Here is a 57671-nt window from a genome sequence, read left to right as displayed (position 1 = left end):
TCATGCGAACAACGGTCTAAAATCTCGCGTCTGACGCCCCCATTTCCCAAGGAAGCCCTTACGTGAAATCCCTCCTTGCACTGCTTTCCCTCGTCGCCTTGCCGGTGCTCGCCGCCGAACCGACCCTGTACGGTCGTTACGAATACATCGCGCTGCCGGAAATCGGCGGTGAAGTGCTCAAGGCCAAGATGGACACTGGCGCACTGACCGCCTCGCTGTCGGCCAAGGACATCGAGATGTTCAAGCGCGACGGCGAAGACTGGGTGCGTTTCCGCCTGGCCACCAAGGACGCCAGCAACAAGGTGTACGAGCACAAGGTCGCGCGGATCAGCAAGATCAAGAGTCGCTCGGATGAAGAAGACGAGGGTGAAAGCACCGAAGTGGCCAAGCGCCCGGTGGTCGATCTGGAGCTGTGCCTGGGCGACGTCAAGCGTACCGTGGAGGTCAACCTGACCGACCGCAGCAACTTCAACTACCCGTTACTGATCGGTGCCAAGGCCCTGCGCGAGTTCGGCGCGGCGGTGAACCCGGCTCGACGCTTCACCGCTGACAAACCTGATTGCTGAAACAAGTGGTCTCATTGACGTAACGCCGGGCTTGGGGCACCGTTCGCGCACTTAATCCACAGGCTCGGACGCCATGCCTCATATCCTGATTGTCGAAGACGAAGCGGCGATTGCCGATACGTTGATTTTTGCCTTGCAGGGCGAGGGCTTCACCACGACCTGGCTGAGCCTGGGCGCGGCGGCGCTGGAGCATCAGCGCCAGACCCCGGCGGATCTGATCATCCTCGACATCGGCCTGCCGGACATCAGCGGCTTCGAAACCTGCAAGCAACTGCGTCGTTTCAGTGAAGTGCCGGTGCTGTTTCTCAGCGCCCGCAACGCCGAGATCGACCGGGTGGTGGGCCTGGAGATCGGCGCCGACGATTACGTGGTCAAACCGTTCAGCCCACGGGAAGTGGCGGCGCGGGTCCGGGCGATTCTCAAGCGCATGGCACCGCGTCCGGTCATCGAGGCGTCGTCGGCGCTGTTTCGCATCGATCCCGAACGCGTGCAGATCAGCTATCGCGGCCAGCCCCTGAGCCTGACCCGCCATGAATTCCGTCTGCTGCAATGCCTGCTCGAACAACCCGAGCGGGTGTTCAGCCGCGAGCAACTGCTCGATGCGCTGGGCGTGGCGGCGGATGCCGGTTACGAGCGCAGCATCGACAGCCATATCAAGAGCGTGCGCGCCAAATTGCGTCTGGTGCGCGCCGAGGCCGAGCCGATCCAGACCCATCGCGGCCTCGGTTACAGCTACAGCCCGGGGCACAGCTGATGTCGCTGGGGCTGCGGATTTTCCTGGTGTACGTGCTGTTCATCGGCCTCACCGGGTATTTCGTGCTCAACACCGTGATGGAAGAAATCCGCCCCGGCGTGCGCCAGTCCACCGAAGAAACCCTGGTCGACACCGCCAACCTGATGGCGGAAATCCTGCGGGACGATTTCAAGGCCGGCACCCTCAACCAGAATCGCTGGCCGGAACTGCTCCGGGCCTATGGCGAGCGTCAGCCGAAGGCGACGATCTGGGGCCTGGCGAAAAACCAGGTCAACCACCGTATCTACGTCACCGACGCCAAGGGCATCGTGGTGCTGGACTCCAGCGGTCTGGCCGTCGGCCAGGACTACTCGCGCTGGAACGACGTCTACCTGACCCTGCGCGGCGAATACGGCGCACGTTCCAGCCGCAGTGACCCGAATGACCCGAACTCCTCGGTGATGCATGTGGGCGCGCCAATCCGTGACAACGGCGCGATCATCGGCGTAGTCACGGTGGCCAAGCCCAACAGTTCGCTACAACCTTATGTCGATCGCACCGAACGCCGCCTGCTCGGTTACGGCGCTGGATTGATCGGCCTTGGCTTGCTGCTGGGCGCCGTGCTGTCGTGGTGGCTGAGCCGCGCGCTGCACCGTTTGACCGTGTACGCCCAGGCCGTGAGCGAGGGCCGTCGGGTGGCGGTGCCGCACTATCGCGGCGGCGAGCTGGAGCAGTTGGCGACCGCCGTGGAGCAGATGCGCACCCAGCTCGAAGGCAAGGCCTACGTCGAGCGCTATGTGCATACGTTGACTCACGAATTGAAGAGCCCGCTGGCGGCTATCCGCGGTGCCGCCGAGTTGCTGCAGGGCGAGATGCCGGCGGATCAGCGATTGCGTTTTGTCGGCAACATCGACAGTGAAAGTGCTCGAATGCAGCAGTTGATCGAGCGCCTGCTCGATCTGGCCCAAGTGGAGCAGCGTCAGGGCCTGGAAGCACGCGTCGCCGTGCCGCTCGCGGCGTTGGTCGATGAAGTCCTGCAGGCACAGACCGCACGGATTGAAGGGCGACAGCTGAGCATCGAACAGGCCATTCCCTCCGATCTGGCGTTGCTCGGCGAGCCGTTTCTGTTGCGCCAGGCCTTGGGCAATCTGCTGGAGAACGCGCTGGACTTCACGTCACCCAAGGGCTTGCTGCGATTTGATGCCGAGCGGGATGGCGGCCAGATTGTGTTTCGCCTGTTCAACGAGGCCGCGCCCATCCCCGATTACGCGCTGACGCGTCTGACCGAGCGCTTTTACTCATTGCCACGTCCTGACAGCGGGCGCAAAAGCACGGGGCTTGGACTGAATTTCGTCGAGGAAGTGGTCAAGCTGCACGGTGGTTCTCTGCGCATCGAGAACCTGGCAGGGGGCGTGCAGGTGCAGGTGCACCTGCCGTGATTCGCCCGGCAAACCGTCGCCCGCTCAGGACGGCGTTGCCGCCTCGTTGATTCGAGCCTTGTTTCGGCGATGCGCCCATCGCAGCGCCGGTCGCTCGACCCAGTGCCAGGAGGCGATGGCCAGCACGATCACGATCAGCGCCGACAGCATCATGGACGGCACGAACGCCAGCGATGTCTTGTTGATCACCAACTGCTGTACGGGAAACGCATACAGGTAGATGCCGTAGGACAGGTCGAATCGACTCCGGAGGGTGCGATCGACGTAGAGCAGGCCTACACTCAGGGTGGCCAGGCAGATGCACAGGGTGACGATCACCCCGGCCATCGGTGTCCCGATCGCCAGTGAAGCAATCCCGATACAGGCCAGCAGCATGATTGCCAATCGGCGTCTGTCGCCCAGCAATGGCTTGTAGAAGGCCAGCAGCGATCCGGCAAAAAAAGCGATGCCGGCACATCCATACACCGCCAGCTTCTGAGTCAGTGCGGTAGCCGGGCCGTTGCCCAGTACAAAGGTCGCCACGCAGAACAGCGCAAGCATCGCCCCCGCTGTCGCCGCCCGTCGGTGCAGACTCAGCACCACTGCCACCAGCAGATAGAAAGCGAATTCGATTTTCAGCGTCCATAGGCTGCCGTTGAACGACTCGCTGAAGATAAACCCGTCAGTGACGGGCTCGATGTTCGCGCGGCCGAACAGCGAGATGCGCAGGAAATCGATCAGGGCGGCGAGAGACGTCGCATAACCCTCGGCAAACACCGCACCCGCCACAAACGTCATGAGGAAGGCGCAAACGATCAGCGCCGGAAAGATGCGCGCGACACGTTTGCTCAGATAGTCAGTGATGCCCTTGGCGTTGAGGAAGCTGTGGGTGATCAGCAGGCCGGAAATCGAAAAGAAGGCAATGACCGCAATGCCACCCAGCGAGTTGTAGCCAGTGATGCCCGGTTCCTGCAATCCGCTCAGGGCAAAGTGATGGCTGACCAGTACCCATATCGCGGCAACGTGCCTGATCAGATCAAATGAGTTGTTGCGCAATCCGGTAGTCCTTTTATTCCAGTCTTGTCCGTCGGTGCCCGGAAGGGCGAATGTTGGTTTTTGTGGAACAGCGTTTTACAGGTATTTCCACGTAAAGCCCACACAACCTCCATAACAAATCCATACAGCGTTTGCAGACTCGCTCCATTCCAACAAGGGAGCGTTCCGATGAACCGAAATCTGACATTCAAACTCGGGGCCATTGCCCTGCTGATCCTGGTGCTGCTGGTGCCGTTGCTGATGATCGACGGCATCATCGACGATCGCCAACAGTTGCGTGACGGTGTGCTCGAAGACATCGCCAGAAGCTCAAGCTACAGCCAGCAACTCAGCGGGCCGGTGATGGTTGTGCCGTATCGCAAAGTGGTGCGCACCTGGAAAACCAGAGAGAAGAGCGATGAGCGCTACCAGGAAATTGGCGAGGAGCGTGGACGTTTGTACTTCCTGCCGGAGCGCTTCGAGCTCGACGGTCAAGTGCAGACCGAACTGCGCGCCCGGGGCATTTACGAGGCGCGGCTGTTCCATGCCGATAACCGCATCAGCGGGCATTTCTCCCTGCCGGCGCAGTTGGGGATCAAGGAGGATTTTGCCGATTACACCTTCGATGCGCCGTTTCTGGCGGTCGGCATCAGTGACATTCGCGGGATCGAAAACGCGCTGAAGCTGGAACTGGGCACGCAACGCCTGGACTTCGTACCCGGCACTCAGGTTGGCTGGCTGGGCGAGGGAGTGCGAGTGACGCTGCCGGCGCTGGACACGGGCAAGACCACGGAACTGGCCTTCGGCTTCGACCTGCGCCTGCAGGGCACCGGCTCGTTGCAGGTGCTGCCGGTGGGCAAGACCAGCCGGGTGAACCTCGCCGCCAACTGGCCGCACCCAAGCTTCATCGGCAACTTCCTGCCGGCCAAACGCGAGATCACCGATCAGGGCTTCACGGCCGACTGGCAGACCTCGTTTTTCTCCACCAACTTGCAAGAAGCAATGAGCCGCTGCGTGTCAGGCAATGATTGCGAGGCGTTCAACGGGCGCAGTTTCGGCGTGAGTTTCATCGATCCGGTGGATCAATATCTGAAGAGCGACCGGGCGATCAAATATGCGCTGCTGTTCGTCGTCCTGACGTTCGCCGGTTTCTTCCTGTTCGAAGTGCTGAAAAGCCTGGCGGTGCACCCGGTGCAGTACGCGCTGGTGGGTGTGGCGCTGGCGTTCTTCTATCTGCTGCTGTTGTCGTTGTCGGAACACATCGGGTTTGCCCTGGCGTATCTGTTGTCGGCCAGCGGTTGCGTGCTGTTGATCGGGTTCTATGTCTGCCACGTATTGCGCAGCGTGCGTCATGGCTTGAGCTTTTCGGTGGGGCTGGCAGCGTTGTACGGTTTGCTCTATGGCCTGCTGAGTGCCGAGGATTACGCACTGCTGATGGGCTCGCTGTTGCTGTTCGGTCTGCTCGGTGTGTTCATGGTGTTGACCCGCAATCTGGACTGGTACGGGATCGGGCAGAAACCGACCAAACCGCTGCAATTCGATATCGGAGCGGTGCAGTGAGCCGGTTCGTGGGCTTGCGTGACGAGCAGCGGGAGGCCGAGGTGTTGATGACGTTGATCTTTGCCTCGTTACCTCCCGCCCGGTGCCTCAAACCTTCGGCATCGTCGCGATCATCGACGGCCGCTGGCTCACTTCAAAGAACCAGTTGGCCAGTTGCGGATTGGCGTCACGCCAGCCCAGATCCGGGAAGCGCAGATCCAGATACCCCAGCGCACAGGCCACGCTGATCGCGGCAACGTCGAAATGGCAGGTCAGCTCGGCAATCGCGTCGCGCTCCAGCAAGGCGAGGGCGCGGCGGATCTTCTCGCGCTGGGCGTCGAGCCATTCATTCCAGTGTTTTTCCGGAGCGCGCAGGGCCTGCTCGTAACGCACCATGACTGCGGCGTCCATGATCCCGTCGGCCATCGAGGCCAGGGTCAGGCGCCGCCAGCGGGCCGAGCCTTCGCGGGGGATCAGCGGGTTGCCGACGTGCTGGTGGTCGAGGTAATCGAGGATCACCCGGCTGTCATGGATGACATTGCCGTCGGCCAGGCGCAGGGCCGGGATCTTGCCCAGCGGGTTGTCTGCGTTGAGCGCAGGATCCGGGCTGACAGGGCTGAGCACGCAGTCCTGCAGCGCGACGCGATCCTGCTGGCCGGTCTCGTGCAGCAGCACCATGACTTTGCGCACGAACGGTGACAGGGTGTTGTGGAACAGGGTCATGCTGGGAGCGGACATCGGCAGGGTCTCGGTCAAGGGCAATGACGGGCAGCATAGCGCGTTGCCCGTCAGGCTCAAGCCGCTCAGCGGTGTTGCAGCAATCCGCGCAGGGCAATGGCGGCCGGAATGCCCAGACCCACCCAGCTCAAACCATCCCAGATCCCATCGCCCAGCAGCGCCGCGAACAAGCCCGCCGCACTCAGCAGCGCAATCACCAGCGGTGTGCTGAAGACCTTCCAGAAGTTCGACTGACGCGGCTTCATGCGGACGCCCCCGCTGTTTCCGGCACCGGTTTCGCGGCCTTGCGCCGCACCACCCACAGGTACACGCCGCTGGCGAGGACAATGATGGTCAGCACGTCCAGCGTGGCCCAGAGGATTTTCATCGGCATGCCGCCGTAGTCACCGAAGTGCAGCGGCTGCGACATGCCCATGGCGTCCATGTACCACGGTCGTTCTGCGACCGCCGTGACTTGCAGGGTGCTGGCGTCGATCAGCACCGGGGTCAGCAGGTGCGAGGTCAGGTGGGTGCCGCCCTTCATGAACACCGAGTAGTGGTGCTCGCTGGAGAAACGGGTGCCGGGGAAGGCGATGAAGTCCGGTTTCATCCCCGGTGTGACGCTGCCGGCGATGTCCAGCACCCGGGTGGCCGGGGCCAGTTGCGTCAGCGGCGGGGCATCGCGGTAGGGCGCGATCAGGGTCGTCAGGGCGTCGGCCCGCCACGCGGCGATCAGCAGATCGGCGCAGGCGCTGATGACGCCGGTCACGCCGACCACCAGTGCCCAGGTCAGGGTCACCACGCCGATCAGGTTGTGCAGGTCGAGCCAGCGCAGGCGGGTGGATTTGTCCTGGCGCACGGTGCCGAACTTCAAGCGGCGCATGAACGGCAGGTACAACACCGTGCCGGACACGATCGCGATCACGAACAGCAAGCCCATGAACGCCAGCAGCAGCTTGCCCGGCAGCCCGGCGAACATGTCGACGTGCAGGCGCAGGATGAACAGCATCAGCCCACCGTTGGCCGACGGCATTTCCAGGGCTTCGCCGGTGCGCGCGTCGAGCATGAAGGTGTGCGAGGAGTTGGGCTCGGTACCAGCGGTCCTGGCCATGATCGTCAGCACGGCATTCGGTTCGTCGTCTTCGAAGCCGAAATACTGCACGACTTCGCCGGGCCGGTGCTTTTCCGCAGCCTCCACCAGTTGCGCCAGGTTCAGATGCGGCGTGTCCGCCGGCATCACGCGCAACTCGGGTGCATCGCCCAGCAGGTGTTCGATCTCGTGATGGAAAATCAGCGGCAGGCCGGTCAGGGCCAGCAGCAGCAAAAATACGGTGCAGATCAGGCTGGTCCAGGTGTGGACGAAGGACCAGCGGCGAATGGTTTTACTTTTCATTTCATGACCTTCAAAAACACCCAAGCCGTCCACGAGGGACGGCCTGGTTGCAGGGCCTGTTCAGCTCAGGCGCTTACCACTTGTAAGTGGCGCTGGCGACGACGCTGCGCTGGTCGCCGTAGTAGCAGTAGAAGCTGTCGCAGGTGGAGATGTAGTCCTTGTCCAGCAGGTTGGTGGCGTTGAGTGCCAGCGACGCGCCTTTGAGGCTGTTGTCCAGACGGCCGAGGTCGTAATGCACGGCGGCGTCGAACACGGTGTAGGCGTCCGCCTTGCCCAGCCAGGTGTTGGCTTTGTCGCCGTAGGTGTTGCCGGTGTAGCGCGCGCCTGCGCCGATGCCGAAGCCGTCGAGCACGCCGTTGTGCCAGGTGTAATCAGCCCACAGCGAGGCTTGCTGGTTCGGCATCAGTTGCAGGCGGTTGCCCTTGTCGGCGCCGTTCTGCACTTCGGACTTGGCCAGGGTGTACGCCGCGATGACCTTCAGGTTGTCGGTCACGTCGGAGACGGCTTCCAGCTCCAGGCCTTTGACTTTCACTTCACCGGTCTGGCTGGTGATCGACACGCCGTTGACGAACGAGCTGACCGAGACGTTTTTCTGGGTCAGGTCATACACGGCCGCCGTCAGCAGGGTCTTGCTGCCCGGTGGCTGGTACTTGATGCCCAGTTCCCACTGCTTGCCTTCGGTCGGTTTGAGCGATTCGGTCGACGAGGCGTCGGCACCGGTGGTCGGCTGGAACGATTCGGCGTAGGACAGGTACGGCACGAAACCGGAGTCGAAGACATAGCTGATCGCCGCGTTACCGCTGAACGCCTTGTCCCGCTGGGTGTTGGTGGCGTCGCCCTTGTTGATGAATTGAGTGCTGGTGTGCACCCAGTCTTCACGACCACCGAGGGTCAGGCGCCATTGGTCCAGGGCCATTTGGTCCTGGATGTAGAGGCCGGTCTGGTAGGTTTTCTGGTTGTAGTCGTAGAACGCGGTAGAACGCGCCGGGCGCACGATCGGCTGACCATGGATCGGGTTGTTCACATTGATCTCCGGCGCGCTGCCGAAGATCGAGGTGTAGTTGGTGTTGCTGCGCTGGTGATCCAGGCCCAGCAGCAGGGTGTGGCGGATGTCGCCGGTGGCGAAGTCGGCCTGGACGTTGTTGTCCACGGCGAACTGGCTGATGTCTTCGTCGACGATAGTGGTGGTACGGCCAACGTTGCCGTCGTTGTCCACTTGAGTGAACGGGTAGGAACCGACGGTGATGCCCTGGAACGACAGATCCGACTTGGTGTAGCGCAGGTTCTGCTTGAACTGCCAGGTATCGTTCAGGCGATGTTCGAAGGCATAGCCCAACGCGTAGTAGGTGCGGTCGTAGTATTCCCAGTCCGGATCGCCGAGGTTCTTGTGGTGGGACACCTTGCCGAACGGCATGTCGATCTTGGTGCCCTGCACTGGCAGGAACTGGCTGGTGATGCCGGTATCGTCGCGGGTGAACTGGGTCAGCAGGGTGAATTTTGTGTCGTCGTCGAGGTTCCAGGTCAGGCTCGGCGCGATGTTGTAGCGCTTGTTGTCGACGTGGTCGATCTGGGTGCCGCTGTCGCGTACCACACCGCTGAGGCCGTAGAGAAACTGGCCGGCGTCGTCGATCTTGCCGGTGCTGGCGAAGTTGATCTGACGGTGGTTGTCGCTGCCGTATTGCAGCTGGATTTCACTGCTCTGCACATCGCTCGGGCGACGGCTGACCATGTCCAGCAGGCCGCCCGGCGGGGTCTGGCCGTACACCGACGAGGCCGGGCCGCGCAGCAGGGCGAGGCGGTCGAGGTTCCAGGTTTCCTGTTTCGGGTTGGCGTACACGCCTTTTGGCAACGGCAGGCCGTCGAGGAACTGGGTCGGTTCGAAGCCGCGCACGCGCAGCCAGTCGGCGCGGGTGTCGCTGCCGTAACTGCTGGCGGTGATGCCCGGCATATAGCGCACGGCGTCATCGAGGCTGTGTACGCCACGGTCTTCCATTTGCTGGCGCGTGGCGACCGAAATCGAACGCGGCGCTTCGACCAGCGCGGTGTCAGTCTTAGTGCCGGCGGCGGTGCGAGTGGCGGTGTAGCCTTCGACCGGGCCCCAGGCGCTTTCATAGTTTTCCACGCCGATCACCGAGGTTTCCGGCAGGGCCATCGCGCCTTCCGGCACGGCGACCAGGGTGTAGGTGCCGGCGCTGCTCTGTTCCAGTTGCAGACCGGTACCACGCAGGGCCGCGCGCAGAGCGCCGGCCGCGTCATATTGGCCGTTGACCGGCGCCGAGGTCTTGCCCGCCGCCAGCGACGGGTTCAGCGACAGCGTCAGGCCGCCCTGGCTGGCGATCTGGTTCAGGGTGGTCGACAGCGGGGCGGCCGGCAGGTTGTAGGCGCGCACGCTGGATGCCTGTTCGGCGGCGATCAGTTGGCTGCTGGCCAGCGGGGTGCACAGGGCAATGGCGAGCGCCAGCAAACTGGGGCGCAACAAGGTGTCTAGCGAACGGGACATACGGCGGCTCCTGAATGGAAATATTTCTCAATTGCCTGTGTGCCGGACGAAATTCGAAAAGTGATAGGGCCGGATGAAAATAATTTCGATTAACGAACGACATCGCTGCAAAAGTCAGCAGAAAGTCCGTTTTCAGGGGGTGGCAGGTGGCTTGTCGTGGGCAGGCAACGCTGAATGTCAGGGCTTCGGATCAGCCTTGGCCACGGTCACCCACCATGGCGTGTGCTGCTCGATCTGCACCGGCAGAGTTGGCAGCAGGGCATTCAACGCCTTGTCGGTGTCGTGCAGCGGGAAGCTGCCAGTGATGCGCAGGTCGGCGACTTCCGGCGCAATACCCAGATGGCCGCGACGATAACGACCGAGTTCATGCACCAGGTCCTCCAGCCGCGCGTTGTCCACCACCAGCATGCCGCGGGTCCAGGCATCGGCGCCTGGGGTGAGCGCCACCACCGAATCCAGACCGCTGTGGCGGATCAGCACTTGCTGGCCTTCGCGCAGGATCTGTTCCTGCGGATCGGATTGCGGATGCGCCGCCACCGCCGACTGCAACACGCTCAGGCGCGTGCCGGCGTCTTCGCGCTTGACCAGGAACCGCGTGCCGAGGGCGCGCATGCTGCCCTCGGCGGTTTCGACAATGAACGGCCTTGCATCGCCGTGACCGGTTTCGACGAGGATTTCGCCTTCCTGCAACACGATCAGCCGTTGCTGTTCATCGAAGCGGACATCCACGGCACTGTGGGTATTCAGGTTAAGCACGGTGCCGTCGGCCAGGCGCACGGTGCGCTGTTCGCCGGTGGCGGTGCGTTGATCGGCGAGCCAGTAATCCAGCGGCAGATAGCGCTCGCCGGCAAACAACGCCAGCCCGACCACTGCCACGACGCTGGCCAATCCGCTGCCCAGCTTGCGCACCCGGCGACGGATGCCTTCGCGCGATTGCAGCAACGCGGTGCGTGCCGGGCCATTGGCCACGCTGAATCGCTGGTCGAGCATGCCCAGCTGGCGCCAGGCGCGAGCGTGTTCTTCGTTGGCCGCGTGCCATTTGGCAAATTCTTCGCGCTCCAGTGGCGAGCTGGAGTCGAGGGTCAATTGCCAGGCAATCGCCGCGTCCAGCACATGGGCCGGGACCGGTCGGGAACTGGCCGGGCTCATGTCGGCTCACCGTACAGTGCGATGTAGCACTGGCGGATGCCCTGGGCCAGGTACTGGCGCACGCGTGGGACCGACACACCGAGTTTGTCGGCGATTTCGGCGTGGGTCAGACCGTCGAGACGGTTATAGAGGAAAGCGGCGCGGGCCTTGGTCGACAGCTTGCCGAGCATGCGGTCGATGGCCTTGAGGTCTTCGAGGATCAGTTGCTGTTCTTCGACCGAGGGCTGTTCGCCTTCGGGGATCAGCATCAGTTCGGTCAGATACGCCTGTTCCAGCGCGGCCCGGCGGAAGTAGTCGAACAACAACCCTTTGGCGATCGCCACCAGAAACGCCCGGGGTTCACGGGGTGTCAGCAGTTCGTCGCGGCCGAGCAGACGGACGAAAGTGTCCTGGCTCAGGTCTTCGGCCCGTTGCGGACAGGCCACATTGCGGCGCAGCCAGGCCAGCAGCCAGCCACGGTGGTCGCGATACAACGCACCGACGAGCTCGCTGTGAGGGCTTTGGGCTGAGGACACGACGACACCGACTGGGAAGTGTTAACTAACGAGAATTGTTCGCGATTGTGGCAGAGGTGGGAATGGTTAGCAATTGGCCACCGGTCGGGTTGTCGGGCGACAACCCGGATTCAGAACGAATGCGTCTGCTGGCGGCGTTTCCACTGACTCAGGCGTTGCTGCAGATTCAGCGGGCTGTGGATTTGCTGCTGGCGTGCCCGGCTGAACAGGATCAGCGCCAGTTCCGCCGTGGCCAGTGCATCGGCACTCGCATGGTGACGTTCGAACACTTCGAGCTTGAACCAGTCGATCCACTCGTCCAGCCCCGCCTCGCGAATGTGTGCCTGCGGACATAGCAGCGGGGCGATCTGCGCCACATCGAGAAACACCGTCTGCAACTTGTGTCCCAGATGTTCTTTCAGCGCGCGGCCGAGCATGTGCTGGTCGAAAGAGGCGTGAAACGCCAGCACCGGACTGTCGCCGATAAACTCCAGCAGCTCGACCAGGGCTTCGGTGGGCTCGCTGCCCGCGGCAATCGTGCTCGGTGCCAGACCGTGGATCAACACACTCGCGCCGAGTTTCAGTTCGCGGCATTGCAGGGTGCGTTCAAACTGCTGACTGAAGTCGATCGCCCCGTCCTCGATCACCACCGCGCCGATCGACAGCACCTGATCCTTGTTCAGGTTCAGCCCGGTGGTTTCCAGGTCCAGGACCACCCAGCGCTGTTCCCGCAGGCTGCATTCGCGCAGTTGGCCGATGGCCGGCAGTTTCGCCAGGCGCTGTTGCAGGTCACCCGGCACAACGGGGTTGGCCGGACGCAGCCACGAAAACAGGCTCATAGCTGATACCGCAAGGTCAGGCTGCTTTGCAGGCGCTGGGCCTGGCGCAGGGATTCACGCAGGATGCGCCGGTCCAGATGATTGAGGCTGTCGGGATCGACCCGATTCGAATACGGCTGGTTTTCCCGGGTCTGCAGTTGATGCTGCTGCATGCGCGTCTGCTGGATGAAGTGGTAGGCCTCTTCGTACGCGGCGCCATCCAGCCGGTCGATGACGTCTTTATCCACCAGTTGGCGGAACCGTTCGAGGGTGTTGTTGGCGTCGATGCCGTTGGCCAGCGCGAGCAAGCGGGCACCGTCGACAAACGGGGTCAGGCCCTGGATTTTCAGGTCCAGCGTGGCTTTCTCGCCGTTCTTGCGGGTCAGCACGAACTCACGGAACCGTCCCACCGGCGGACGGTTGCGCAAGGCGTTTTCCGCCATCATCCGCTGGAACAGACGATTGTCGCCGACCTGATCGAGAATGCCCCGGCGCAGTTGCTCGCAGCCGTGTTCATCACCCCAGACCACGCGCAGGTCGAAATAGATGCTGGAGCCCAACAGGTTCTCCGGCGTCGCCTCGCGGATGAACGCGGCAAAGCGTCGGGCCCACTCGGCGCGGGACAGGCACAGCTCTGGATTACCGGCCATGACGTTGCCCTTGCACAGGGTGAAGCCGCATTGTGCCAGGCTGTTATTGATCTGCTGGGCGATGGGCAGCAGCTTGCCGCGAATCTCCGCCGCATGGGCCGCATCCCGCGCATCGAACAGAATGCCGTTGTCCTGATCGGTGTGCAGGGTCTGCTCACGCCGGCCTTCGCTGCCAAAGCACAGCCAACTGAACGGCACGCCGGGGTCGCCTTTTTCGGCGAGGGTCAGCTCGATCACCCGGCACACGGTGTGATCGTTGAGCAGGGTGATGATGTGGGTGATCTGGGTAGACGAGGCGCCGTGAGCGAGCATGCGTTCTACCAATTGGCCGATCTCGCCGCGCAGGGTCACCAGTTGCTCGACCCGCTGGGCGCTGCGAATGGTGCGCGCCAGGTGCACCAGATCGACCCGTTGCAGCGAGAACAGATCTCGCTCGGAAACCACGCCGCACAGGCGTTGGTCCTTGACCAGGCAAACATGGGCGATATGCCGTTCGGTCATGGCAATCGCCGCGTCGAAAGCGCTGTGATCCGGCGTCAGATAGAACGGCGAGGGCGTCATGTGGCGTTCGATCGGCTCGCTGAAATCGCCAACCCCTTCCGCCACGACATGCCGCAGGTCGCGCAGGGTGAAAATCCCCAGCGGCGCTTTGTGGTCGTCCACCGCGACGATGCTGCCGACCTGTTGTTCGTGCATCAGCTTCACCGCTTCGCGCAGCGGGGTGGAAGGGCTGCACGTCACCGGATGGCGCATGGCCAATTCGCCAAGGCGGGTGTTCAGCGAATACTGGGTGCCGAGGGTTTCCACGGCTTTTTGCTGGACTTGCTGGTTGACCTGATCGAGCAGGCTGCTGACCCCGCGCAGGGCGAAATCGCGAAAAGTGCTCGAGAGGGCGAACAGCTTGATGAACGCCGGTTTGTTCAGTTGCAGGCAGAAAGTGTCTTCGCCGGCCAGGTGTTCGGTGCGGGTCGCCCGCTCGCCGAGCAGCGCGGCGAGGGGAAAACACTCGCCGGTGGTGATTTCAAATGTGGTTTCGGTACCGCCCTTGGCCGTGTGCGGACGCTCGCCGACCACTCGGCCCTGCTTGACGATGTAGAAGTGTTCGACCGGCCCGTCGGCGGGTTTGATGATGCTCTCGCCCTGACCGTAGAAGCGCAACTGACATTGTTCCACCAGGTAGGCCAGGTGGGCATGTTCCATTTGATTGAAAGGGGGGAAGCGCTGGAGGAATTGCAAAGTGCCCTGAATGTTCTGCAACACCGCGGTTTTCCCTGCCTGGGTGAAGGCGTCCGCTTTACTCATAACCATTACCGCAGTCTTTTTCGAATTGTTGTTGTCGGATCGTTGCAGCCATGGTCGACCCCATCGCGCGGGGTGCCCATTGGACGTAAGTCTAGGTTGGGCATGCCGTTGGGTAGTTTTCGGATATGCCCTACAAAATCAGTCGGAAATTCTTCGGTTCGCCCCTTGGAAAAAAATCCGACGAAGTGCACATTGAAGCTCTGCCCAGCGATGTCTGACCACTGTGCCAGGGGATCGATTTGAAAACGTAGAGAACGCCATGTCCGACCACGATATTTTGAGCGACGCCGAGCGCGAGGCGCTCAGTGCTGTAATGCTCGAACCCGATCTGCCACCGCAGCGTGTATTGATCGTCGATGACGACAAGGACGCCCGGGAGTTGTTGTCGGAAATTCTCGGGTTGGACGGTATTCGTTGCATGACCGCGGCCAGCGGTGAGTCTGCCCTGAAGATGCTCGCGGAAAAACCTTCGATCGGGTTGGTGATCACCGACCTGCGCATGGGCAACGTCGATGGTCTGGAGTTGGTCCGCCAGGTGCGCGAGTCAGTGCGGGCGGCGATGCCGATCATCATTGTTTCGGGCGATGCGGACGTGAAGGACGCGATTGCGGCGATGCATCTGAGCGTGGTGGATTTTCTGCTCAAACCGATCGATACCGCCAAACTGCTCGGTCTCGTCAAACATGAGTTGGGGATCGAGCCCTGAAAATCAATTGTCAGCGCTCCCACGCTCCGCGTGGTAGTGCCTCAATAGACGCTCTGCGTCTGCTGTCGGGACGCGGAGCGTCCTAGGCTGCATTCCCACGCGGAGCGTGGGAACGATCTAAAACTCAGGCAGATATCACAAACAAAAAAAGCCCTGATCGAAAGATCAGGGCTTTTTCATGTTCGGCATCCTCGCAGGTTACAGGCCGTTGGCAGCCTTGAACTCCCGGCGACGACGGTGCAGAACCGGCTCGGTGTAGCCGTTCGGCTGTTTGGTGCCTTCGATCACCAGTTCGACCGCCGCCTGGAAGGCGATGTTGCTGTCGAAGTTCGGGGCCAGCGGACGGTACAGCGGGTCGTTGGCGTTCTGGCGGTCCACCACCGGCGCCATGCGCTTGAGGCTTTCCATCACTTGCGCTTCGGTGACCACCCCGTGGCGCAGCCAGTTGGCGATGTGCTGGCTGGAGATACGCAGCGTCGCACGGTCTTCCATCAGGCCGACGTCGTTGATGTCCGGCACTTTCGAGCAGCCCACGCCCTGATCGATCCAGCGCACCACGTAACCGAGAATGCCCTGGGCGTTGTTGTCCAGTTCGTTCTTGATCTGCTCTGGCGTCCAGTTCGGGTTGACCGCCAGCGGGATGGTCAGGATGTCATCGACCGAAGCGCGGGCACGTTTGGCCAGCTCGGCCTGACGGGCGAACACGTCGACCTTGTGGTAGTGCAGCGCGTGCAGCGCAGCGGCGGTCGGTGACGGAACCCAGGCGGTGTTGGCGCCGGCCAGCGGGTGAACGATTTTCTGTTCGAGCATCGCCGCCATCAGGTCGGGCATCGCCCACATGCCTTTACCGATTTGCGCACGACCTTGCAGGCCGGTGCTCAGACCGATATCGACGTTCCAGTTTTCGTAGGCGCCGATCCACTTCTCGGCCTTCATGTCGGCCTTGCGTACCATCGGGCCGGCTTCCATGGAGGTGTGGATTTCATCGCCGGTGCGGTCGAGAAAACCGGTGTTGATGAACACCACGCGCTCGCTGGCAGCCTGGATACAGGCCTTGAGGTTGACCGTGGTGCGGCGTTCCTCGTCCATGATCCCGACTTTCAGGGTGTTGCGCTTGAGGCCCAGCCCGTCTTCGATGCGAGCGAACAGCTCGTTGGTGAACGCCGCTTCTTCCGGGCCGTGCATCTTCGGTTTAACGATGTAGACGGAACCGGTGCGGGTGTTCTTGCGCGAAGTGTTGCCGTTCAGGTTGTGCATCGCCGCCAGGCAAGTCACCAGACCGTCGAGGATGCCTTCCGGCACTTCGTTGCCGTGCTTGTCGAGGATCGCGTCGATGGTCATCAGGTGACCGACGTTGCGCACGAACAGCAGCGAGCGGCCGTGCAGGGTCAGTTCGCTGCCGTCGACCCTGGTGTAGGTGCGATCCGGGTTCATGGTGCGGGTGAAGGTCTGGCCGCCCTTGGACACGGCTTCGGCGAGGTCGCCCTTCATCAGACCCAGCCAGTTGCGGTAGATCACCACCTTGTCGTCGGCATCGACGGCCGCCACGGAGTCTTCGCAGTCCATGATGGTGGTCAGCGCCGCTTCCATCAGGATGTCTTTGACGCCGGCGGCATCGGTCTGGCCGACCGGGGTGCTGGCATCGATCTGGATTTCGAAATGCAGGCCGTTGTTTTTCAGCAGGATCGCGATCGGCGCACTGGCGTCGCCCTGAAAACCGATCAGTTGCGCGTCGTTGCGCAGGCCGCTGGTGCTGCCGCCCTTGAGGGTGACCAGCAGTTTGCCGTCAGCGATCTGGTAGCCGGTGGAATCGACGTGGGAGCCGGCCTCCAGTGGTGCCGCTTCGTCGAGGAACGCACGGGCGAAGGCGATGACTTTGTCGCCACGCACCTTGTTGTAGCCTTTGCCTTTTTCCGCGCCGCCGGCTTCGCTGATGGCGTCGGTGCCATACAGGGCGTCGTACAGCGAACCCCAGCGGGCGTTCGAGGCGTTGAGGGCGAAGCGGGCGTTCATCACCGGCACCACGAGTTGCGGGCCGGCGGTACGGGCGATTTCGTCATCGACGTTTTGCGTCGTTGCCTGGAAATCAGCCGCTTCTGGCAGCAGATAACCGATTTCTTGCAGGAAGGCTTTATAGGCCACGGCGTCGTGCGGCTGACCGGCACGGCTTTGGTGCCAGCCATCGATACGAGCCTGGAAGTCATCGCGTTTGGCGAGTAGGGCTTTGTTCTTCGGCGCCAGGTCGTGAATGACCTTGTCGGCACCTTCCCAGAATTTGTCGGCGGTGAGGCCGGTACCGGGAATGGCTTCGTTGTTCACGAAGTCGAACAGGACTTTGGCGACCTGCAGGCCACCGACTTGAACGTGTTCAGTCATTGCTTGCCTCACTCTGCTCAGCTATTTCGCTTTTCAGCTCTTCAATTTAACAATGAAGCCTCTGGCCATTTAAACCACAAACCCCTTGACCAGTACATGCCATCGCTGGCGGCTGGGTTGGGACCAATCAACGGCTTGGGGGCCTTGCTGACGGGGCTTTCAGGGTTGCGAACGTGCCTTGGGCAGACATCGATCCAGCGTTATGTAGTGCGCGCTGCGGCATACTACATGATGAGTTGCGGTTGTGAAAATCAGACTAATTACGTCGTTCTGCGACCCCATGACGCATTGCGGTCACGGCGCGGATCGGGATGTTCTCAAAAAACCAATGGATTGTTCCAGTTAAATATAAAAAGTTGTACACGATTTGTGACTTCGAGCGTCTGAGGCGCGCTTGCCTATACTTGCTTTTCTATAACAAAAGTCATGACAAGAGGGCTGCGCCATGGATCACCTCGTACTCACCGTCTTCGCACCGGACAAGCCCGGGCAGGTCGAGCGCATCGCCCAATGCATTGCCGAACACGGCGGCAACTGGCTGGAAAGCCGCATGTCGCGGATGGCCGGGCAGTTTGCCGGGATTTTGCGGGTGGGCGTGCCGGCGGAGGCTTACGACGAATTAGTCGATGCCTTACAAGCACTGTCGGCTCAGGGCATTCGCGTGCTGGTGGCCGAAAGCGGTATCGAACAGGCCTGCACCTGGAAACCGATCGCCATGGAGCTGGTGGGCAATGACCGACCGGGCATCGTGCGCGACATCACTCGGCTGCTGAGCGAGCAGGGCGTGAATCTGGAAAGGTTGGTGACCGAAGTACGTCCGGCCCCCATGAGCAGTGAGCCGCTATTCCACGCTGAAGCCATTTTGGCGGTGCCGCTGACCCTGTCCCTGGACGTGCTGCAATCGCGCCTGGAAACCCTGGCCGATGACTTGATGGTCGAACTGGTGTTGCGCACCGACCTGTGAAGACGGATCGGGTTATCCAGTTTAAACCTGCACCTGCCTGTGGATAACCTGTAGAGACCAAGCGCCAAGTCACGTCCGCCGTGGCTTGGCGAGAATTGATCAAAAAACCGCCAGCATTCAGTGACTTGCGCACAAACGGCGGGGATCACGTTGTGGATAACCTTGGGAAGGAACGTTACAGGCCACGAGAACCGTGGCCTGTGGAGGTTTGTACGTTTTTTGATCAGCTGCGCCGGCGCAGGCTCAGCCATGCATCGACGCTGTACACCGCCAGACCGGCCCAGATAAACATGAAGGCGATCAGCGTGCTGGACGACAGGTGCTCGCCGAACAGCAGCACGGCTTGCAGCAGCACCAGCGTCGGCGCCAGGTATTGCAGGAAACCGAGGGTGGTGTAGGGCAGGTGCCGCGCTGCCGCGTTGAAGCACACCAGCGGCACCAGCGTCACCGGACCGGCCGCCACCAGCCACCAGGCTTCGGAGGTGGTCCAGAACTCGGCCTGGGCACTGGTTGCAGTCGGATTGAACAGCAGCCACGCGATAGCGATCGGCACCAGCATCCAGGTTTCCACCACCAGCCCCGGCAACGCCTTGACCGGAGCCTGTTTGCGGATCAGCCCGTAGAAACCGAAGGTCAGCGCCAGCGCCAGCGAGACCCACGGCAGACTGCCGACCTGCCAGACCTGCTGCGCCACACCGACCGCCGCCAGACCAACCGCCAGCCACTGCATGCGCCGCAAGCGTTCGCCGAGGATCAGCATGCCCAACAACACGTTCACCAGCGGGTTGATGTAGTAACCCAGGCTCGCTTCCAGCATTCGGCCGTTGTTCACCGACCACACGTAGGTCAGCCAGTTGGCCGCGATCAAGGTGCCGCTGAGCGCGAGAATCGCCAGACGTTTCGGGTTGTTGCGCAGCTCCTGCCACCAGCCGGGATGCTTCCACACCATCAACAGCAGCGCGCCGAACAGCGCTGACCACAGCACCCGGTGAATGATGATTTCCACCGCCGGCACTTCGGCGATGGCTTTGAAGTAGAGCGGGAACAATCCCCAGATGATGTAGGCGCTCAGGCCCAGAATGTACCCGCGACGCGGGTTGGCGGCTTGCATGCAGAATCCTTGCTCAGGCAACTGACAAAGCAGCGATTGTACGGGCAGTTGTCTAGACGTGTCGTGTCAGAAAAGCTTCAACGGCTCTTCGTTCAGCGCCGCCAGTTGCTCGCGCAACGCCAGTACCTGATCGCCCCAATACCGCTCGCTGCCGAACCACGGAAAGCTGCGGGGGAACGCCGGATCATCCCAGCGCCGGGCCAGCCACGCGCTGTAATGCATCAGGCGCAGGGCGCGCAGCGGTTCGATCAGCGCCAGTTCGCGCGGGTCGAAGTCATGGAATTCGTTGTAGCCGTCCATCAATTCCGACAACTGCCCCAGACAATCCTGACGGTCGCCGGCAAGCATCATCCAGATGTCCTGCACTGCCGGGCCCATGCGGCAGTCGTCGAGGTCGACGATGTGGAACATCTCGTCGCGGCACATCATGTTGCCGGGGTGGCAGTCGCCGTGCATGCGGATGTTCTGGTGCGGCGTGTTGGCGTAGACGTCTTCCACACGCTTGAGCAGGTCGCGGGCGACGGACTCGTAGGCCGGCAGCAGGCTTTTGGGGATGAAGTTGCCTTCCAGCAGTGTGGTCAGCGAGTCATGGCCGAAGTTCTTCACCGCCAGCGCCTCGCGGTGTTCGAACGGTTTGGTGCCGCCGACCGCGTGCATGCGCCCGAGCAACTGGCCGAGGCGATACAGCTGATCGAGATTGCCCGGCTCCGGCGCCCGGCCACCGCGACGGGGAAACAGGGTGAAACGAAAACCGGCGTGTTCGTGCAGGGTTTCGCCGTTGTGGATCAGTGGCGCAACCACGGGGATTTCGACGTCGGCCAGCTCGAAGGTGAACTGGTGCTCTTCCAGGATCGCTTCGTTGGTCCAGCGCTGCGGGCGATAGAACTTGGCGATCAGCGGTTCCGAGTCTTCGATGCCGACCTGATAGACGCGGTTTTCGTAACTGTTGAGCGCCAGAATGCGCGCGTCGCTGAGGAAGCCGATGCTTTCGACGGCATCGAGCACGAGGTCTGGGGTGAGGGTTTCAAACGGGTGGGCCATGCTGACTCCTGCGCGCAGCAGGCTGCCGCGTCCGGCTCAGCATGGTAGCGCAGACGGGCTGTCTTGAGTGGGATCGTTCCCGTGCCGCGCACGGGAACGATCAGCGCGTCGTCCGATCAGGCGCCGACGATCCCGCCATCTTCACGGGTAATCGCCATCACCGATGACCGCGGCTTGCCGTTCGGCAGGTGCTCGGGGAAGGTCGAACCGCCGTTCTCGCCCGGGTGCTGAATGCCGACGAACAGGGTTTTCTGATCCGGCGAGAAGCTGATCCCGGTGACTTCACAACCGATCGGCCCGACCATGAATCGACGAATCTCGCCGGTCGCCGGATCGGCGCAGAGCATCTGGTTGTTGCCCATCCCGGCGAAGTCACCGGTGTTGCTCGAATCACCGTCGGTGAGAATCCACAACCGTCCGGCCTTGTCGAAGCCGAGGCCGTCCGGGCTGTTGAACATGTTCTGCGGGGTGATATTCGACGAACCGCCCTTCGGTGTCCCGGCGTGCACGCCCGGGTTGCCGGCGACCACGAACAGATCCCAGGCGAACGTCTTCGCCGCGTGATCGTCGCGGTCGGTGCGCCAGCGCAGAATCTGCCCGTAGACGTTCTTCTCGCGCGGGTTCGGTCCGCCCACCGGTTGGCCGTCTTCGCCGCGCTTGGCGTTGTTGGTCAGGGTGCAATAGACCTGGCCGTCTTTCGGGCTGACCACGATCCATTCCGGACGGTCCATGCGCGTGGCGCCGACCACGCTGGCGGCGAGTCGCGCATGAATCAGCACTTCGGCCTGATCGGCGAACCCGCTGCTGGCGTCGATGCCGTTCTTGCCGTGGGTCAGTTCGATCCACTGGCCCTGGCCTTTCGGGTGATCCGGATTGCCGTCGCCGGCATCGAATTTGGCGACGTACAGCGTGCCGTGATCGAGGATGTCGCGGTTGGCCTTGGCGTTGCGGTGATTGATCTTGTCGCGGCTGACGAATTTGTAGATGAACTCGCCGCGTTCGTCGTCGCCCATGTACACCACGGCGCGACCGTCGTCGGTCTCGGCCAGCGCGGCGTTTTCATGTTTGAAGCGGCCCAGCGCGGTACGTTTGACCGGCGTCGATTGCGGGTCGAACGGATCGATCTCCACGACCCAGCCGTGACGGTTGAGTTCGTTCGGGTTCTTGGCCATGTCGAAGCGCGGATCGAATGGATGCCAGTTGATCTCACGGCTGGCGGCCGACACGCCGTAGCGCTTCTGCGTCGGGTCGAACTGTTGCTGGGCGTTGCTGCTGCCGAAGCAGTCGGTGAAGTTCTCTTCGCAGGTCAGATAAGTGCCCCACGGCGTCTTGCCGTTGGCGCAGTTCTGGAAGGTGCCGAGGACTTTCTTGCCGTGTTTGTCGGCGCTGGTTTTCATCAGCTCGTGGCCGGCGGCCGGGCCGCTGATACGCAGCGGCGAGTTGCCGTGAATGCGCCGGTTGTAGCGCGAGCCCTGGACGAACTGCCACTGACCGTTCTTGCGCTGGACTTCGATCACCGACACGCCTTCGCAGGCCAGGGCCTTGCGCACGTCCTCGGCCGACTGCGGCATGCCGCCGTGCGGGTAGAGGTAGCGGTAGTTGGTGTATTCGTTGTTGATCGCCATCAACGCGCGGTTTTTCTCGCCCGGGAATTCGAACAGGCTCATGCCGTCGTTGTTGTCGCCGAACTGCACTTCCTGTGCGGCCGCGGTGCCATTGCCGCTAGGGTCGAAGGCCGGGCCGTTCTTGTGCAGCGGCTGACCCCAACTGATCAGCACCGACGACTTGTAGCCCTTGGGCAGGCTGATGGTGTCGGTAGTGGCAGCCGGAATGCTGTCGAAGCCGAGCAGACGGCTGTTGCCGGCGCTGACACTGGCGGCCAGCACGCTGCGACTCAGCAGGTTGCCGCCGAGGAACATCGCCGCGCCACACAGCGCGCCCGCGCTGATGAAACCGCGACGGCTCAGGCCGACCATTTTTTCCAGGTCTGTGGATTGGTTTTCTTCTAGTAGGCTCACATCAGGCTCCCTGCATGGTTTTGGCAGCCACCTTAATGCGGGTCGATGACGCTTTCGTTGCAGTGCGGTCAGAGCGGTGTTCCGAGCAGCACATTGGACGGGGAGAATTGCACCTGCACCGGTTGCTCGACCTTCAGACCACGGCTGCGCAAGTCCAACGGTTCGGCCAGCGCGCACAGGGTCTGGCCGTTGGGCAGGGTGATGCGCACTTCGCTCGGGCCGTCTTCGGCGTCGAGAATCGCCTCGATCCGACCGCTCAACAGGTTGTGGCCGACGGCAGGGGTGGCCTGTGGCGCGAGCAATTCGAGCCAGCCGGCCTTGATCAGCGCCACCACTTCGGTGCCCGGTTGCAGCTCCAGGTGCACGGTGCTGTCGTGGGTGATCTGTGCGTTGATCGACAGACCTTCGGCCAGTTCGAGGCGAATCAGGTCGTTGCGGCCCTGACCTTCGATCAGCACGACTTTGCCGTGCAGCTGATTGCGCGCACTGGTCCTGAGCATCAACCGACCGAGCAGATCCAGGTCGCTGGCGTCCTCGGCCGCCTCCAGCACCTGAGCCTGCAAGGCTTGCAGCTTTTGATACAGACGCAGCACCCGCTCGCCCTCGCTCGACAATCTGGCGCCACCGCCACCCTTGCCGCCGACCGCTCGCTCGACCAGAGGCTTTTGTGCGAGGTTGTTCAACTCATCGATGGCATCCCACGCCGCCTTGTAACTCAGGCCGGCGCTTTTTGCGGCGCGGGTGATCGAGCCCTGTTCGGCGATGTGTTGCAGCAAGGCGATGCGCTGCGGACGGCGGACGATGTGCTGGGACAACAGGCTGGGCAGGGACATGGCGGGCGCTTTGTGCTGAAGGGGTGAGGAAGGACGTTGGCGACTCGTGGCGTATCCGTCAAGCCGCGTCGCCGGGTTTTGGCGTGCGGGCCAGGCAGTACACATCCACCCGCGCGGCGCCGGCGCCCATCAGCAAACGGGCCAGCGCCTGGGCGGTGGCGCCGGTGGTCAGCACGTCGTCGACCAGGGCCAGGTGTCGGCCTTTCACCTGTGCATCGGGACTGAGGGCGAAGGCATGACGCAGATTATGTTTACGCGCCTTGGCGTTGAGGGTCTGCTGGGCGTCGGTATCCTGCACGCGCAAAAGATTGTGTTCCTCGCAAGGCAGGTCGAGTGACTTGCCCAGCCACTGCGCGAGCATCGCCGCTTGATTGAAGCCGCGCTGGCGCAGGCGTTTCGGTGCAAGCGGCACCGGCAGCAGGGCATCCGGGCGAGGCAGGTCTTCTTCGAAGCGATGTTGCAGAAACTCGCCGAGAACGTCGGCGAGCAAGTGGCCAAGCGGCCATTTGCCGTTGTGCTTGAAACGGGTGATCAGGGTGTCCACCGGAAAGCTGTACGTCCAGGGTACGGCCACCTGTTCAAAGGCCGGCGGATCGTTCAGGCAGCCACCACAGGTCAGGCCGGCGGCGAGGGGCAAAGCGCAGGTCCGGCATTGATCGCCCAGCCACGGCAGATCGGTTTCACAGGCGGTGCAGATCGGGATTTGCGCGTCCGCCGGTTCATCGCACAATAAACAGTTCTGTTTGTTTTTTAACCAGATGTAAACCGGTCTTTCGTAGTGTGGTTGACAGCGCATGGCTCTTCCTTAAATATGCCGAACATCCGTGTCGTGCCTGTGGGTATTCCGTTTCCCCAGGCGCCAGCCAAGCATAACCAAGGAAATGCCCATGAGCGCCAGCACCACTGCCACCCTGCGTCACGACTGGACTTTGGCCGAAGTCAAAGCACTCTTCGTTCAGCCATTCAATGACCTGCTGTTCCAGGCGCAGACGGTGCACCGCGCGCATTTCGACGCCAACCGCGTCCAGGTCTCCACGCTGCTGTCGATCAAGACCGGCGCCTGCCCGGAAGATTGCAAATATTGTCCGCAGTCCGGTCACTACAACACGGGGCTGGAAAAAGAAAAGCTGATGGAAGTGCAGAAAGTGCTCGAAGAGGCCGCCCGCGCCAAGGCCATCGGTTCGACCCGTTTCTGCATGGGCGCGGCGTGGAAACATCCATCGGCCAAGGACATGCCTTACGTGCTGAAAATGGTCGAAGGTGTGAAGGCCATGGGCCTGGAAACCTGCATGACCCTCGGTCGTCTCGATCAGGATCAGACCGAAGCCCTGGCCAAGGCCGGGCTCGATTACTACAACCACAACCTCGACACCTCGCCGGAGTTCTACGGCAGCATCATCACCACCCGCACCTATGCCGAGCGTCTGCAAACCCTGGCCTACGTGCGCGACGCGGGGATGAAAATCTGCTCCGGCGGCATCCTCGGCATGGGCGAGTCCCTCGATGACCGCGCCAACCTGCTGATCCAGCTGGCCAACCTGCCAGAGCATCCGGAGTCGGTGCCGATCAACATGCTGGTGAAAGTTGCCGGGACGCCGCTGGAAAACGCCGACGACGTCGATCCGTTCGATTTCATCCGCATGCTCGCCGTGGCGCGGATCCTGATGCCGCAATCCCACGTGCGCCTGTCCGCCGGCCGCGAAGCGATGAACGAGCAGATGCAGGCCCTGGCGTTCCTCGCCGGTGCCAATTCGATCTTCTACGGCGATAAACTGCTGACCACCGCCAACCCGCAGGCCGACAAGGACATGCAGCTGTTCGCGCGTCTGGGCATTCAGCCGGAGGCGCGCGAAGAGCACGCCGACGAAGTGCATCAGGCCGCCATCGAGCAGGCACTGGTGGAGCAGAAGAGCAGCGAGCAGTTCTACAACGCGGCGGTCTGATCGCCCGTTCTTTTTCAGGCGCTGCCTCGGGCGGCGCCTGCTGATTCATTTGCCACCCGTGAGGCTTGCATGTCTTTCGATCTCGCCGCACGCCTTGCTGCCCGTCGTGCCGACAATCTCTACCGCCAGCGCCCGCTGCTTGAGAGCCCGCAAGGGCCGCAAGTGGTGGTCGACGGCCAGCCGTTGCTGGCGTTCTGCAACAACGATTACCTGGGCCTGGCCAATCATCCGCAAGTGATCGAAGCCTGGCGCGCCGGTGCGTCGAAGTGGGGCGTCGGCGGCGGTGCTTCGCATCTGGTGATCGGCCACAGCGGCCCGCACCACGCACTTGAAGAAGCCTTGGCCGACCTCACCGGACGGCCCCGCGCGCTGCTGTTTTCCACCGGTTACATGGCCAACCTCGGCGCGGTCACGGCGCTGGTCGGGCAGGGCGATACGGTGCTGGAGGACCGGCTCAATCATGCGTCGTTGCTGGATGCCGGATTGTTGTCCGGTGCGCGCTTCAATCGTTATCTGCACAACGATGCCGACAGCCTGGCCAAGCGACTGGAGAAAGCCACCGGCAATACTTTGGTGGTCACTGACGGCGTATTCAGCATGGACGGCGACCTTGCGGATCTGCCGGCGCTGGCCCGGGAAGCCAAGGCCAAAGGCGCGTGGCTGATGGTCGACGACGCCCACGGTTTCGGCCCGCTGGGGGCAAACGGTGGCGGGATCGTCGAGCATTTCGGTTTGAGCCAGGAGGACGTGCCGGTGCTGGTCGGCACGCTCGGCAAAGCGTTCGGCACGGCGGGCGCATTCGTTGCCGGCAGTGAAGAGCTGATCGAAAGCCTGATCCAGTTCGCCCGCCCATACATCTACACCACCAGCCAGCCGCCGGCGCTGGCCTGCGCAACCTTGAAAAGCCTGGAACTGTTGCGCAGCGAACACTGGCGCCGCGAGCATTTGCAAACGCTGATCCGCCAGTTCCGCCACGGTGCCGAACAGATCGGTCTGGAACTGATGGACAGCTTCACGCCAATCCAGCCGATCCTGATCGGCGATGCCGGTCGCGCCGTGCGTCTGTCGCAAATGCTGCGCGAGCGTGGGCTGATGGTCACCGCAATCCGTCCGCCGACTGTGCCTGCCGGCAGCGCGCGGCTGCGGGTGACGCTGACCGCCGCCCATAGCGAGGCACAGGTGCAGCTATTGTTAGAAGGACTGGCTGATTGCTTTGCTCAACTCACGTCGGAGCCAAGCCATGCGTGATCGCCTGATTCTGCTACCGGGTTGGGGGCTCGGCGTTTCGCCGCTGGAGCCACTGGCCGCTGCATTGCGCGGACTCGATGAACACCTGCAGGTCGACATCGAGCCGTTGCCGGAACTGGACTCCAGCGATCTGCAAGACTGGCTCGACGAACTCGATGAACGCATCCCCGAAGATGCCTGGCTTGGCGGCTGGTCGCTGGGCGGCATGCTCGCGTCCGAGTTGGCGGCCCGGCGTGGCGAACATTGCTGCGGCTTGCTGACCCTGGCGAGCAATCCTTCGTTTGTCGCCCATGAACAATGGTCGAGCGCGATGCCCGGCGAGACCTTCGATGCGTTTCTGGCCGGCTGCAGCGCCGACCCGCGCACGACCCTCAAGCGATTCTCTCTGCTGTGCGCCCAAGGCGCGCAAGACGCGCGCAGCTTGTCGCGGCTGTTGCTCGGCGGCGCACCGAACACCTCGCCGGCCGCTTTGATGGCCGGTCTGGAGTTGTTGGCGCAGATCGATACGCGGGAAGCCTTGCAGGCGTTTCGTGGCCCGCAACTGCATCTGTTTGGCGGGCTGGACGGGCTGGTGCCGGCGGAAGCCGCGGGCGAGCTGTTCGCGTTGCTGGCGGATGTCGAGATCGGTCTGATCGAACAGGCCAGCCATGCGTTTCTTCTGGAAGACCCCCACGGTGTGGCGGGTGCGATCCAGGCGTTTTTAAGTGAGTGCGGTGATGACTGATCTGTCTGTTGCGGCGTTGCCCGGCGGCTTGCCTGACAAGCGCCAGGTCGCGGCTTCTTTTTCTCGCGCAGCGGCCAGCTATGACAGCGTCGCCGAGTTGCAGCGTGATGTCGGAACGCAGTTGATGAATCGCCTGCCGACGGAGTTTCGGCCGGCACGCTGGCTGGATCTGGGTTGTGGTACCGGTTATTTCACCCGTGCATTGGCCGAGCGATTTGGTGTGGGACTGGCGCTGGATATCGCCGAGGGCATGCTCAATCACGCCCGGCCCTTGGGCGGCGCCACGCACTTCATCGTTGGCGATGCCGAACGTTTGCCGTTGCAGGATTCGACCTGCGATCTGCTCTTCTCCAGCCTCGCCGTGCAGTGGTGCGCGGATTTTGAAGCGGTGCTCGGCGAAGCGCTTCGGGTGCTGAAACCGGGGGGGATTTTTGCGTTTGCTAGTCTTTGTGCAGGGACGCTGTATGAATTGCGCGACAGCTGGCGTCAGGTCGATGGCCTGGTACACGTCAACCGCTTCCGCGAGTTCGCCCGCTACGAGCAATTGTGCGCGGGCAGTGGTCTGCGTACGGTCAGTCTGGAGAATCGGCCGCATGTGCTGCATTACCCGGATGTGCGCAGCCTGACCCATGAACTCAAGGCCCTGGGCGCACATAATCTGAACCCTGGCCGGCCGGGTGGATTGACCGGGCGGGCGCGGATTCTGGGGCTGGTCGAGGCTTACGAGCAGTTCCGTCAGCCCCAGGGGCTGCCAGCGACCTATCAGGTGGTCTACGCCGTGTTGGAGAAACCCTTATGAGCGCAGCCTATTTCATCACCGGAACCGACACTGACGTCGGCAAGACCACCGTTGCCGCGGGGTTGCTGCATGCTGCGCGGTCGGCGGGATTGAGCACGGCAGCGGGCAAACCGGTGGCGTCCGGTTGTGTGGTGACCCCCAGAGGGTTGCGCAATTCCGATGCGCTGGCGTTGCAGGCCGAATGCTCGTTGCCGTTGACGTATCAACAGGTCAACCCGGTGGCGTTCGAGCCAGCGATCGCGCCGCATCTGGCCGCGCGTGAGGCGGGTGTCGCGCTGACCGTGCAATCGTTGCTGGCGCCGATGCGCGAGATTCTGGCCATGAACGCCGACTTCACGCTGATCGAAGGCGCGGGCGGCTGGCGGGTGCCGTTGGCGGATCAGGACAATCTGTCGGATCTGGCCATTGCGTTGAAGCTGCCGGTGATTCTGGTGGTCGGTGTGCGTCTGGGGTGTATCAGCCATGCGCTGTTGACTGCCGAGGCGATTGCCCGGGACGGGCTGCAACTGGCGGGATGGGTGGCGAATATCATTGATCCGAAGACGTCGCGGCTGGAGGAAAACCTGGCGACACTGGCCGAGCGGATTCCGGCGCCGTGCCTGGGGCGGGTGCCGAAACTCAAGGCGGTCAGCGCCGAAGCGGTCGCCGATCACTTGCAACTGGATCTGCTCGACTGATTTTGGCTATGACAAGGCACTGTGCCATTAGTGTTTTTGACGGGTGTTTTTCTGACGCCTCTGGTTCAATGGCACCCATCGATCCTTCCCAAGGATGAGAGCTCCCATGGAAATCTCCGGAAACACAGCTTTTTATGCAGGTCTGAGCACCATTCAGACCGGGCAGAACCGTGTCGATCAGGCCGCCAGCCAGATTGCCAGCAGCACCATCGAGCGTTCGGTGACCAGCCAGTCTTCGCAAGTGCAGGTTGATCGTCTGCGTTCCGTGGATCCCGCCCAGCAATCAGACCTGGCGAGCAACATGGTCGAGATGGCCCAAGGCAAGTTTCAGGCGGAACTGGGCGTGAAAGTCGCCAAGGCTTCCGATGAAATGCTCGGTACGATTATCGATACGTTCGCCTGATTTTTTGATCTCCGCTTTGTCAGACGCCGCGACTGTTCGCGGCGTTTTTCGTTGTAAGTCCTTCTCCCTCAACTAATCTTTTTTCAGTGCGCATGGCTCGGTCGGGCGCATGTCGCGCGGCTGTGTCCGGCGTTCGGAAAATGTGATGACGAATGGCAAAAGAACGACGCTTGACAAGATTTCGGCGTAAACGTATGTTTCAAACAACTGTTTGACCGTCACAACAAATCAACGCGGTCGTTCATTCCCGGTTACATCAGCAGAGGTTTATCGCTATGCCTGACTACAAGGCCCCCTTGCGTGATATTCGCTTCGTTCGTGACGAACTGCTCGGCTACGAAGCGCACTATCAGAGCCTTCCAGCGTGTGCAGAAGCAACGCCGGACATGGTTGACGCCATTCTCGAAGAGGGCGCCAAGTTTTGTGAGCAGGTGCTGGCACCGCTGAACCGCGTGGGTGACACCGAAGGCTGCACCTGGAGCGAGTCCGGCGTGAAAACCCCGACTGGCTTCAAAGAGGCCTACAAGCAATTCGTGGAAGGCGGCTGGCCAAGCCTGGCCCATGACGTCGAGCACGGCGGTCAGGGCCTGCCTGAGTCGCTGGGTCTGGCTGTCAGCGAGATGGTCGGCGAAGCCAACTGGTCGTGGGGCATGTACCCAGGCCTGTCGCACGGCGCGATGAACACCATTTCCGAGCACGGCACCCCAGAGCAGCAGGAAGCCTATCTGACCAAACTGGTGTCCGGCGAATGGACCGGCACCATGTGCCTGACCGAGCCGCACTGCGGTACTGACCTGGGCATGCTGCGCACCAAGGCCGAACCTCAGGCCGACGGTTCCTACAAGGTTTCCGGCACCAAGATCTTCATCTCGGCCGGTGAGCACGATATGGCCGACAACATCGTCCACATCGTACTGGCCCGCCTGCCGGACGCACCGGCCGGCACCAAGGGCATTTCCCTGTTCATCGTTCCGAAGTTCCTGCCGAACGCCGACGGCACCGTCGGTGCACGCAACGCCGTGACCTGCGGTTCGATCGAACACAAGATGGGCATCCACGGCAACGCGACCTGCGTGATGAACTTCGACGGTGCGACCGGTTTCCTGATCGGCCCGGCGAACAAAGGCCTGAACTGCATGTTCACCTTCATGAACACCGCACGTCTGGGTACCGCGCTGCAAGGTCTGGCCCATGCCGAAATCGGTTTCCAGGGTGGCCTGAAATACGCTCGCGATCGCCTGCAAATGCGTTCCCTGACTGGCCCGAAAGCGCCGGACAAGGCCGCTGACCCGATCATCGTTCACCCAGACGTACGCCGCATGCTGTTGACCATGAAGGCATTTGCCGAAGGCAACCGTGCGATGGTGTACTTCACCGCCAAGCAGGTCGACATCGTCAAATACGGCGTGGACGAAGAAGAGAAGAAGAAAGCCGACGCGCTGCTGGCCTTCATGACTCCGATCGCCAAGGCGTTCATGACCGAAGTCGGTTTCGAATCCGCCAACCACGGCGTACAGATCTACGGCGGCCACGGCTTCATCGCCGAGTGGGGCATGGAGCAGAACGTTCGCGACAGCCGCATCTCGATGCTGTACGAAGGCACCACCGGCATCCAGGCACTCGACCTGCTGGGCCGCAAAGTGCTGATGACTCAAGGCGAGGCCCTGAAAGGCTTCACCAAGATCGTCCACAAGTTCTGCCAGAACAACGAAGGCAACGAAGCCGTCAAGGAATTCGTCGCACCGTTGGCTGCACTGAACAAAGAGTGGGGCGAGCTGACCATGAAGGTCGGTATGGCCGCCATGAAAGACCGCGAAGAAGTCGGCGCGGCCTCCGTGGATTACCTGATGTACTCCGGTTATGCCTGCCTGGCCTACTTCTGGGCTGACATGGCGCGTCTGGCAGCTGAAAAACTGGCCGCCGGCACTACCGACGAGGCGTTCTACACCGCCAAGCTGCAAACCGCGCGCTTCTACTTCCAGCGCATCCTGCCGCGTACTCGTACGCACGTGGCCACCATGCTGTCGGGTGCCAACAACCTGATGGACATGAAAGAAGAAGACTTCGCACTGGGCTACTAAGCCTTAACGCGGTCCTTCAAAAAACCGCTGCGCCTTCGGGGGCAGCGGTTTTTTTTTGCCCGGATTTCCCCAATCCCGGGGCTGATTCCCCAGCATTCATGACGTCGCTAATCCGCCGAACCCCTGCGCATATTGATTCAAAATATTTCAAGAAGAGTGGCCAATTAATTGCACTGCCCGAATTACCGGTGCTGACCAGAACTGCCTGCTCCAAGAAGCAAGACGCCCGGCACTTAACAACAATCGTCAGGGTGAAGCCTATGAACATCAGTCGACTCGCTCGTTTGACCTTCTGGTTACCCATCGCGCTGTCCGTCCACAGCGCGTGGGCCGCCGACCCCGCCGTAGTCGATCCTCCCGTGCCGGAGGTGCCTTCGCTGCAATCGCTGCGCGGGAGGGTGCCCCCCGATCCGTCCGGGACCGAAGACGGGCGCAAGGTCGACCTGATGACCGACTATGTGCTCAATCGCCAGGCCGCGATCCTGCTGGGCAAAGCGCTGTTCTGGGACATGGAGGTCGGCAGCGATGGCGCCACGGCCTGCGCCTCCTGCCACTACCACGCCGGTGTCGATCACCGCATCACCAACCAGCTCAACCCCGGCCAGGCCCATACCAACGCCAACGTCGCGTCGATCTTCAACAAGCCGTTTGTAGCTTCCGACATTCCGGGGGATGTGGCGTCCTACGCGACGTTGTCCGGCGGCAAGGGCGGCCCGAACTACACGCTGAAGAAAACCGACTTCCCGACCCACGTTTTGAGCAATCCGCTGGAGCGCAACTCGCCCATCGTGTACTCGACGGACGACGTAGTAGGCTCGCAAGGCGTATTTGACGCCAACTTTGTCAAACCCAATCAGGCGCGTTTCGACAAATGCACTCAGCAACCGGACGGCATTTTTCAGGTCGGCGGCATCAACGTGCGCCGCAGCACCGGGCGCAATGCGCCGTCGGTGATCAACGCCGCGTTCAACGTGCGCAACTTCTGGGACGGCCGGGCCAACAACGTGTTCAACGGCTTTTCGCCGTTTGGCAACCGCGACCCGGATGCCGGGATTTATGTGACCAGCGAGCGCAGCACGGTCGCGACCAAAGTGCGGCTGGCGCTCAACGATGCGTCTGCCGCCTCGCAAGCCGTCGGCCCGCCCGGCAGCGCAGTAGAAATGTCCTGCGGTGGCCGCACCTTTGCCGACATCGGTCGCAGGATGCTCGACACGCTGATGCTCAAGCAGCAGCGGATCTCGTCCACCGATTCGGTACTGGCTCCGGTGTCCGGCGCACGGCGGCCGACCTATCGCGAGCTGATCAAGAACGCCTTCCAGCCCCGGCTGTGGAACGCCACGCAGAACGTTCTGGTGGGCGGCGCACCGTACACCCAGATGGAGGCCAACTTCCCGCTATTCTTCGGCCTGGCGATCCAAATGTATGAGGCGACGCTGGTGTCCGATCAGGCGCCGATCGATGCCTATTTGCAAGGCGATCACACGGCGATGAACGCGCAACAGGTCGAGGGCATGAACCTGTTTCTCGGCAAGGGCAAATGCGTCAATTGCCACGGCGGGCCGGAGCTGACCAACGCCGCCAGCCGTCTGCTGATGCACCCGCGCGAACGCATCGAGCGCATGGTGATGGCCGACAACCTGATCACCCTTTACGACAACGGCTTCTACAACACCGGTGTGCGCCCGACCTCGGAAGACCTCGCCCTCGGCGGCGCGGATGCCTGGGGCAATCCATGGTCGTTCACCCGGCAGTACAACAGCGTGTTGCAGGGCGGCCGGTCGGTGGATCCGCTGGAGGTCGATGTCTGCACGTTCGAGGCGCCATTGAGCGCGGCGATTCCGTGCGATGCCACGCTCAAGCCGAATGTCGGTTTCCGCGACTCGGTCGACGGTGCGTTCAAGACCCCGACCCTGCGCAACATCGCCCTGACCGGGCCGTACTTCCACAACGGCAGCCGCTCGACGCTCAAACAGGTGATGGAGTTCTACAACCGTGGCGGTGACCGGCGCGGCGAAGACGCCAATAACACCAGCGGCTTCGAGCATCCGGCGGTGAACCAGCACAACACCTCCAACCTTGATCCGGACATGACGGCGCTGAACCTGACGCCTGACGAAATCGACGCGCTGGTGAAATTCATGGAAGTCGGCTTGACCGATCCGCGCGTGGCCTGGGAGCGAGCACCGTTCGATCATCCGTCGCTGGTGATCCCGCAGGGCCATATCGGCGATGAAAATGCTGTGACTCAACGCCCGGCCAGCCCGAAAGCCACGACCCGTCAGGCGATGGACGCTTCGTTCAGTCTCAAGCCTTACGGTGCTGAAGGTCGGCCGGCAGCAGAGGGGCCATTGCAGCCGTTCTACAACGATCTCTGAGCAGTAAAAACACACCATGGCCATCAAGTATGATGGCCATGGTGGCCGTCTAGCGGCCATTACGCAAAAAACCTTACTGAATTACTCAGCAACTGCGAATGTCGGCCGTTAAAGAGACAGCCTGTGATCTGGATCACATTGTGTGTGCTTAACTGGCCACATTGCAGGCACAATGCCATCTCTTTGCCATGACGGGTCGGAGCTTTTACCCTTGCCGCGTTCTTCCGCTGTACGTTTCAGTCATTTCCTGCCTTCACTGCTGTTGTTGCTCGCGGGGCTGGCGGCTGCGTACGTCAAAGACCTCAACGTGTTCTTCACCTCGCTGTTTAACGTGCTGCCGACTCTGGTGCTGCTGTTGGGCGGTTCGTACTGTGCGGTTTACCGACGTCAGCGTGAGCTGTTTCTGATGGTCACGGTGTACATCGCCTACTTCCTGCTCGACACCCAGACCGACTATTACCGTGACAACGGCAAAGTGCGTGAAGACGCAGCGGTGGTGTTCCATCTGGTCTGTCTGCTGTTGCCGCTGTTGTTCGGCCTGTTCGCCGCGTGGCAGGAACGCACGCACCTGTTTCAGGACATGGTGGCGCGCTTCGCCGTGCTGCTGGCCTTTGGCAGCGTGGCGCTGGGGCTTGAGCAAAGTTACCCGCAGGCGTTGCTGATGTGGCTTTCCGAGATCCGCTGGCCGGCGCTGCATGGCGCATGGATGAGCCTGATCCAGTTGTCGTATCCGGTGTTCATCTCGGCGTTTCTGTTGCTGGCCTGGCAATACTGGCGCAACCCGCGTCCGCTGCACGCCGCGCAACTGGTGGGCTTGCTCGGGGTGTTCTGGATGCTGCCGAAAACCTTCATCCTGCCGTTCACCCTGAACATCATGTGCAGTCAGGTGATGTTGATGATTGCGGCGGCGGTGGCGCACGAGGCTTATCAAATGGCCTTCCGCGACGAACTCACCGGTCTGCCGGGCCGCCGCGCACTCAACGAGCGCATGCAGCGTCTGGGTCGCAACTATGTGCTGGCGATGAGCGACGTCGATCACTTCAAGAAATTCAACGACACCCACGGCCACGACGTGGGGGATCAGGTCTTGCGGCTGGTCGCCAGCAAGCTGTCCAAAATCAGCGGCGGCGGTAGGGCGTATCGCTATGGCGGTGAGGAGTTCGCCCTGGTGTTTGCGGGCAAGACCCTCGAAGAGTGCATGCCGCATCTAGAGGTCATCCGCGAGTCGATTGCCTCCTACAACATCCAGCTGCGTAATCAGGAAAGCCGCCCGCAGGATGATCAGCAGGGCCGCCAGCGGCGTTCGGGTTCGGGCGCGTCCAGTGTGTCGGTCACGGTCAGCATCGGCGTGGCTGAACGTCTGGAACAGCGCACCCCGGAAGAGGTCCTGAAATCCGCCGACCAGGCGCTCTACAGCGCCAAGGGCGCAGGGCGAAACTGTGTGATGGCGTTCGGGCAGAACCGCCGTGGCGCGGTGCGCATGGACAACGCCGCAGGTTGAGTGATGACGGCGCATTCAGCGTCTGGACAGTGATTGTGGGGCAGGGTGGCCGGCAGTAGGTTGAAGCAATCTGCTGAAGGAGAAGCCACCATGCCCGAGTACAAAGCTCCCCTGCGCGACATGCGCTTTCTGATCGACCACGTCTTTGACTTCCACACCCAGTACGCGGCCCTCGGCGCTCACGACGCCAGCCCGGACATGATCAACGCGATCCTCGACGAGGGCGCGAAGTTCTGTGAGAACGTTCTGGCACCGCTCAATCGCAGCGGCGACGAAGAGGGCTGCCATTTCGACAATGGTGTGGTGACAACGCCTGCAGGCTTCAAGCAGGCCTTCGCACAATATGTCGAAGGTGGCTGGCACGGTCTGGCGGCAGATCCGGCTTACGGCGGCCAGGGCTTGCCGAGTTCGCTGGGGCTGGTGATCAGCGAAATGGTCGGCTCCAGCAACACCTCCTGGGGCATGTACCCGGGCCTGACCCACGGCGCCATGTCGGCGATCCACGCCCACGGCACCGAGGAACAGAAAAACACCTATCTGCGCAAACTCACCGCCGGCCAGTGGACCGGCACCATGTGCCTGACCGAAGCCCATTGCGGTACCGATCTGGGCATCATCAAGACCCGCGCCGTGCCCCAGGCCGACGGCAGCTATTCAGTGACCGGCAGCAAGATCTTCATCTCTGCCGGCGAGCACGACATGAGTGACAACATCATTCATCTGGTGCTGGCCAAACTGCCGGACGCACCGGCCGGGACCAAGGGCATTTCGCTGTTCATCGTGCCGAAATTTCTCCCGGACGCCTCCGGTGAGGCGGGTGAGCGCAACGGCGTTTCCTGTGGCTCGATCGAACACAAAATGGGCATCAAGGCCTCGGCCACCTGCGTGCTGAACTTCGACGACGCCAAAGGCTTCCTGATCGGCGAGCCGAACAAGGGCCTGAACTGCATGTTCACCATGATGAACCATGCGCGTCTCGGCACCGGGATGCAGGGGTTGTGTCTGGGCGAAGCGAGTTTCCAGGGCGCGATTAAGTACGCCAATGACCGCTTGCAGATGCGCGCCCTGACCGGCGCCAAAGCCCCGGACAAACCGGCGGATCCGATCATCGTCCACCCGGACGTACGGCGCATGCTGCTGACCATGAAAGCGTTCAACGAAGGCAACCGCGCGCTGACCTATTTCACCGCTCAGATGCTCGATGTCGCGCACCTGAGCCCGGACGCCGAAGCGCGTCAGGAGGCCGAACACCTGTTGGCGTTCCTGACCCCGATCTGCAAGGCGTTCATGACCGACACCGGCCTGGAGGTGACCAACCACGGCATGCAGGTGTTCGGCGGCCACGGTTTCATACGCGAATGGGGCATGGAGCAACTGGTTCGCGACTGCCGGATCGCGCCGATCTACGAGGGCACCAACGGCATTCAGGCGCTGGATCTGCTCGGGCGCAAAGTGCTGGGCAGTCAGGGCAAGCTGCTGCGTAACTTCACCAAGATTGTCCACAAGTTCTGCGCGGCCAACGCCGGGCATGCGCAACTGGGTGAATTTGTCGCGCAGCTTGATGGCCTCAACCAGCAGTGGGGCGAACTGACCATGAAGGTCGGCATGGCGGCGATGAAGAACCCGGATGAAGTGGGCGCCGCGTCGGTGGATTACCTGATGTACAGCGGTTACATCGTTCTCGCCTACCTGTGGCTGCGCATGGCGCTGGTCGCGCAGGCGCAGCTGGAGTCGGGCGAGGGTGATGGCGATTTCTGCCAGGGCAAACTGGCGACGTGCGAGTTTTACTTCAAGCGGTTGCTGCCGCGCACCGCTGCGCATCGTGCGGCGATCGAGGCGGGCAGCGATTGCCTGATGAAACTGCCGGCCCAGTTGTTCGCGCTGTAACACGGCGCTGGTAAACAAAAGAGCCCGCTGATTGCGGGCTTCTTTATGGTGAAAGGCTGGTGACTAAAAATAACAAAACAGTCACTGCCTGACCCTATGTGTCGCAAAAGTTGTTGGGTTACACTCCAGCTCAACGAAACACCCTTCCACGAATCACCTGTTTAGATCTTTGCGAGGTTTGCCATGGCTGACTACAAAGCGCCGCTGCGCGATATGCGCTTCGTCCTCAATGAAGTGTTCGAAGTCGCCAAACTCTGGGCCGAACTGCCGGCCCTGGCCGAGACGGTGGACGCGGAAACCGTTGAAGCCATTCTCGAAGAGGCCGGCAAGGTCACCAGCAAAAGCATCGCGCCCCTGAGCCGCGCGGCCGACGAAGAAGGCTGCCACTGGGCCGACGGTGCCGTCACCACGCCGGCTGGTTTCCCTCAGGCCTATCAGACGTATGCCGAAGGCGGCTGGGTCGGTGTTGGCGGTGATCCGGCTTACGGCGGCATGGGCATGCCCAAAGCCGTGTCGGCTCAGGTCGAAGAAATGGTCAATTCCGCCAGCCTGTCCTTCGGTCTGTACCCGATGCTGACCGCCGGCGCCTGCCTGTCGATCAACGCCCACGCCAGCGAAGAACTGAAAGCCGCTTATTTGCCGAACATGTACGCCGGTATCTGGGCCGGTTCCATGTGCCTGACCGAGCCGCATGCCGGCACCGACCTGGGCATCATCCGCACCAAGGCCGAACCTCAGGCCGACGGTTCCTACAAGGTCAGCGGCACCAAGATCTTCATCACCGGCGGTGAGCACGACCTGACCGAAAACATCATCCACCTGGTGCTGGCCAAGCTGCCGGATGCCCCGGCGGGTCCGAAAGGCATTTCGCTGTTCCTGGTGCCGAAGTTCATGGTCAATGCCGATGGCAGCCTGGGCGCACGCAACCCGGCCAACTGTGGTTCGATCGAACACAAGATGGGCATCCAGGCTTCGGCCACTTGCGTGATGAACTTCGACGAAGCCGTGGGTTATCTGGTCGGCGAGCCGAACAAGGGCCTGGCCGCGATGTTCACCATGATGAACTACGAGCGTCTGGGCGTCGGTATCCAAGGCCTGGCCACCGGCGAGCGCTCGTACCAGAACGCCATCGAATACGCCCACGACCGCCTGCAAAGCCGTTCGCCGACCGGCGCGCAAAACAAGGACAAGGTGGCAGACCCGATCATCGTCCACCCGGACGTGCGTCGCATGCTGCTGACCATGAAAGCCTCGAACGAAGGCGGCCGTGCGTTCTCCACCTATGTGGCGATGCAGCTCGACACCGCCAAGTTCAGCGAAGACGCTGCCACCCGTAAACGTGCGGAAGACCTGGTTGCCTTGCTGACACCTGTGGCCAAGGCGTTCCTGACCGATCTGGGTCTGGAAACCACTGTCCACGGTCAGCAGATCTTCGGCGGCCATGGCTACATCCGCGAGTGGGGCCAGGAGCAACTGGTGCGTGACGTGCGCATCACCCAGATCTACGAAGGCACCAACGGCATTCAGGCGCTGGACCTGGTGGGGCGCAAGATCGTCGGCAGCGGCGGCGCGTTCTACAAACTGTTCGCCGACGAGATCCGCCATTTCACTGCAACCGCCAGTGCCGATCTGGGCGAATTCACCCAACCGCTGAATGACGCCGTCGACACCCTCGACGAGCTGACTTCGTGGCTGCTGGACCGGGCGAAAACCAACCCGAACGAAATCGGCGCGGCGTCGGTCGAGTATCTGCAAGTGTTCGGCTACACCGCTTACGCCTACATGTGGGCACTGATGGCCAAGGCCGCGCTGGGCAAAGAAGCGCAGGACGATTTCTACGCGAGCAAACTGGGCACGGCGCGGTTCTATTTCGCCCGTCTGCTGCCGCGGATTCACTCGTTGAGCGCGTCGGTCAAGGCCGGCAGCGAGTCGCTGTTCCTGCTGGACGCTGCACAGTTCTGATGATGTAACGTCATGTAAGCGATCTCTTACATGACGTGCTGCTGTTCTCCCATAGGCGTAGATTGGATCCAGAGCTAATCTACTTTCCATGGACGTCGCGCAGGAAGCGCAAAGCAACAACACGGACACGTAGGATTCTGCCAGGGTGGCGGAGTGAAATGGATGTCAGGGAAACAGTCTGCAAAGCCCCGCTTCGGCGGGGTTTTCTTATGCCCGCAGAAAAGTTTTCAGCTCAGCGCGTCCAGTGGCGGCGCACCTTTCAGCGGCTTTTCCTCGCGCTGCATCACTTCCTCCAGCAACGTTCGCAACAAGGCCAATGACGCCTGCTGGCGCTGCACATCGCGACACACCAGCCCGACCTTCAACGGCACGCGCGGCTCACTCAACGGTTTCCACAGCAGATCCTGATCGTCGTGCTCCTTTTGCGAACGACCGGGCAGCACCGTCGCCAGACGCGTATGCGGCAGGCTGTCGAGAATCCCCACCATGTTGTTCAGTTCTGCCTGAACTTGCGGGCGTCGTCCGAGGCTGGCCAGTTGCGCTTGCCAGATCTGGCGGATCTGAAATTCTTCGCCCAACAGCAACATCGGCAATTCGGCGGCCTGACTCATCGAGACCTTCTTGAATTCCCGCAGCGGATGATCCGCCGGGATGACCAGCGTCAGTTCATCTTCGTACAGCATCACGCCGTGCAGCCCCGGCTGGCGAGGCGGCAGGTAGCTGATGCCGATGTCCAGCGAGCCATTGAGCAGACGCCGTTCGATCTCCAGCCCCGTCAATTCATAAATCTGCACCACCAGATGCGGCTGGGCCTTGCGCACTCGCTCCAGCATTTGCGGCACCAGGCTGGTGTGCACGGTCTGCAGCACGCCGATCGCCAGCGTACGTAATGCCTGACCCTTGAAGTTGCCCAGCGCCTCACGCGCCCGCTGCATACCGTCGAGCAGCGGCAGGGCGTGGTTGTACAACGTGTGGGCGGCTAGGGTCGGCAACAGGCGTTTGCTGCTGCGCTCGAACAGAGTGACGTCGAGGTTCTGTTCCAGATGGCGAATCTGCTGGGACAGCGCGGGTTGAGAGATCGACAGGCGCTCCGCGGCGCGTCCGACGTGACCTTCTTCGTAGACCGCGACGAAATAACGCAGTTGTTTGAAATCCATAAGTAATACTTATCGAAAATGCTGGGAAATCGAAATGGCTCGACGCCGTGAACCGGCCTAGTCTAACCGCATTCACAAGGCTTACAGGGCCGGAAAGCGCAATGACCAGCGTTTGTTTCGAAAGTGTTTACATAGGCAGTTCAAAAAACCTCGATCGAGGTTTTTTTCAATGAATCTGTTCAGCTTGCGGCGCCAGACGCCGAGCCTCGATGACCTGGCTTTTGAAACCCGTGAATCGGATGCCGCTGATGGCTTGAATGCCGAGCGCCTGATGCCCAGCGTCGAGCGTCCGCAGCAGGTATTCGTTCGCGGCCAGGGTTCCTGGCTGTGGGACGACAATGACCGCGCCTACCTGGACTTTTCCCAGGCCGGCGGCGCCAACAGCCTCGGCCACAGCCCTTCGGCGCTGGTCAAGGCGATCGCCAGCCAGGCCCAGGCCCTGATCAATCCCGGTTTCAATCTGCACAACCGCGGCATGCTCAGCCTCGCCGAGCGTCTGTGTGCCAGCACTGCCAGCGATCAGGCCTACCTGCTCAACAGCGGCAGTGAGGCCTGTGAAGCGGCAATCAAACTGGCGCGCAAATGGGGTCAACTGCATCGCGGTGGCGCTTCACGGATCATTGTCGCCAGACAAGGCTGTCACGGACGTAGTCTGGCGACGATTTCGGCGTCGGACAGTTGCAACCTGCAAAACCGTTTCGCACCGTTGCTGCCCGGTTTCGATCCGGTACCGTTCAATGACCTGCCGGCGCTGCATGCAGCGGTGGATGCGCAGACCGTGGCGATCATGCTCGAACCGATCCAGAGTGATGCCGGAGTAATCGCGGCGACCGAGCATTACCTCAAAGGTGTCGAACGCCTCTGCCGTGAGCTGGGGATTCTATTGATTCTCGACGAAGTACAGACCGGCATCGGCCGCTGCGGCACCTTGCTCGCCGAACAGTCCTACGGCGTTCGCGCCGATATCGTCGTGCTCGGCAAGGGCCTCGGCGGTGGCGTGCCACTGGCGGCGCTGCTGGCGCGAGGCAAGGCGTGCTGTTTCGACTCCGGCGAGTTGGGCGGCACTCATCATGGCAACGCACTGATGACCGCCGCAGGGCTGGTGGTGCTCGACAGCGTGCAGGATCGTGCTTTTCTCGAGCAAGTCCGGGACAGCGGCCAGCATTTGCGCGAAGGGCTCGCCCGTCTGGCCCATCGTTATGAACATGGCGATTTGCGTGGGCAAGGGCTGTTCTGGGGACTGACCCTGTCGGAGGACTCCGCCGAGGCTGTGGTCAAAGCCGCACTTCACGAAGGCTTGCTGCTCAACGCCCCACAAGCCAACTGCCTGCGCTTCACCCCGGCGCTCAACGTCAGCAAGGCCAACATCGACGAAATGCTCCTGCGCCTGGCCCGCGCCTTCTCCCGGGTCCGCACTGCGCAACTGCAATGCCGCAAAGGGATTGCCGTCTGAGCTGAAGTTTCCCACCCGAATTCAAGAACCGTCTCGCGGTATAACGCACGCCCCACGCCTGATTCTTTTGGCGTGGGGCGTTTTTTTTGCGGCCGGGTAATGGCAATCAAATGGCGAGATCACGGGTTGCACTGAACCCTGACGAACGGCACAGGTCGATTAGCTTGTATGGCTCAGGTGAGCCAACCCCCAATCAGGAGCTGCCCCATGGACTTTATCCGCATCATCATTGCCATTCTGTTGCCGCCTCTGGGTGTGTTTCTGCAGGTCGGGTTCGGCGGCGCGTTCTGGCTGAACATCCTGTTGACGTTGTGCGGCTACATCCCTGGGATCGTGCATGCGGTGTACATCATCGCCAAGCGCTGAGATTCAATCCGCCAGGCCCATCACCCGCCGGTAGAACCGCCATTCCTGCTCCAGTGCATGGGCCTGATTGGCGGCCCGGCGGAAGCCGTGACGTTCATCGGCGTAGTAATGCGCTTCGACCTCAATGCCGTTTTGCTCCAGGGCCGCGACCATGTCGCGGGTCTGTTGCGGCACGACGACGGCGTCCAGTTCACCCTGAAAGAAAATCATCGGCACGCGGATGTTGCCTGCGTGCAGCAACGGCGTGCGGGCGGCGTAGCGTTCGGCGTCCTTCTCCGGATCGCCGATCAGCCAGTCCAGATAGTCGCCTTCGAACTTGTGTGTCGCGCGGGCCAGGGCCACCGGGTCGCTGACGCCGTAGAGGCTGGCGCCGGCGCGGAACACCTGATGGAACGCCAGAGCGCACAGTGTCGTGTAACCACCGGCGCTGCCGCCACGGATGAATGCACGCTCACCGTCGATCCTGCCGCGTTCGGCCAGATAGGCCACCACTGCGCAGGCGTCCTCGACATCTACCGCGCCCCAACTCAGATGCAGCGCCTGCCGATACTCCCGCCCATAGCCGCTGCTACCCCGGTAATTGAGGTCGGCGACGGCGAAACCGCGTTGCGTCCAGTACTGGATGCGCGGATCCAGCATCGGGTAGCAGGCCGACGTTGGACCACCGTGAATGAACACCACCAGCGGCGGTTTCTCATCGCCATTCGTCGCCGGGTAAAAGAAGCCGTGTGCTTCACCCGCACCGCTGGGGTAGCGCAGGGTTTGCGGTCGGCTGATGCGCTCGGCGGGCAGCGGTGCGACACCGCCGGCCAGGACATTCACTTCGCGCGATTCGCGATCGATGGCGATCACCGCAGAAGGGCTGATCGGTGAGGCGCCAATGCAGTAAATGAACTGTTCATCGACGGCCAGATGACGGAAGCGGCTGTAGTCGCCGGTAAAGTCTTCACCGTTAAGCGCCAGACGGCCGAAACCGCCTTCGCTCCAGCTCGCCAGAAAGCTTTCGTCAGTGGGCAACCAGGTGCAGCCGCCTAGTTGCCATGGCGCCGGCGCGTGATCGGCCGGAGCACAAGGCAGCGGTTGCAAACTTTCTGCAGACTCGACCCACGGTTGCCAATAGCCGCCACGGTCGGTCAGGCAGCCCAGTCGTCCGCTGGTATCGAAACGCGGTTGCTGGATCGACTCTTCCAGCGTTTCACCCGCCACACAACGTGGGACGGAAAATCCATTGCCCGAGCGCTCCGCGAGCATCAGCCGGGTGGACGTCCACGGCTGGTGCGGGCGGCTCCATTCGATCCACGCCAGGCGCTGGCCGTCCGGACTGATGATCGGCGACGCGTAAAAATCCGCACCTTCAACCAGCATTTGGCGGTCGCCATTCGCCAGATCGATAGCCACCAGCCGATGGCGATCACCATGCTCTTCAACGGCCAGCACCTGCCCGTCGGCGTAGTTCAGATCGCCATAGCGACACTCGCCGGACGTCAATGCCACGGGTTCGCCATCCAGCGTCTGGCGATACAACTGCTGGTCCGCCTCGTTGACGAAAACCACCCCGTCAGGCGTCAGGCAAAACGCCCCACCACCATATTCGTACACCCGACTGCGCACGCTGAAGCCCACAGGTGTCAGACATTTCACTGCGCCATCGCCCCAGTGCCAGATCCGGCAGGCGGCGTCTGTCGGGCGATATTCATTCCAGAACAAGCCATGGGCGCCGAGCTGCAATTCGGCGAAGTCCACGCCGGCAGCAACGGCGGCGATGGCGCTGAAAGGCTCAGCCTTTGGCGATGAGGCGCGAGTTTCGTTCATTGCGAAAGGCCAGTTGTTCAATGGTCTGGGTGGCGTGCTCGGCTTCTTCTCGGGCCTTGAGGATCACACCGTGATGTTCGGACTTGCTGCAAACCGGGTCGGCATTGCTGGCATCGCCGGTGAGCATGAAGGCCTGGCAGCGGCAGCCGCCGAAATCCTGTTCCTTCTCGTCGCAGGAGCGGCACGGCTCGGGCATCCAGTCATAGCCGCGAAAGCGGTTGAAGCCGAACGAGTCGTACCAGATGTGCTGCATGCTGTGGTCGCGCACATTGGGAAATTGTACCGGCAGCTGTCGGGCGCCATGACAGGGCAGGGCGGTGCCGTCCGGGGTGACTGTCAGAAACAGACTGCCCCAGCCGTTCATGCAGGCTTTCGGGCGTTCTTCGTAGTAGTCCGGAGTGACGAAAATCAGCTTGCACGGATGCCCTTCGGCTTCCAGCTTGGCGCGGTATTCGTTGGTGATGCGTTCGGCCCGCACCAGTTGTTCCTTGGTCGGCAAGAGGCCGACACGATTGAGCTGCGCCCAGCCGTAGAACTGGCAAGTAGCGAGTTCGACGAAGTCGGCCTCCAGCGCAATGCACAGTTCAATGATGCGGTCGATCTTGTCGATGTTGTGCCGATGGGTGACGAAGTTCAGCACCATCGGATAGCCGTGGGCCTTCACGGCGCGGGCCATTTCCAGTTTCTGCGCGAAGGCCTTTTTCGAACCGGCGAGCAGGTTGTTCACTTGCTCGTCGCTGGCCTGGAAACTGATCTGGATGTGGTCGAGGCCGGCCTTCTTGAAGTCGCTGATCTTCTGTTCGGTCAGGCCGATGCCGGAGGTGATCAGGTTGGTGTAGAAACCCAACTGGCGCGCTTCGCGGATCAGTTCGGCGAGGTCCTGGCGCACCAGCGGTTCGCCCCCGGAAAAGCCCAGTTGCGCCGCGCCCATTTCCCGCGCTTCGCGAAACACCTTGATCCACTGCTCGGTGCTCAGCTCCTTGCCCTGCTCGGCGAAATCCAGCGGATTGGAGCAGTACGGGCATTGCAGCGGGCAGCGGTAAGTCAGCTCGGCGAGCAGCCACAGCGGCAGGCCGACTTCCGGTTTGGCCGGGACCTGCACCGATGACTCAGGCAAGTTCGATCCAGTGCTGCGCACGGGCAACCTCCATGAATTGCTCGATGTCGTCACCGAGCTCGGGCACACCGGGGAACTGTTTGTCGAGCTCGGCGATGATCGCCGCGACATCCCGCTCCCCGTCGATCAGGCCGCCGATCAGCGCGGCGCTGTCATTGAGTTTGATCATGCCCTCCGGGTACAGCAGCACGTGGCCTTTCTGCGCCGGTTCGTACTGGAAACGGTAGCCGGGGCGCCAGGTCGGGGTCTTGCTGCGGTCGAAACTCATAAGGCGATTCCTTTATGCCAGACCCGTTGATCGGTGACGCTGTGATACGGCGGGCGGTTCAGTTCGTAGGCCATGCTCATGGCATCGAGCATGCTCCAAAGAATGTCCAGTTTGAACTGGAGAATTTCCAGCATGCGCTCCTGACCTTCGCGGGTCTTGTAGTGCTCCAGCGTGATCGCCAGACCATGCTCGACATCACGCCGGGCCTGGCCGAGACGGGTGCGGAAATACTCGTAGCCCGCGGGGTCGATCCACGGGTAATGCTGCGGCCAGCTGTCGAGACGCGACTGGTGGATCTGCGGCGCGAACAGCTCGGTCAGCGAACTGCTGGCGGCTTCCTGCCAACTGGCGCGGCGGGCGAAGTTGACGTAGGCATCGACGGCGAAACGCACGCCGGGCAGCACCAGTTCCTGGGAGCGCAGTTGATCCGGATCGAGACCGACGGCCTGGCCCAGACGCAGCCAGGCTTCGATGCCGCCGTCTTCACCGGGGGCGCCGTCGTGGTCGAGCAGGCGCTGGATCCACTCGCGGCGGATTTCGCGATCCGGGCAGTTGGCGAGGATCGCCGCGTCTTTCAGGGGGATGTTCACCTGATAGTAAAAGCGGTTGGCGACCCAGCCCTGAATCTGCTCGCGGGTGGCCCGGCCTTCATACATCGCCACGTGATACGGGTGATGAATGTGGTAATAGGCGCCTTTGGCGCGCAGGGCCGCTTCGAATTCGGCGGGGGACAGCGGGGTGTCGGTCATTGCGGTTCTCCGGGCCGTTCGTTACAGGACGATGCTCATGCCGTCATACGCCACTTCAACATTGCGCCGAACCAGCTCCGCGCGCTCCGGGGAGTCTTCGTCGAGAATCGGGTTGGTGTTGTTGATGTGGATAAGCACCTTGCGCTGCTCGGGAAGCTGTTCCAGCACTTCGAGCATGCCGCCGGGACCGTTCTGCGCCAGGTGGCCCATTTCGCGGCCAGTGCGGGTGCCGACGCCACGACGCTGCATTTCATCGTCATCCCACATCGTCCCGTCTACCAGGACGCAGTCGCTGCCGGCCATGATTTCCAGCAGTGGCGCATCGACCTTGCCCAGGCCCGGGGCGTAGAACAGTTTGCCGCCGGTGCTGAGGTCTTCGACGATCAGGCCAATGTTGTCGCCCGGATGCGGGTCGAAGCGGTGCGGCGAATAGGGCGGCGCTGCGCTGCGCAAAGGCAGCGGCGTGAAGCGCAGGTTCGGGCACGCGGCGACGGTGAAGCTCTGGTCGAGTTCGATACGGTTCCAGTCCAGCCCGCCGTTCCAGTGCTTGAGCATGGTGAACAGGGGGAATCCGGTGCTCAGGTCCTCGTGGACCATGTCCGTGCACCAGACCTGATGTGGGCAGCCTTCGCGCAGGCTGAGCAGGCCGGTGGTGTGGTCGATCTGGCTGTCCATCAGGATGATCGCGCTGATGCCGGTGTCACGCAGGGCCCGGCCCGGTTGCATCGGGGCGAAGCTCTGAAGCTGCGCGCGGATGTCCGGCGAGGCGTTGCACAGCACCCAGTTCACGCCGTCATCGGAAATCGCGATGGACGATTGGGTACGGGCCTGGGCATTCAGGCTGCCGTCGCGAAAGCCGGCGCAATTGACGCAGTTGCAGTTCCACTGCGGAAAACCGCCACCGGCGGCCGAACCCAGAATCTGGACGAACATGAACGCTCCATCATTTCAACGCTGAAAATAAAACGCCCCGGCGAGCCGAGGCGTTGCACTGCAATGTTCTGCTTGAGGCAGGACTCAGCGGCTGGCGAAGTACATGGTGACTTCGAAGCCGATGCGCAGGTCGGTGTAAGCAGGTTTGGTCCAAGCCATCGGGTGACTCCTTTTTCAGGTGGGTGAGATAGCGCTATCCATAGGTATAGTCCACGGCAGCGCAGGGATGTTCCAAATAGTTAGGTGGCTATGTTACTCAAAATTTCAGGGGGTTTGCCCGTGAATCTTTGAGAAAGCTCCTTGCAGCCCCGGTAATGATCATTTTGACGCTTCCCACGGTGCGCCCGGCGAAGGGCTGTTGGCCAGCACGTGCCAGCCGCCTTCGGCGCGGATCAAGCAGTGTGCGGCGGCCAGCAATGCCTCGCGGTCAAGCTGACTTATGGCATTGCTCAGTTGATTCAGGTAATCCGACGAGTGGCCGGCAAGTTTTGCCTGCCATTGAAGTTCGGCAGCCTCCTTGCCCGACAGGATGCCGGGATCCAGTTGTACGGCAAGGATCTGGCGCTGCTCGACGAGTGAGGCGTCGTCGATTGTTTCGATCAGCGCGGGGATGCTTTCGATGAACTGTTGAACGTGATCCAGCAGTCGCTCGGGAGTGACTGTCGGCGATTGCACGCCGAACTGCCATCCACTCTGGCCGTGCACCTGCCTGAAAGCACTGAACACCGCGTATCCCAGTTGCAATTCACCTCGTAGCCGCTGGTAGAACGGCGTGTGGCACAGGTGCGCAAGGAAGCGCCACGCGGCTTCGCCGGGGATGTCCGGTCTGGCGGTCGGGCAAAACAGCAGTAATGCGTGTTCGCTGGAGTCGCTGTCGAACTGATCCCACCGCAGTTGAGCGTGGAATGCCGGCAGGTACGGTAATTCAGGGGATGGCTTACCGGGAATGCGGCTCAGGGCCAGTCCCATGGCCGATTGGGAATGGGCATCAAGACCCAGCGCCAGGCCATCCCAGCGGGAAGTTGTCCACAGCTGATTGGCATCATCGGATTGCGCAACCACGGGCAGGCAACGCTCGGGCCAGACCTTGAGCAATTGACGGATCAGCATCGATGGCACTGGCGGCTCACTGCTTGGCGAGTCGGCATCAACCTGCGTCAGATATTTCAGTGCATGTTCCAGCACCATGGGCAGCGTGTCCTGCAGGCCGGTCAATTTCAGCAGCCACTGATTACCCGTAGTGCTGAAGGACAATTCGACCCCGGCCTGACGCGCGTCGTCAGACACTTCTCGCAGACTGCGTTGCAGTTTCGCTTGCAGCTCGGTCGTGGCCGCCGCTTCCGTCTGCCAGCGCACATACACCGCGCCTTCGTCACCGTTATCCGGCAGCGCCTGGCGAAATTGCATCGGCGAGCGCTCCCGGCGGCCGCGTGAGCGATCCTGAGCGAACGTGCGCAAACCTCGGTGTGCGCTGGTCTGGCCACGAATCAGGCCGGCGTTGGCCAGCGGCTCGGCTGCGCGCAGGAACGGGTTGGGGGCGGGCAGATGCCAGTGACAGCTGAAGTTATCCACAGTGCCGATTTTGCCGAGAATCACTCTAAGCGCCGTGACGGCGGAATCGGACAGGTCGCTCTCGAGTTGTTCGCTGTCGAGTCGCGCCAGCTGCACTGCACCGCTGACTTGCTGCTGCCGCTGAAGCTGTGCCGAATATTCCGCACGCAGGGACGGCCAGTCTTGCTGGGCCGCGAAGAAACTCAACCAATCGAGACATTCTGCCCGAATGGCGTCGATTGACCCGGATGTCGCAGTGAACTGAAGGTGCAGCAAAGCCTGCTCAGCAAACTGATAGGGCACACAGGCCCGCAAGCTCTGCGCCAGACCCCGCTGCTGCAAATGCGCGAGCAACCCACCGGGCTTGGCGCTGTTCAACCAGTGGCAGAGAAACGCCAGCGCTACGGCCGACGACACTGGCAAGTCCTCCAACGCAAACAGCAGATTGTCGCGGCGCTCGCCGACCTGTTGATAACTTGCCTGAGCGGTATCCATCAAAGGAACGGGGGATATCTGTTCAGTTTTATCCCCAACCGTCAGCTCGGCGGCAAACTGTTCGGCCAGCGTGCGCAGCTCTTCGACACTTTGCGGCCCGACCAGACTCAGGGTCATCTGCCCGGTGCGGTAGAACTGCTGGTGGAAGTCTTTCAATGCCTGTTGAAAGTCCGGTTGCTCTACCGGCAGGCTGTCGCGGTTTCCGGCGTGGAAACCGCGTAACGGGTGCTTCGCTGACAACCCTTCGAACAGCGCTTCTTTCTGCTGAGCTGCAGCATCCTGCGACCACGCGACAAACTCCGCCTGCAACACTTCCCGTTCCCGCAACTGGTCGTCCGGATTCATACGCGGATGGGCGAGCATGTCTGACAGACGCTCCAGTCCTTCGGCAAAAAACGCTGGTGGCAACTCAAAAAAGAAATCGGTGGTGCGCTCGCGGGTGCTGGCATTCACTTGGCCGCCGTGACCTTGCACGTAGGCCATCAGCCCTTGCTGTGCAGGAAACCGCTCGGTGCCAAGGAACAGCAAATGCTCAAGAAAGTGCGCCAGCCCTGGCCACGCCAATGACACGTCATGACTGCCGGCCGCCACCCGCAACGCAGCGCCGCTGCGTTTCAGGCCGGGCACGTGACGTAGGGTCACACGCAAGCCGTTGGCCAGGGTTTCGGTGTGGGGGCGGGGGTGAGTCGGCGCAGGCATGGGCACTTCCAGAACAGTGAAGTGCCCATGCTAGCGGATTAGCGCTTGTTGAGCGCGTCGTAAAGTTCGGGACGGCGGTCGTTGAAGTAGCGGTTGGCGCTGCGCGAGTCGACCATCAACTGGCGATCCAGCTCGCCGACGATCAAGGCTTCGTCCAGTCCGGCCTGAGCAATGCGGCTGCCATCCGGCGCGGCGATGCTGCTTTGCCCGCAGTAATGGATGTCGCCTTCGTGGCCGCAGTAGTTGGCGTAAGCCACGTAGCACTGGTTTTCGAAGGCGCGGGAGCGCACGGAGACGTCAGCAATGAAATCGAAGGGAATCATGTTGGCTGTTGGCACCAGAATCAGCTCGGCGCCTTCAAGGGCCAGGCGCCGGGCGTTTTCCGGGAATTCCAGGTCATAGCAGATCAGGAAACCGAGCTTCCAGCCGTTGAGCTCGACGATGGGAAATTCACCGTCGCCGGGGCTGAACATCGAACGGTCCAGATCACCGAACAGATGCGTTTTGCGGTAATTGCACAGGCGCTCGCCGTTCGAATCGATCAACTGCACGGCGTTGTAGATCTGTCCTTCGGCAGTGCGTTCAGGGTAACCGTAAAGAATCGCCAGGCCGGCAGCCTTGGCGATCCGTCCGACTTGCTGCGCCCACTCCCCGTTGTAGACTTCGGCCAATGTTGCGACCGCCTCCTTGCCGATGTTGTAGCCGGTCAGGAACATCTCCGGCACCACCAGCAGGTCGGCACCTTTGGCCTCCATCGCCAGTTGGTGCAGGCGCTGGAGGTTGGCGGCGGGTTCCAGTGGCAGCGGTGGACATTGGTAAAGGGCTACACGCATCAGGGATTCCTCTTACTCGGGCAGGGCGATCGGGCCGATGTCGTTGAACACATCACCCGGGCCGGGGTTCTCTTTATGTGTGGACCCGCCGAAGTGCTTCATGATTCCCCACACCGCGTTGAGCGACGTTTGCACCGCGCCCTCCACCCAGGCCGGCGTCCACGACACGTCGTCGCCGGCGATGAAGATCCCGCGCTGCTCCGGCGGCATGTCGTCCTGCATGAAGTGCGCGTACATGCGCTGGTTGTAGCGATAGTGGCCGGGCAGTGCGCCCTTGAACGCGCCGAGGAAGTGCGGGTCGGCTTCCCAGGACACGGTGATCGGATCGCCGATGATCCGCGCCGCGATGTCGACTTTCGGGTAGATCTTCTTCAGTGCATCCAGCGCCAGTTTCACGCGTTTTTCCACCGGGTGGGGGAGCATCTTCAGCGCGTCGCTCATCCACGAGTACGACAGGCAGATCACGCCGGGTTTGTCGTCGCCGTTGTCGAACAGGTAAGTGCCACGGGTCAGGCGGTCGGTAAGGGTCATGCTCATCAGGTCCCGGCCGGTTTCCGGGTCCTTGTCCTTCCAGAATGGGCGATCGACCATCACGAAGGTTTTCGACGATTGCATGTAGCGGGTGCGGTCCAGGGCCATCCACATTTTCTGCGAGAACAGGGTTTCGTCGCATTCGATCTGGGTGGTCAGCAGCCAGCTCTGGCAGGTGGTCAGTACGGCGGCGTATTCGCGGGTGTCGCCATTGTTGTCGGTGACCGCGAAACGTCCATCAGGCGCGTGGGCGATTTTCTTCACCCCGGAGCGCGGGGCACCGTGGTGCAAGGATTTCAGGCTGGTGCCTTGCGGCCAGTGTACGCAGCGTTCCGGCGCATGACGCCAGATGCCTTGTGGCACTTGCTCCACACCGCCAACCACCAGGTGCTGGTGATCGTCGCAGTTGGTCATCACCACGCGGAAGATTTCCAGCATCGAATTGGGGAAGTCCGAGTCCCAGCCGCCGGTACCGAAACCGACCTGGCCGAACACTTCGCGGTGATGAAACGACAGTTTGGCGAAGGCTTTCGACGTGGCGACGAAGTCGTAGAACGTGCGGTCGTCCCACAGCGGTACCAGGGTGTTCCACAGCTCCTTGAGGCGTGGTACGTCACGGTCGCGGATCGCTTGCTGGATATCGGAGAACTGCGAGCCGGCTTCCAGAGCGTCGGCCCAGGCGTCAGCCACTTCCTGGAACAGTGCAGGAAGATCCTTCAGGCTCTGTGCGTAGTGGGTTTTGCCTTCCAGATCGATCACGGTGCTGCCGGAAGCCGGCGTCAGCGGGTTGGGGAAGGGCTTGGTCTCCAGACCGAGTTTGTCGACGTAGTGATAGAACGCGGTGGAGGACACCGGGAAGCGCATGCCGCCAAGTTCGGCGACGATGCCGTCAGTGCCGTTGAATGCCTGGGAGCGCAGACGGCCGCCGAGCTTCGAAGCCTCATACACAACCGGTTTCAAACCGAGCTTCATCAACTCATACGCCGCCACCAGACCGGCGATGCCGGCACCGACGATTGCCACTTCGGCACCATGGTTGTGCTCGGGAATGCTGCCCAGGCCGGCCGGGTGTTCGATCCAGTCGTCAAAAGCGAAAGGAAAGTCCGGGCCGAAAATGGTGATCGGTTTCTTACCGTCTGCGGGATGGCGATTGTTCTTGTTCATGACTGACCTTACTGGCGACCCGACGCTGGAGGCGCGTCTGAGTATAGGAAAAGATGCCAGCCATTCTAGGGAGCGTAGAACACGTTAATAAGACGCAATGTGTCGTCGTTTTGAGCGTTAGTACTGCAATATGACGAAAGCAGTGATCAAACTGGATGCCCGCGATCAATCTTGCTGCTGAGAATGATCGAGGTCGTGGTCTTCTCCACGCCGTCTACGCTGCCGATCTGATCCAGAAGCTGATCGAGCTGCTCCGGCGAATCAGTCCGCAACCACGCCACATAATCAAACTCGCCACTCACCGCGCACAATTGCTGCACCTGTGCCATCGCGCTCAACCGGCGCAGCACTTCTTTGCCGGAGCGTGGCTGCACCTTGATCCCAACGTAGGCCTGCAAGCCGCCATCCACGACACGCTGCCCCAGACGTACGCCGTAACCGGTGATGACCTTGGCCTTTTCCAGTCGGGCCAGTCGCGAAGTCACGGTGGTGCGGGCGATGCCCAATTGCCGGGCCAGCATCGCCACGCTTTCGCGAGCGTTGATTTGCAGGGCAGCGATCAGCTGGCGGTCGATTTCATCGAGCACGGGTGGGCGGATGTCGGGCAAGGGACTTCTCCACGCAGGTACGAAAAAGCCGCACATAAGCGCGGCTTTTTCATGTTTGGTGGGCCCACACGGACTTGAACCGTGGACCAAAGGATTATGAGTCCTCTGCTCTAACCAACTGAGCTATAGGCCCTCAGTAGGCCGCGGATTATAGCGACGGTTTCTCGGCTGTGCTATCCGAAAAATCCGATACGGCTATGCGAAGAAACGTCGCGGCGAATTCCTCCGGCGGTAGCGGCAGGCTGACGATGTAGCCCTGGATCTGTTCGCAGCCCTCGGCGGCGAGGAATTGTTGCTGGGCCTGGGTTTCCACGCCTTCGGCAATCACGGTGAATTGCATGCTGCGGCCCAGGGCGATGATGGCGCGGACAATCGCAGCGTCGTGCGGGTCGTCGGGCAGGCCGCGGACGAAAGACTGGTCGATCTTGAGGATGTCCAGCGGCAGGCGCTTGAGGTAACTCAGTGAGGAATAGCCGGTGCCGAAGTCGTCGATGGCCAGTTGCACGCCGAGGTGTTTGAGCTGATGCAGCACAGCCAGCGCCTCTTCCGCCTGGCTCATGATGAAGTTTTCGGTAATTTCCAGTTGCAGTAATTCCGGTCGCAGACGGTTCTCCTTGAGCAGTTGCTCGATGCGTCCCAGCAGGTTCGGTTGGCGCAGTTGCGCGCCGGCGAGGTTCACCGACAGCGGGCCGAGGGATTCGTAGATCTGGCCCCACTCGAACATCTGCCGGCAGGCGGTTTCAAGCACCCAGTCGCCGATTTGCAGAATCATCCCGTTCTCTTCCGCCAGCGGAATGAAATGCTCGGGCGGCACTTCGCCGAAATTCGGGTGGCGCCAGCGAATCAGGGCTTCGGCGCCGACCAGGCTGTGATCGTCGAGACTGATTTTCGGTTGGTAATAGAGGTACAACTCCTCGCGCTCGATGGCCCGGCGAAGTTCGTGCTCCAGCGCCACCCGCTCGCTGGCCTGCGCGGTGAGATCGCGGGTGTAGCTTTCGACCCGGTTGCGGCCCTTGGCCTTGGAGCGGTACATCGCTGCGTCTGCGTTCTTGATCAGGGTCGCGACATCACAACCATCGCGCGGGTAAAGGCTGGTGCCGATGCTGGCGCTGATGAAGAACTCATGCTCGCCGGCCTGGAATGGCGCTCCAAAGCAATTCAGCAGTTTGGTGGCGATGTTGTCAGCATCGCCGGGTTGCTGCAGGCCGGGCAGCAAAATGATGAATTCGTCGCCCCCCAGCCGCGCCACGGTGTCGATATCGCGCAGTTGCTCCTTGAGGCGCACGGCGATGCCCTTGAGCAGCAGATCGCCAACCGGGTGACCGAGGCTGTCGTTGATGTGCTTGAAGCGGTCGAGGTCTAGGAACAGCACCGCGCCCTGACCGCCGTTTTCCCGCTGGCTGTTGAGTGCCGTCAGCAGGCGACTTTCGAACAGCGTACGGTTCGGCAGGCCGGTGAGCGGGTCGTGATGCGCCTGGTAGTCGAGTTTGGCCTGGGCGTGCTTGAGGCTGGAGATATCGGCGAACACCGCTACGAAGTGGGTGATGAAGTTGTCGCGGTTGCGCACGGCGCTGATGGTCAGCCAGCTGGGGTACAACTCGCCGTTCTTGCGCCGGTTGGAGATTTCGCCCTGCCAGTGACCTTCGTCCGTCAGTTGATGCCACATCGCCGCGTAAAATGCGCTGTCGTGCAGTCCGGAGGCCAGCAGGCGCGGGGTGTGACCGAGCGCTTCGCTTTCGCTGTAACCGGTGATTTCGGTGAACGCCCGGTTCACAGCGCTGATGTGTTGCTGGGTGTCGGTGATCAACACGCCTTCAGCAGTACTTTCGAACACTGTCGCTGCCTGTTGCAGTTTTTCCTGCATCAGGTGGCGTTCGGTGATGTCCCGGGCGATGGTCAGCATGCAGTCTTCGTCGCCGATCGGCAGCGGACGGCTGGACACCTCGCAGAGGCGGATCTGCCCGTCGCTGCGGCGGATATGGCAGCTGAAGTCACGAACGAACCCGTCGCGGTGCAGCAGGTCGAGCATTTGCTTGCGTTCGTTGAGGTTGACCCAGATGCCCAGATCCAGCGCCGAGCGATCCACCGACATGGCGCTGTTGAATCCGGTGATGCGACTGAAACCTTCGTTGACCTCCAGCAGCAAGCCGTCGCTTTGTCGCGACAGCAGCAGGCCGTCCGGCGAGGCGTGGAAGGCCTTGGCGAACTTTTCTTCGGAGGTTTGCAGTTGCTGCTGGGTTTCCTTGAGTTGGGTAATGTCGCGCACCACCACGACCAACGCCGGAGTGGTGTCGAGCTCGAAAGGTTCAGCGGAAATCAGCCCGGTGAACACCTGGCCGTTGTTGCGGCGAAAGGGCATCTCCAGGTTGCGAATGCTGCCGGCTTGCAGGCGTTGAAGCAGGCCCGGGCCGACTCCGGGAATGCCCCAGATGTTGAGTTCGGTGGCGGTCTGGCCGATGACTTCTTCAGCCTTGAGCCCGATCTGCTCCTCAAAGGCTTCGTTCACTTCCAGCAGGCAGCCGTCGGATAAGCGTGCAATGACCAGAATATCGGGGCATTGCTGGAATACCGAAGCGAATTTCTGTTCCGACAGACGCAACGCCTCTTCGGTGCGCTTGGTTTCGCTGATGTCGATCATCAGGCCGCGCATCACGGGTTCGTGGCCGTGTTCGATCAGGCTGACGATGTCGCGTACCCACAAGCAACGCCCATCAGCGGTGATTACCCGGTAATCGAGGCTGTGATCGCGTCCGGCCAGCACCTCGTGATCGCAAAAGCTTTGGGCTCGAGTCAGGTCGGCCGGGTGAATGATGTTGCGCCAGAAGCCCGGAATCAGCCAATGAGACAGCGGATAGCCGAGCAGGTCTTCGGCATGGGGCGAAACATAGCTGTAGGTGAAGTCGCTGATCCGCGCTTCCCAGGCGATGGCCGAGAGACTCTCCACCAGCCCCCGATAGTGGTATTCGCTGCTGCGCAGTTCCTGTTCGAGGTTGATACGTCGGGCGATTTCCGAGCTCAGTCGACGGTTGATGCGGATCACCACCGCCAGCACGATGACCAGAAGCGAAAGGCCCGGTAAACCGTAAACCAGCAGATCCGACCAGAATGTCCGGTGATCGAGGACGTTGCCCACCCAATGTTCCTGGATGCTGCTGATTTCCTCCGGGGACATGTCGGCCAGCACCTTGTCCAGAATCCCCACCAGCATCTTGTTGTCCCGGGGGACGGCCATTGCCAGCTGGTAGCGGTAAGGGGTTTCCCCGCTCACGTACAAGCCATCCAGTTTAAGTTGGCGCAGGCTCCAGACGCTCGAGGCCAGATCGCCGACCACGGCGTCCACTTCATCGGTGGCCAGGGCCTGCAACGCCGAGCTGACATTGGGCATCGCCACCAGATTCAGGTCGGGATGGTGGGTGCGCAGCAGTTCATGGGGGGCATAGTTTTCGACCACGGCGATTTTCAGGCCGTAAAGCTCCTCGAGCTCGCGCGGTTGCGGGCCGCCAACGTGGGCGAGAATGACGATCGGAAAGTCGAGATAGGGCCGGGTGAACGACAGGTAACGCTGACGCTCCGGGGTGGACATGATGCCCGGCAGCAGGTCGATGGTGCCGTTTTTCGCCTGTTCGAGCACGACCGTCCAGCTCACCGGCTCGATGGGAGTGAGCTTGATCGCCAGGCGCTGGCGAATCACATCGATATAGTCCGCTGCCAGGCCCTGATAGCGACTCTGGTCGTCGCGAAATTCGAAGGGCGGCCACGATGCATCGACACCCAGGCGCAAATCCGGGTGAGCCGCCAGCCAGCTACGTTCTTCATCGGTCAGAGTCAGCGCGTCAGCCGTTGCGGTCCAGATCATCAGTGACAGCAAAAAAAGCACGGACGCCAGTCTGGGCATAACGGTCTCGTTATGGCTCGGGGGAATGTTTCGAGTGTAGACGGGCTGTGCGCGGGGGGAGGGTGGTGCGAGGTATTTAATCTGCCATATAAACAAAACCCCCGGCCTGGGCCGGGGGTTCTGGTGTCACTCGTCGAGGAAGGAGCGCAAATGCTCGCTTCGGGTCGGGTGGCGCAGCTTGCGCAGCGCCTTGGCTTCGATCTGACGGATCCGCTCACGGGTCACGTCAAACTGTTTGCCGACTTCTTCGAGCGTATGGTCGGTGTTCATGTCGATACCGAAACGCATGCGCAGTACCTTGGCTTCACGGGCAGTAAGGCCGGACAGCACTTCGCGGGTCGCTTCTTTCAGGCTCTCAACAGTGGCGACATCGATTGGCGACTGCATGGTCGAGTCTTCGATGAAGTCACCCAGATGGGAGTCTTCGTCATCACCGATCGGGGTTTCCATGGAGATCGGCTCTTTGGCGATCTTCAATACCTTGCGGATCTTGTCCTCAGGCATCTCCATGCGCTCACCCAGCTCTTCCGGAGTCGGTTCGCGACCCATTTCCTGCAGCATCTGGCGGGAAATGCGGTTGAGCTTGTTGATCGTCTCGATCATGTGCACCGGAATACGGATGGTGCGGGCCTGGTCGGCGATCGAGCGAGTGATCGCCTGACGGATCCACCAGGTGGCATAGGTCGAGAACTTGTAGCCACGACGGTATTCGAACTTGTCCACCGCTTTCATCAGACCGATGTTGCCTTCCTGGATCAGATCGAGGAATTGCAGGCCACGGTTGGTGTACTTCTTGGCGATGGAGATCACCAGACGCAAGTTCGCTTCAACCATCTCTTTCTTCGCGCGGCGGGCTTTTGCCTCACCGATCGACATGCGACGGTTGATGTCCTTGATCTCGGCGATGGTCAAACCGGTCTCGGTTTCCAGCGCGGTCAGCTTCTGCTGGCAACGGATGATGTCCGGTTGCACGCGGGCAATGGCTTCGGCGTACTTGCTTTTGCCTTTGGCCAGGGCGTCGGACCAGCTTTCGTCGACTTCATTGCCCGGGAACTGGCGCAGGAAATCGGCGCGTGG

47 protein-coding genes and 1 tRNA gene (1 of these 48 only partly in view) are annotated in these 57671 nt (G+C 61.7%); 19 read left to right on the top strand and 29 right to left on the bottom strand.

The genetic code is table 11. The annotated features are described in order from the left end of the window. Nucleotides 1-62 precede the first annotated feature (62 nt). From ACKJSM_RS03050 to creC, 3 genes are all read left to right on the top strand, one after another. A complete protein-coding gene (locus tag ACKJSM_RS03050) occupies nt 63-566 on the top strand; it encodes an ATP-dependent zinc protease (protein WP_410236589.1) in 504 nt (167 codons plus the stop codon). Between the two features lie 73 nt (nt 567-639). Then, nucleotides 640-1320 carry a two-component system response regulator CreB gene (gene creB / locus ACKJSM_RS03045; RefSeq protein WP_007959816.1) on the top strand — a complete coding sequence of 227 codons (681 nt, stop codon included), beginning with the start codon at nt 640-642 and terminating at the stop codon, nt 1318-1320. Then, complete coding sequence (gene creC, locus ACKJSM_RS03040; protein ID WP_410236588.1) at nt 1320-2738, top strand: two-component system sensor histidine kinase CreC; 1419 nt, start codon at nt 1320-1322, stop codon at nt 2736-2738. The genes creB and creC overlap by 1 nt, the downstream gene beginning before the upstream one ends. Before the next feature lie 24 nt (nt 2739-2762). Here the strand turns inward: creC and ACKJSM_RS03035 are convergent, their stop codons facing one another. Then, nucleotides 2763-3773 (bottom strand): acyltransferase family protein, encoded by a 1011-nt coding sequence (locus ACKJSM_RS03035; protein ID WP_410236587.1) that lies wholly within the window; start codon nt 3771-3773, stop codon nt 2763-2765. Between the two features lie 168 nt (nt 3774-3941). Here ACKJSM_RS03035 and creD point away from each other — a divergent pair, with 168 nt between their 5' ends. Continuing rightward, the gene (gene creD / locus ACKJSM_RS03030) at nt 3942-5312 is read left to right on the top strand and encodes a cell envelope integrity protein CreD (RefSeq protein WP_410236586.1); all 1371 of its coding nucleotides are present in this window, start codon (nt 3942-3944) and stop codon (nt 5310-5312) included. A gap of 87 nt (nt 5313-5399) precedes the next feature. Here creD and ACKJSM_RS03025 read toward each other — a convergent pair whose 3' ends face one another. The 8 genes from ACKJSM_RS03025 to ACKJSM_RS02990 form a co-directional block, all read right to left on the bottom strand. Beyond that, the gene (locus ACKJSM_RS03025) at nt 5400-6029 is read right to left on the bottom strand and encodes a glutathione S-transferase (protein WP_236178917.1); all 630 of its coding nucleotides are present in this window, start codon (nt 6027-6029) and stop codon (nt 5400-5402) included. Between the two features lie 65 nt (nt 6030-6094). Next, nucleotides 6095-6274 (bottom strand): hypothetical protein, encoded by a 180-nt coding sequence (locus tag ACKJSM_RS03020; protein WP_236178918.1) that lies wholly within the window; start codon nt 6272-6274, stop codon nt 6095-6097. Next, on the bottom strand, nt 6271-7401 hold the full coding sequence (locus ACKJSM_RS03015) for a PepSY-associated TM helix domain-containing protein (protein WP_236178919.1): 1131 nt from the start codon (nt 7399-7401) through the stop codon (nt 6271-6273). The genes ACKJSM_RS03020 and ACKJSM_RS03015 overlap by 4 nt, the downstream gene beginning before the upstream one ends. Nucleotides 7402-7474: 73 nt before the next feature. Next, entirely contained in the window at nt 7475-9901 is a 2427-nt protein-coding gene (locus tag ACKJSM_RS03010; RefSeq protein WP_410236585.1) for a TonB-dependent siderophore receptor, read from the bottom strand. 177 nt (nt 9902-10078) lie between these two features. Beyond that, nucleotides 10079-11050, bottom strand: a complete 972-nt coding sequence (locus tag ACKJSM_RS03005; protein ID WP_236178921.1) for a FecR domain-containing protein — start codon at nt 11048-11050, stop codon at nt 10079-10081. Then, nucleotides 11047-11565: an RNA polymerase sigma factor gene (locus ACKJSM_RS03000; RefSeq protein WP_039768032.1), complete on the bottom strand. Its 519-nt coding sequence runs from the start codon at nt 11563-11565 to the stop codon at nt 11047-11049. The genes ACKJSM_RS03005 and ACKJSM_RS03000 overlap by 4 nt, the downstream gene beginning before the upstream one ends. A gap of 110 nt (nt 11566-11675) precedes the next feature. Beyond that, complete coding sequence (locus tag ACKJSM_RS02995; protein WP_410236584.1) at nt 11676-12383, bottom strand: PolC-type DNA polymerase III; 708 nt, start codon at nt 12381-12383, stop codon at nt 11676-11678. Continuing rightward, complete coding sequence (locus tag ACKJSM_RS02990) at nt 12380-14320, bottom strand: putative nucleotidyltransferase substrate binding domain-containing protein (protein ID WP_410236583.1); 1941 nt, start codon at nt 14318-14320, stop codon at nt 12380-12382. Before ACKJSM_RS02990 ends, ACKJSM_RS02995 begins: the two co-directional genes overlap by 4 nt. A gap of 253 nt (nt 14321-14573) precedes the next feature. Here ACKJSM_RS02990 and ACKJSM_RS02985 point away from each other — a divergent pair, with 253 nt between their 5' ends. Continuing rightward, nucleotides 14574-15020, top strand: a complete 447-nt coding sequence (locus ACKJSM_RS02985; RefSeq protein WP_410236582.1) for a response regulator — start codon at nt 14574-14576, stop codon at nt 15018-15020. A gap of 198 nt (nt 15021-15218) precedes the next feature. Here ACKJSM_RS02985 and ACKJSM_RS02980 read toward each other — a convergent pair whose 3' ends face one another. Further along, on the bottom strand, nt 15219-17396 hold the full coding sequence (locus ACKJSM_RS02980; RefSeq protein ID WP_410236581.1) for a malate synthase G: 2178 nt from the start codon (nt 17394-17396) through the stop codon (nt 15219-15221). 445 nt (nt 17397-17841) lie between these two features. Between ACKJSM_RS02980 and ACKJSM_RS02975 the strand changes: the two genes are divergently transcribed. After that, nucleotides 17842-18360, top strand: a complete 519-nt coding sequence (locus ACKJSM_RS02975; protein ID WP_011336250.1) for a glycine cleavage system protein R — start codon at nt 17842-17844, stop codon at nt 18358-18360. 223 nt (nt 18361-18583) lie between these two features. Here the strand turns inward: ACKJSM_RS02975 and rarD are convergent, their stop codons facing one another. The 5 genes from rarD to ACKJSM_RS02950 form a co-directional block, all read right to left on the bottom strand. Continuing rightward, nucleotides 18584-19471 carry an EamA family transporter RarD gene (gene rarD / locus ACKJSM_RS02970; RefSeq protein WP_410236580.1) on the bottom strand — a complete coding sequence of 296 codons (888 nt, stop codon included), beginning with the start codon at nt 19469-19471 and terminating at the stop codon, nt 18584-18586. Between the two features lie 66 nt (nt 19472-19537). Beyond that, complete coding sequence (locus ACKJSM_RS02965) at nt 19538-20512, bottom strand: serine/threonine protein kinase (RefSeq protein ID WP_007959832.1); 975 nt, start codon at nt 20510-20512, stop codon at nt 19538-19540. 116 nt (nt 20513-20628) lie between these two features. Next, complete coding sequence (locus ACKJSM_RS02960) at nt 20629-22530, bottom strand: PhoX family protein (protein ID WP_410236579.1); 1902 nt, start codon at nt 22528-22530, stop codon at nt 20629-20631. Between the two features lie 68 nt (nt 22531-22598). Continuing rightward, nucleotides 22599-23363 (bottom strand): TOBE domain-containing protein, encoded by a 765-nt coding sequence (locus tag ACKJSM_RS02955; protein ID WP_236178929.1) that lies wholly within the window; start codon nt 23361-23363, stop codon nt 22599-22601. A 58-nt stretch (nt 23364-23421) separates the two neighbouring features. After that, nucleotides 23422-24159, bottom strand: a complete 738-nt coding sequence (locus ACKJSM_RS02950) for a ComF family protein (RefSeq protein ID WP_410236578.1) — start codon at nt 24157-24159, stop codon at nt 23422-23424. Nucleotides 24160-24250: 91 nt separating this feature from the next. On the opposite strand from ACKJSM_RS02950, the gene bioB reads away from it, so the two are divergent. From bioB to ACKJSM_RS02895, 11 genes are all read left to right on the top strand, one after another. Then, nucleotides 24251-25306 carry a biotin synthase BioB gene (bioB, locus tag ACKJSM_RS02945; protein WP_236178931.1) on the top strand — a complete coding sequence of 352 codons (1056 nt, stop codon included), beginning with the start codon at nt 24251-24253 and terminating at the stop codon, nt 25304-25306. A 69-nt stretch (nt 25307-25375) separates the two neighbouring features. Continuing rightward, nucleotides 25376-26554, top strand: a complete 1179-nt coding sequence (gene bioF / locus ACKJSM_RS02940; RefSeq protein ID WP_410236577.1) for an 8-amino-7-oxononanoate synthase — start codon at nt 25376-25378, stop codon at nt 26552-26554. Next, the gene (locus ACKJSM_RS02935) at nt 26547-27278 is read left to right on the top strand and encodes an alpha/beta fold hydrolase (protein ID WP_410236576.1); all 732 of its coding nucleotides are present in this window, start codon (nt 26547-26549) and stop codon (nt 27276-27278) included. The genes bioF and ACKJSM_RS02935 overlap by 8 nt, the downstream gene beginning before the upstream one ends. Beyond that, nucleotides 27271-28077 (top strand): malonyl-ACP O-methyltransferase BioC, encoded by an 807-nt coding sequence (gene bioC / locus ACKJSM_RS02930; RefSeq protein WP_410236575.1) that lies wholly within the window; start codon nt 27271-27273, stop codon nt 28075-28077. The genes ACKJSM_RS02935 and bioC overlap by 8 nt, the downstream gene beginning before the upstream one ends. Then, nucleotides 28074-28754 carry a dethiobiotin synthase gene (gene bioD, locus ACKJSM_RS02925; protein WP_007959854.1) on the top strand — a complete coding sequence of 227 codons (681 nt, stop codon included), beginning with the start codon at nt 28074-28076 and terminating at the stop codon, nt 28752-28754. Before bioC ends, bioD begins: the two co-directional genes overlap by 4 nt. 106 nt (nt 28755-28860) lie before the next feature. After that, on the top strand, nt 28861-29157 hold the full coding sequence (locus ACKJSM_RS02920; RefSeq protein WP_236178935.1) for a pyrroloquinoline quinone biosynthesis protein PqqE: 297 nt from the start codon (nt 28861-28863) through the stop codon (nt 29155-29157). 275 nt (nt 29158-29432) lie between these two features. Further along, nucleotides 29433-31238: a phenylacyl-CoA dehydrogenase gene (locus tag ACKJSM_RS02915; RefSeq protein ID WP_074692190.1), complete on the top strand. Its 1806-nt coding sequence runs from the start codon at nt 29433-29435 to the stop codon at nt 31236-31238. Between the two features lie 260 nt (nt 31239-31498). Beyond that, the gene (locus ACKJSM_RS02910) at nt 31499-33613 is read left to right on the top strand and encodes a cytochrome-c peroxidase (RefSeq protein WP_410236574.1); all 2115 of its coding nucleotides are present in this window, start codon (nt 31499-31501) and stop codon (nt 33611-33613) included. A gap of 211 nt (nt 33614-33824) precedes the next feature. After that, on the top strand, nt 33825-35114 hold the full coding sequence (locus ACKJSM_RS02905; protein WP_007959861.1) for a GGDEF domain-containing protein: 1290 nt from the start codon (nt 33825-33827) through the stop codon (nt 35112-35114). 90 nt (nt 35115-35204) lie between these two features. Next, on the top strand, nt 35205-37001 hold the full coding sequence (locus ACKJSM_RS02900; RefSeq protein WP_410236573.1) for an acyl-CoA dehydrogenase C-terminal domain-containing protein: 1797 nt from the start codon (nt 35205-35207) through the stop codon (nt 36999-37001). A 183-nt stretch (nt 37002-37184) separates the two neighbouring features. Continuing rightward, entirely contained in the window at nt 37185-38963 is a 1779-nt protein-coding gene (locus tag ACKJSM_RS02895; RefSeq protein WP_410236572.1) for an acyl-CoA dehydrogenase C-terminal domain-containing protein, read from the top strand. Nucleotides 38964-39190: 227 nt separating this feature from the next. Here ACKJSM_RS02895 and ACKJSM_RS02890 read toward each other — a convergent pair whose 3' ends face one another. After that, nucleotides 39191-40120, bottom strand: coding sequence for a LysR family transcriptional regulator (locus ACKJSM_RS02890; protein WP_236178940.1), 930 nt, complete (start codon nt 40118-40120; stop codon nt 39191-39193). A 169-nt stretch (nt 40121-40289) separates the two neighbouring features. Between ACKJSM_RS02890 and ACKJSM_RS02885 the strand changes: the two genes are divergently transcribed. Both ACKJSM_RS02885 and ACKJSM_RS02880 read left to right on the top strand, forming a co-directional pair. Beyond that, complete coding sequence (locus ACKJSM_RS02885) at nt 40290-41573, top strand: aspartate aminotransferase family protein (RefSeq protein WP_410236571.1); 1284 nt, start codon at nt 40290-40292, stop codon at nt 41571-41573. A 207-nt stretch (nt 41574-41780) separates the two neighbouring features. Next, nucleotides 41781-41939, top strand: coding sequence for a YqaE/Pmp3 family membrane protein (locus ACKJSM_RS02880; protein WP_003228885.1), 159 nt, complete (start codon nt 41781-41783; stop codon nt 41937-41939). Nucleotides 41940-41942: 3 nt separating this feature from the next. On the opposite strand, the gene ACKJSM_RS02875 is transcribed toward ACKJSM_RS02880, so the two are convergent. The 13 genes from ACKJSM_RS02875 to rpoD form a co-directional block, all read right to left on the bottom strand. Then, on the bottom strand, nt 41943-43751 hold the full coding sequence (locus ACKJSM_RS02875; protein ID WP_410236570.1) for a S9 family peptidase: 1809 nt from the start codon (nt 43749-43751) through the stop codon (nt 41943-41945). Further along, a complete protein-coding gene (gene pqqE / locus ACKJSM_RS02870; protein WP_192559139.1) occupies nt 43717-44889 on the bottom strand; it encodes a pyrroloquinoline quinone biosynthesis protein PqqE in 1173 nt (390 codons plus the stop codon). Before pqqE ends, ACKJSM_RS02875 begins: the two co-directional genes overlap by 35 nt. Beyond that, nucleotides 44861-45136: a pyrroloquinoline quinone biosynthesis peptide chaperone PqqD gene (gene pqqD / locus ACKJSM_RS02865; protein WP_236178943.1), complete on the bottom strand. Its 276-nt coding sequence runs from the start codon at nt 45134-45136 to the stop codon at nt 44861-44863. The genes pqqE and pqqD overlap by 29 nt, the downstream gene beginning before the upstream one ends. Then, entirely contained in the window at nt 45133-45885 is a 753-nt protein-coding gene (gene pqqC, locus ACKJSM_RS02860; RefSeq protein ID WP_011336228.1) for a pyrroloquinoline-quinone synthase PqqC, read from the bottom strand. The genes pqqD and pqqC overlap by 4 nt, the downstream gene beginning before the upstream one ends. Before the next feature lie 21 nt (nt 45886-45906). Next, nucleotides 45907-46818, bottom strand: coding sequence for a pyrroloquinoline quinone biosynthesis protein PqqB (gene pqqB, locus ACKJSM_RS02855; RefSeq protein WP_007959878.1), 912 nt, complete (start codon nt 46816-46818; stop codon nt 45907-45909). Nucleotides 46819-46902: 84 nt separating this feature from the next. Continuing rightward, on the bottom strand, nt 46903-46977 hold the full coding sequence (gene pqqA / locus ACKJSM_RS02850; protein ID WP_003444522.1) for a pyrroloquinoline quinone precursor peptide PqqA: 75 nt from the start codon (nt 46975-46977) through the stop codon (nt 46903-46905). A gap of 159 nt (nt 46978-47136) precedes the next feature. After that, nucleotides 47137-49563, bottom strand: coding sequence for a pyrroloquinoline quinone biosynthesis protein PqqF (pqqF, locus tag ACKJSM_RS02845; protein WP_410236569.1), 2427 nt, complete (start codon nt 49561-49563; stop codon nt 47137-47139). Nucleotides 49564-49601: 38 nt separating this feature from the next. Next, a complete protein-coding gene (locus ACKJSM_RS02840) occupies nt 49602-50396 on the bottom strand; it encodes a carbon-nitrogen hydrolase family protein (RefSeq protein WP_007959880.1) in 795 nt (264 codons plus the stop codon). A 12-nt stretch (nt 50397-50408) separates the two neighbouring features. Next, on the bottom strand, nt 50409-52091 hold the full coding sequence (locus tag ACKJSM_RS02835) for a flavin monoamine oxidase family protein (RefSeq protein ID WP_410236568.1): 1683 nt from the start codon (nt 52089-52091) through the stop codon (nt 50409-50411). A 146-nt stretch (nt 52092-52237) separates the two neighbouring features. Next, complete coding sequence (locus tag ACKJSM_RS02830) at nt 52238-52699, bottom strand: Lrp/AsnC family transcriptional regulator (protein WP_007959884.1); 462 nt, start codon at nt 52697-52699, stop codon at nt 52238-52240. Between the two features lie 56 nt (nt 52700-52755). After that, nucleotides 52756-52832, bottom strand: a tRNA-Ile gene (locus ACKJSM_RS02825). A gap of 15 nt (nt 52833-52847) precedes the next feature. Further along, nucleotides 52848-56594 (bottom strand): bifunctional diguanylate cyclase/phosphodiesterase, encoded by a 3747-nt coding sequence (locus ACKJSM_RS02820; RefSeq protein WP_236178946.1) that lies wholly within the window; start codon nt 56592-56594, stop codon nt 52848-52850. Between the two features lie 126 nt (nt 56595-56720). Further along, nucleotides 56721-57671: the 3' portion of an RNA polymerase sigma factor RpoD gene (rpoD, locus tag ACKJSM_RS02815; protein WP_236178947.1), read on the bottom strand. It continues 897 nt past the right edge of the window; 951 of the gene's 1848 nt are visible here — the last part of the coding sequence; its start codon lies off the right edge, out of view — the gene reads right to left on this strand; its stop codon occupies nt 56721-56723.

It is taken from the genome of Pseudomonas sp. PHC1 (assembly GCF_046487845.1).
Classification (GTDB): domain Bacteria; phylum Pseudomonadota; class Gammaproteobacteria; order Pseudomonadales; family Pseudomonadaceae; genus Aquipseudomonas; species Aquipseudomonas sputi.
The sequence above is the reverse complement of the archived record's forward strand: the minus strand, read 5'-3'. Positions and strand labels throughout refer to the sequence as shown.

Excerpts from the sequence above, each read along its gene's own strand:
- ACKJSM_RS02910 (WP_410236574.1), top strand. The coding sequence starts at position 31,499 with ATGAACATCAGTCGACTCGCTCGTTTGACCTTCTGGTTACCCATCGCG.
- creD (WP_410236586.1), top strand. The coding sequence starts at position 3,942 with ATGAACCGAAATCTGACATTCAAACTCGGGGCCATTGCCCTGCTGATC.
- ACKJSM_RS03020 (WP_236178918.1), bottom strand. The coding sequence starts at position 6,274 with ATGAAGCCGCGTCAGTCGAACTTCTGGAAGGTCTTCAGCACACCGCTG.
- pqqF (WP_410236569.1), bottom strand. The coding sequence starts at position 49,563 with ATGCCTGCGCCGACTCACCCCCGCCCCCACACCGAAACCCTGGCCAAC.
- ACKJSM_RS02880 (WP_003228885.1), top strand. The coding sequence starts at position 41,781 with ATGGACTTTATCCGCATCATCATTGCCATTCTGTTGCCGCCTCTGGGT.
- ACKJSM_RS02975 (WP_011336250.1), top strand. The coding sequence starts at position 17,842 with ATGGATCACCTCGTACTCACCGTCTTCGCACCGGACAAGCCCGGGCAG.
- ACKJSM_RS03005 (WP_236178921.1), bottom strand. The coding sequence starts at position 11,050 with ATGAGCCCGGCCAGTTCCCGACCGGTCCCGGCCCATGTGCTGGACGCG.
- bioD (WP_007959854.1), top strand. The coding sequence starts at position 28,074 with ATGAGCGCAGCCTATTTCATCACCGGAACCGACACTGACGTCGGCAAG.
- pqqB (WP_007959878.1), bottom strand. The coding sequence starts at position 46,818 with ATGTTCGTCCAGATTCTGGGTTCGGCCGCCGGTGGCGGTTTTCCGCAG.
- ACKJSM_RS02875 (WP_410236570.1), bottom strand. The coding sequence starts at position 43,751 with ATGAACGAAACTCGCGCCTCATCGCCAAAGGCTGAGCCTTTCAGCGCC.
- bioB (WP_236178931.1), top strand. The coding sequence starts at position 24,251 with ATGAGCGCCAGCACCACTGCCACCCTGCGTCACGACTGGACTTTGGCC.
- ACKJSM_RS02885 (WP_410236571.1), top strand. The coding sequence starts at position 40,290 with ATGAATCTGTTCAGCTTGCGGCGCCAGACGCCGAGCCTCGATGACCTG.
- ACKJSM_RS02820 (WP_236178946.1), bottom strand. The coding sequence starts at position 56,594 with ATGCCCAGACTGGCGTCCGTGCTTTTTTTGCTGTCACTGATGATCTGG.
- ACKJSM_RS03015 (WP_236178919.1), bottom strand. The coding sequence starts at position 7,401 with ATGAAAAGTAAAACCATTCGCCGCTGGTCCTTCGTCCACACCTGGACC.
- rarD (WP_410236580.1), bottom strand. The coding sequence starts at position 19,471 with ATGCAAGCCGCCAACCCGCGTCGCGGGTACATTCTGGGCCTGAGCGCC.
- ACKJSM_RS02935 (WP_410236576.1), top strand. The coding sequence starts at position 26,547 with ATGCGTGATCGCCTGATTCTGCTACCGGGTTGGGGGCTCGGCGTTTCG.
- bioF (WP_410236577.1), top strand. The coding sequence starts at position 25,376 with ATGTCTTTCGATCTCGCCGCACGCCTTGCTGCCCGTCGTGCCGACAAT.
- ACKJSM_RS02955 (WP_236178929.1), bottom strand. The coding sequence starts at position 23,363 with ATGTCCCTGCCCAGCCTGTTGTCCCAGCACATCGTCCGCCGTCCGCAG.
- ACKJSM_RS02895 (WP_410236572.1), top strand. The coding sequence starts at position 37,185 with ATGGCTGACTACAAAGCGCCGCTGCGCGATATGCGCTTCGTCCTCAAT.
- creC (WP_410236588.1), top strand. The coding sequence starts at position 1,320 with ATGTCGCTGGGGCTGCGGATTTTCCTGGTGTACGTGCTGTTCATCGGC.
- ACKJSM_RS03010 (WP_410236585.1), bottom strand. The coding sequence starts at position 9,901 with ATGTCCCGTTCGCTAGACACCTTGTTGCGCCCCAGTTTGCTGGCGCTC.
- pqqC (WP_011336228.1), bottom strand. The coding sequence starts at position 45,885 with ATGACCGACACCCCGCTGTCCCCCGCCGAATTCGAAGCGGCCCTGCGC.
- ACKJSM_RS02980 (WP_410236581.1), bottom strand. The coding sequence starts at position 17,396 with ATGACTGAACACGTTCAAGTCGGTGGCCTGCAGGTCGCCAAAGTCCTG.
- ACKJSM_RS03025 (WP_236178917.1), bottom strand. The coding sequence starts at position 6,029 with ATGTCCGCTCCCAGCATGACCCTGTTCCACAACACCCTGTCACCGTTC.
- ACKJSM_RS02965 (WP_007959832.1), bottom strand. The coding sequence starts at position 20,512 with ATGGCCCACCCGTTTGAAACCCTCACCCCAGACCTCGTGCTCGATGCC.
- bioC (WP_410236575.1), top strand. The coding sequence starts at position 27,271 with ATGACTGATCTGTCTGTTGCGGCGTTGCCCGGCGGCTTGCCTGACAAG.
- ACKJSM_RS02990 (WP_410236583.1), bottom strand. The coding sequence starts at position 14,320 with ATGGTTATGAGTAAAGCGGACGCCTTCACCCAGGCAGGGAAAACCGCG.
- ACKJSM_RS02835 (WP_410236568.1), bottom strand. The coding sequence starts at position 52,091 with ATGAACAAGAACAATCGCCATCCCGCAGACGGTAAGAAACCGATCACC.
- ACKJSM_RS02840 (WP_007959880.1), bottom strand. The coding sequence starts at position 50,396 with ATGCGTGTAGCCCTTTACCAATGTCCACCGCTGCCACTGGAACCCGCC.
- ACKJSM_RS02900 (WP_410236573.1), top strand. The coding sequence starts at position 35,205 with ATGCCCGAGTACAAAGCTCCCCTGCGCGACATGCGCTTTCTGATCGAC.
- ACKJSM_RS02995 (WP_410236584.1), bottom strand. The coding sequence starts at position 12,383 with ATGAGCCTGTTTTCGTGGCTGCGTCCGGCCAACCCCGTTGTGCCGGGT.
- ACKJSM_RS02985 (WP_410236582.1), top strand. The coding sequence starts at position 14,574 with ATGTCCGACCACGATATTTTGAGCGACGCCGAGCGCGAGGCGCTCAGT.
- pqqD (WP_236178943.1), bottom strand. The coding sequence starts at position 45,136 with ATGAGTTTCGACCGCAGCAAGACCCCGACCTGGCGCCCCGGCTACCGT.
- ACKJSM_RS02920 (WP_236178935.1), top strand. The coding sequence starts at position 28,861 with ATGGAAATCTCCGGAAACACAGCTTTTTATGCAGGTCTGAGCACCATT.
- ACKJSM_RS02950 (WP_410236578.1), bottom strand. The coding sequence starts at position 24,159 with ATGCGCTGTCAACCACACTACGAAAGACCGGTTTACATCTGGTTAAAA.
- ACKJSM_RS02915 (WP_074692190.1), top strand. The coding sequence starts at position 29,433 with ATGCCTGACTACAAGGCCCCCTTGCGTGATATTCGCTTCGTTCGTGAC.
- creB (WP_007959816.1), top strand. The coding sequence starts at position 640 with ATGCCTCATATCCTGATTGTCGAAGACGAAGCGGCGATTGCCGATACG.
- ACKJSM_RS02890 (WP_236178940.1), bottom strand. The coding sequence starts at position 40,120 with ATGGATTTCAAACAACTGCGTTATTTCGTCGCGGTCTACGAAGAAGGT.